The organism is Clostridium uliginosum (assembly GCF_900112485.1).
Lineage (GTDB): Bacteria > Bacillota > Clostridia > Clostridiales > Clostridiaceae > Clostridium > Clostridium uliginosum.
Window position 1 is genome coordinate 1 of record NZ_FOMG01000030.1, and the last position, 49723, is coordinate 49723.

At 27.9% G+C, this 49723-nt stretch carries 35 protein-coding genes, 1 pseudogene and 2 riboswitches; of the genes and pseudogenes, 10 read left to right on the plus strand and 26 right to left on the minus strand.

Annotation, left to right across the window (positions count from 1 at the left end; genetic code table 11):
* Window positions 1-482: 482 nt before the first annotated feature.
* From BM027_RS15200 to BM027_RS15230, 7 genes are all read right to left on the minus strand, one after another.
* Entirely contained in the window at window positions 483-905 is a 423-nt protein-coding gene (locus BM027_RS15200) for a YjdF family protein (RefSeq protein ID WP_090093693.1), read from the minus strand.
* Window positions 906-1133: 228 nt separating this feature from the next.
* On the minus strand, window positions 1134-1622 hold the full coding sequence (locus BM027_RS15205) for a GNAT family N-acetyltransferase (protein ID WP_090093695.1): 489 nt from the start codon (window positions 1620-1622) through the stop codon (window positions 1134-1136).
* A 358-nt stretch (window positions 1623-1980) separates the two neighbouring features.
* Entirely contained in the window at window positions 1981-2850 is an 870-nt protein-coding gene (locus BM027_RS15210; protein WP_242943349.1) for an Rpn family recombination-promoting nuclease/putative transposase, read from the minus strand.
* Between the two features lie 308 nt (window positions 2851-3158).
* Window positions 3159-4961: a MutS family DNA mismatch repair protein gene (locus BM027_RS15215; RefSeq protein ID WP_090093698.1), complete on the minus strand. Its 1803-nt coding sequence runs from the start codon at window positions 4959-4961 to the stop codon at window positions 3159-3161.
* 440 nt (window positions 4962-5401) lie between these two features.
* Window positions 5402-6025: a precorrin-8X methylmutase gene (locus tag BM027_RS15220; RefSeq protein WP_090093700.1), complete on the minus strand. Its 624-nt coding sequence runs from the start codon at window positions 6023-6025 to the stop codon at window positions 5402-5404.
* Between the two features lie 262 nt (window positions 6026-6287).
* Complete coding sequence (locus BM027_RS15225; protein WP_341465534.1) at window positions 6288-7928, minus strand: cobyrinic acid a,c-diamide synthase CobB; 1641 nt, start codon at window positions 7926-7928, stop codon at window positions 6288-6290.
* A 642-nt stretch (window positions 7929-8570) separates the two neighbouring features.
* Window positions 8571-9392 (minus strand): sirohydrochlorin cobaltochelatase, encoded by an 822-nt coding sequence (locus tag BM027_RS15230; RefSeq protein ID WP_090093704.1) that lies wholly within the window; start codon window positions 9390-9392, stop codon window positions 8571-8573.
* Between the two features lie 224 nt (window positions 9393-9616).
* Window positions 9617-9856, minus strand: a riboswitch (cobalamin riboswitch).
* Between the two features lie 276 nt (window positions 9857-10132).
* On the opposite strand from BM027_RS15230, the gene BM027_RS15235 reads away from it, so the two are divergent.
* Window positions 10133-10663, plus strand: coding sequence for a hypothetical protein (locus BM027_RS15235; protein WP_090093706.1), 531 nt, complete (start codon window positions 10133-10135; stop codon window positions 10661-10663).
* Window positions 10664-10727: 64 nt separating this feature from the next.
* On the opposite strand, the gene BM027_RS15240 is transcribed toward BM027_RS15235, so the two are convergent.
* On the minus strand, window positions 10728-12041 hold the full coding sequence (locus BM027_RS15240; protein ID WP_090093708.1) for a sodium-dependent transporter: 1314 nt from the start codon (window positions 12039-12041) through the stop codon (window positions 10728-10730).
* 354 nt (window positions 12042-12395) lie between these two features.
* On the opposite strand from BM027_RS15240, the gene BM027_RS15245 reads away from it, so the two are divergent.
* Together BM027_RS15245 and BM027_RS15250 are read left to right on the plus strand one after the other, a co-directional pair.
* Entirely contained in the window at window positions 12396-14111 is a 1716-nt protein-coding gene (locus BM027_RS15245; protein WP_090093710.1) for a methyl-accepting chemotaxis protein, read from the plus strand.
* A gap of 951 nt (window positions 14112-15062) precedes the next feature.
* The gene (locus tag BM027_RS15250; RefSeq protein WP_090093712.1) at window positions 15063-16775 is read left to right on the plus strand and encodes a methyl-accepting chemotaxis protein; all 1713 of its coding nucleotides are present in this window, start codon (window positions 15063-15065) and stop codon (window positions 16773-16775) included.
* Between the two features lie 358 nt (window positions 16776-17133).
* Here BM027_RS15250 and gshAB read toward each other — a convergent pair whose 3' ends face one another.
* The 7 genes from gshAB to BM027_RS15285 all read right to left on the minus strand — a co-directional run bounded on the left by gshAB (window position 17134) and on the right by BM027_RS15285 (window position 26458).
* A complete protein-coding gene (gene gshAB, locus BM027_RS15255) occupies window positions 17134-19437 on the minus strand; it encodes a bifunctional glutamate--cysteine ligase GshA/glutathione synthetase GshB (protein ID WP_090093714.1) in 2304 nt (767 codons plus the stop codon).
* Window positions 19427-20749 (minus strand): MATE family efflux transporter, encoded by a 1323-nt coding sequence (locus BM027_RS15260; protein ID WP_090093717.1) that lies wholly within the window; start codon window positions 20747-20749, stop codon window positions 19427-19429. The genes gshAB and BM027_RS15260 overlap by 11 nt, the downstream gene beginning before the upstream one ends.
* A gap of 218 nt (window positions 20750-20967) precedes the next feature.
* A complete protein-coding gene (gene arsB, locus BM027_RS15265) occupies window positions 20968-22029 on the minus strand; it encodes an ACR3 family arsenite efflux transporter (RefSeq protein WP_090093719.1) in 1062 nt (353 codons plus the stop codon).
* Between the two features lie 22 nt (window positions 22030-22051).
* Window positions 22052-23686 (minus strand): FAD-dependent oxidoreductase, encoded by a 1635-nt coding sequence (locus BM027_RS15270; protein ID WP_090093721.1) that lies wholly within the window; start codon window positions 23684-23686, stop codon window positions 22052-22054.
* A gap of 112 nt (window positions 23687-23798) precedes the next feature.
* Window positions 23799-25547 (minus strand): arsenical pump-driving ATPase, encoded by a 1749-nt coding sequence (gene arsA / locus BM027_RS15275; RefSeq protein WP_090093723.1) that lies wholly within the window; start codon window positions 25545-25547, stop codon window positions 23799-23801.
* Between the two features lie 166 nt (window positions 25548-25713).
* On the minus strand, window positions 25714-26082 hold the full coding sequence (arsD, locus tag BM027_RS15280; protein ID WP_090093724.1) for an arsenite efflux transporter metallochaperone ArsD: 369 nt from the start codon (window positions 26080-26082) through the stop codon (window positions 25714-25716).
* A gap of 37 nt (window positions 26083-26119) precedes the next feature.
* A complete protein-coding gene (locus tag BM027_RS15285) occupies window positions 26120-26458 on the minus strand; it encodes an ArsR/SmtB family transcription factor (protein WP_090093726.1) in 339 nt (112 codons plus the stop codon).
* Between the two features lie 620 nt (window positions 26459-27078).
* Between BM027_RS15285 and BM027_RS15290 the strand changes: the two genes are divergently transcribed.
* Window positions 27079-28257 (plus strand): SAM-dependent methyltransferase, encoded by a 1179-nt coding sequence (locus tag BM027_RS15290; RefSeq protein ID WP_090093738.1) that lies wholly within the window; start codon window positions 27079-27081, stop codon window positions 28255-28257.
* Between the two features lie 378 nt (window positions 28258-28635).
* Here the strand turns inward: BM027_RS15290 and BM027_RS15295 are convergent, their stop codons facing one another.
* From BM027_RS15295 to BM027_RS15320, 7 genes are all read right to left on the minus strand, one after another.
* Window positions 28636-29028, minus strand: coding sequence for a metal-dependent transcriptional regulator (locus tag BM027_RS15295; protein ID WP_090093740.1), 393 nt, complete (start codon window positions 29026-29028; stop codon window positions 28636-28638).
* 167 nt (window positions 29029-29195) lie between these two features.
* Window positions 29196-29951 carry a MurR/RpiR family transcriptional regulator gene (locus tag BM027_RS15300; protein WP_090093742.1) on the minus strand — a complete coding sequence of 252 codons (756 nt, stop codon included), beginning with the start codon at window positions 29949-29951 and terminating at the stop codon, window positions 29196-29198.
* A gap of 301 nt (window positions 29952-30252) precedes the next feature.
* Complete coding sequence (locus BM027_RS18755) at window positions 30253-30387, minus strand: hypothetical protein (protein ID WP_278320254.1); 135 nt, start codon at window positions 30385-30387, stop codon at window positions 30253-30255.
* Between the two features lie 110 nt (window positions 30388-30497).
* Window positions 30498-31829: a 6-phospho-alpha-glucosidase gene (locus tag BM027_RS15305; protein WP_090093744.1), complete on the minus strand. Its 1332-nt coding sequence runs from the start codon at window positions 31827-31829 to the stop codon at window positions 30498-30500.
* Window positions 31830-31862: 33 nt separating this feature from the next.
* The gene (locus BM027_RS15310) at window positions 31863-33440 is read right to left on the minus strand and encodes a PTS transporter subunit EIIC (protein WP_341465533.1); all 1578 of its coding nucleotides are present in this window, start codon (window positions 33438-33440) and stop codon (window positions 31863-31865) included.
* Between the two features lie 281 nt (window positions 33441-33721).
* Entirely contained in the window at window positions 33722-34183 is a 462-nt protein-coding gene (locus BM027_RS15315; RefSeq protein WP_090093748.1) for a spore coat protein, read from the minus strand.
* 551 nt (window positions 34184-34734) lie between these two features.
* On the minus strand, window positions 34735-36423 hold the full coding sequence (locus BM027_RS15320; RefSeq protein ID WP_090093750.1) for a ribonuclease J: 1689 nt from the start codon (window positions 36421-36423) through the stop codon (window positions 34735-34737).
* Between the two features lie 700 nt (window positions 36424-37123).
* Here BM027_RS15320 and BM027_RS15325 point away from each other — a divergent pair.
* Both BM027_RS15325 and rd read left to right on the plus strand, forming a co-directional pair.
* On the plus strand, window positions 37124-38311 hold the full coding sequence (locus BM027_RS15325; RefSeq protein ID WP_090093752.1) for an anaerobic nitric oxide reductase flavorubredoxin: 1188 nt from the start codon (window positions 37124-37126) through the stop codon (window positions 38309-38311).
* Between the two features lie 262 nt (window positions 38312-38573).
* Window positions 38574-38735 carry a rubredoxin gene (gene rd / locus BM027_RS15330; protein ID WP_090093754.1) on the plus strand — a complete coding sequence of 54 codons (162 nt, stop codon included), beginning with the start codon at window positions 38574-38576 and terminating at the stop codon, window positions 38733-38735.
* Window positions 38736-39087: 352 nt separating this feature from the next.
* On the opposite strand, the gene BM027_RS18300 is transcribed toward rd, so the two are convergent.
* The gene (locus BM027_RS18300) at window positions 39088-39249 is read right to left on the minus strand and encodes a hypothetical protein (protein WP_175560009.1); all 162 of its coding nucleotides are present in this window, start codon (window positions 39247-39249) and stop codon (window positions 39088-39090) included.
* Between the two features lie 136 nt (window positions 39250-39385).
* Window positions 39386-39503: riboswitch (Fluoride riboswitch) on the plus strand.
* 289 nt (window positions 39504-39792) lie between these two features.
* Between BM027_RS18300 and BM027_RS15335 the strand changes: the two genes are divergently transcribed.
* On the plus strand, window positions 39793-41115 hold the full coding sequence (locus BM027_RS15335) for a voltage-gated chloride channel family protein (RefSeq protein ID WP_090093755.1): 1323 nt from the start codon (window positions 39793-39795) through the stop codon (window positions 41113-41115).
* 352 nt (window positions 41116-41467) lie between these two features.
* Here the strand turns inward: BM027_RS15335 and BM027_RS18305 are convergent, their stop codons facing one another.
* Complete coding sequence (locus BM027_RS18305; RefSeq protein ID WP_175560010.1) at window positions 41468-41632, minus strand: hypothetical protein; 165 nt, start codon at window positions 41630-41632, stop codon at window positions 41468-41470.
* A 436-nt stretch (window positions 41633-42068) separates the two neighbouring features.
* Here BM027_RS18305 and BM027_RS15340 point away from each other — a divergent pair, with 436 nt between their 5' ends.
* Window positions 42069-43142 (plus strand): sugar ABC transporter substrate-binding protein, encoded by a 1074-nt coding sequence (locus BM027_RS15340; RefSeq protein WP_090093757.1) that lies wholly within the window; start codon window positions 42069-42071, stop codon window positions 43140-43142.
* 144 nt (window positions 43143-43286) lie between these two features.
* On the opposite strand, the gene BM027_RS15345 is transcribed toward BM027_RS15340, so the two are convergent.
* Entirely contained in the window at window positions 43287-46727 is a 3441-nt protein-coding gene (locus BM027_RS15345) for a pyruvate carboxylase (RefSeq protein WP_090093760.1), read from the minus strand.
* 915 nt (window positions 46728-47642) lie between these two features.
* On the opposite strand from BM027_RS15345, the gene BM027_RS15350 reads away from it, so the two are divergent.
* Both BM027_RS15350 and BM027_RS15355 read left to right on the plus strand, forming a co-directional pair.
* A complete protein-coding gene (locus tag BM027_RS15350; RefSeq protein ID WP_090093762.1) occupies window positions 47643-47909 on the plus strand; it encodes a hypothetical protein in 267 nt (88 codons plus the stop codon).
* Window positions 47910-48497: 588 nt separating this feature from the next.
* On the plus strand, window positions 48498-49061 hold the full coding sequence (locus tag BM027_RS15355) for a sigma-70 family RNA polymerase sigma factor (protein ID WP_090093763.1): 564 nt from the start codon (window positions 48498-48500) through the stop codon (window positions 49059-49061).
* Window positions 49062-49327: 266 nt separating this feature from the next.
* Here BM027_RS15355 and BM027_RS15360 read toward each other — a convergent pair.
* Window positions 49328-49723 (minus strand): annotated as a pseudogene (locus BM027_RS15360) (methyl-accepting chemotaxis protein); the annotation flags it as partial.

A 49723-nucleotide genomic window follows, 5' to 3' on the forward strand; every position in this document is an offset into this window, starting at 1 on the left:
AAGGAATCAAAACGAGAAAATATCCTTGGAATTTATGATTCCTAAGAATATTTTTTAAATAAATATTTGTAAAAATTAGTTATTCAACAACCTAATAAAGAGTTAAATTGTTTTTACAAAAAACAATTCCCCTTAATTTTATGCCATAATTAAGTTTTTCAACAACAAAACAACATTAAGTAAAATATCATTTGTTATGGATTCAATTATAACTTATTTACTTTTATATAATCAATATCCTTAGTAATTAATATTGTCATATTTACAGTTTTTCAAAAGCTAAAAGCTTATATTTTCTAAATGTGGTAGGTTTAAACTAACCGAATAGACGGTTAACATATTTGGATTCTATTTAATCATCATCTATCTAAAGTTTAGGCATATTTAAAGAATTAAGAAACAAAAAATGCCGTATATTCTCTACTGAATAATACGGCATTATAGAAATTATACTCATAATATGAAGAAAAATAATAGCAGAATTATTTGCCTCTATGCTTTGCTTTCTTCTTTTGTTGTCGCAATTCAAATTGTTTTTCTCTTTCTTCTTCCTTTTTTTGTCGATTAAAAGATTTTCTTTCCAACTTGTTTTGCTCATGTTGCAGTTTCAATGCCTGTTGTGCTTTTGTTCCTACCCCTGTGTTTTGCAACTGCTTGTTAATTGCTCTTTGCATACGTTTAGGATTTAGTTTTCGTTCAACATAATTTTCTCCTGCAATAATAGGTGCACTACAACACAACCTATTCCAATTTTTAAGGATAAAATCATAAACCTCATAATCTTTTGGTTCTGCTCCAAAAGTTATTTTGCAAACTTTCAATTCACCATTTGAAATATGTTCATAAATTCCAATCCAAAATGGCTCCTCAAAAAATACGGTTAGTTTTGAACTTACTTTGTTCATGTTAAATTCCTCCTTGAATAATCATAAACAAAGAACGGACAACCAAGGAGGCAGGTTACTGATAGCCAAAAGCTATGCCCGGACTACCAACCGGACTGTGTTTTTATCTTTGTATATTTAATTTTACCTCCAATAGAAGTGAAATTTCAATCTTCTAAAGGTATATAATAATCTATATATTATAACATATTCTATCAATATTTTGCATTCATACTATTCTTGCAATCTCTAAAACTCTAAAATCATATCATACCATTCAGCACCACCGTGTACTGATTTAGATATACCTTTATTTTTGTATCCGAACTTTGTATAATAATGAATGAGTTTTTCTTTGCAAGTTAAAATAACACCTTTACGACCTGCTGCTCTTGATACTTCTATCATATAATTCATTAACTGCGCTGCAATTCCTTGATTACGATACTCCGGTATAACATCAAGTCCAAAAATAGTCTGATAATCTCCATTTGGAATATGTAGTTTAGAATCTATATAAAGTTCATCATAGATAACAGTTTCATTTATAACGCAACCATTAATAAATCCAATTATTTTTCCATCTGCTTCTGCTACAAAAAAGCTTTCTTGAAATGTCTTAATGCGTTCCTCTAAGGATGTTTTCGTAGCTGCTTCTGCCTCGGGAAAACAGTTTGCTTCCACTTTTGTTACTTCATCTAAATCTTCTATAAACGCTTGTCTAATTTTAATATCCATTATAATCTTCCTTTCATAGTTATCTTTAGTGAGAGTATGTAGTGTATACTACACTATATTTTCACGATAAATATTCTCCTCAATTTTTTACCACTTTAAAATTATCACCAAACCGAGAAAGAAAGGGAACGTTGTAATGAATTGTTACATTAGAGAATTTTATTTAACTGTTTCTTCATTAGAAGTTAGTCTGAAAATTGTTTGCCCATAGTTTATCTATAAAGCAAACTGTTTTGAGTGCAACTTCTAATATTAGAAACATCTAATAAAATTCTCAGTAACATAAACAACAACTTTACCTTTCTTTGCGGTTTTATGCACTACGATTAAATTAATACATCTTATATAACCTCGTGACCTAATTTCTTAATTCTTGTATTTTATCTATTGTTAATCCAGTTTTAAGAGCTATTGTTTCATTATCTAAAACATCCAATAAATTTTTAGCTATATTTATTTTTTCCTGATACTGTCCTTCTTTTATCCCTTCTTTTATTCCTTGTTTAAGTCCTTTTTCTACTCCATCTCTTTTTGCTTTATTTATTGCACTTATTTTATCTTTTAATATCTTAGCTCTCATATCATAAATCTGTCTTTGCTCATCATCATTACTTAATTTTATTAATTCGTCCTTAGCTTCACGTATTTCCACTATACTCATTTCTAGACTTCTTACCTTTTCACTTTCAGGATTTTTAAGAAATTCTGTCCAAGCTATTAATAGATCCTTTTCATCACTGTTTTCCTTAAGTTTAGGTATCTCTATAAAGTGAATTTCACAAACATCACTTAATTCTTCATTTGTTTCAGTTTCCTTTAATCTATATCCATTATGAAATCTTTCATTTTTAAGATATTTAAAATTAAGAATATTTATGCAAACAGTTCTCTTTAATTCAGAATAATCTTCACCTTCATTAAGTTGCTCTTCATACATCTTACTCCAATAGTATAAACTTCTTTTTATCATGTTATATTCATTTTTAAGTTGAATTTCTATATTAATAATTTCATTATTACTTGTTTCTGCTTTAACATCTAATCTTGAAAATTTATCATCTAAGAAATGTTTTTCTATATCTGTATTGTGTATTTTTACTTTAATTATTAAATATTTAGGTTTCAAAACTGCATTTAAAAATGATATTAATATTTTCGGATGCTTAGAAGAACCAAAAATATTTTTAAATACAAAATCAATTTTGGGATCTAACAAACTTTTCATCATAAACTTTCACCTCTTTAAACTATTAGCTCTAATATATATTGCGCTTCCTTGATATCAGTTAATTTAAGTATATCCTATTTCTTATTTTTCTTACAATAATATTTATGCATCTTTGTAAAAAGCAAATATAAACTATCACATTTCCAAGATGTTCTCCTTATATAATTCTCTTCCAATTCTACTACTTGCACCAATAATAATTACCTTATTCATAAAACACTCCCCTCAAAACTAATTTTCCTCATAAATTAAATTTATTTACTAATTTTATTAAGTTTTAATTAATGAATATATAAATATTTAAACAGTTATTTTAGCCTTATACCTGCTAACTTAATTAAATGTATAGCATTTCTAGTAGTTGATACTCCTTCTCGAATTTTGTAGTCAAATTTTAATTCATTATTTAAATAATACTCTTTAAAATGATAATTTTTAATCTTAGAATATTTGTACTGTAAATCACATAATTCTAAGTCATGAGTAGAAATAAGTCCGCATGCTCCTTCGTCTCCTAATTGTTTTATTAATGCTATAGCTCCATCATGTCTATCAATAGAATTAGTTCCCTTAAATAATTCATCTAAGAGAAAAAATATTTTTTTATTCTCCTGTACCTCTTCAACTATCATCTTTATTCTTAATATTTCAGCGTAAAAAGAAGATATATTATTTTCTAAATTATCACTTGTTCGCATACAAGTAAAAATCTGCATTAATGAACATTCAAACTTTTTGGCGCATACTGGAGCTCCAATATAACTTAATATTAAGTTTATACCTATAGTTCTTAAAAATGTACTTTTACCAGACATATTTGAACCTGTTATTAGTAAAATGTTTTTTTTGTTATCAATTGTAATATTGTTACACACCATTTTTTCACCTAAAAGTGGATGACCTAAAGCTTCAGCTTTTATTATATAATCCTTATCTGAAATCGAGGGCATAACCCACTCTGGATTATCATAAATAATATTTGAAATGCTATTTAGTGCTTCAAATTCTCCTATAACATCAAACCACTTTTTCAAGTCTTTACCTGATTTAATTCTCCATTTTTCAAATTGTATCATGCACTGATAATCCCATAACAGCAATATATTAAATATTATAAAGAATGCATTATTTCTGTCGGATATTTTATCATATATATTAGATAATTTTTTTATTGCGGCTGCTGCATATTCATCTTTAGAAATCACTAAATTATTTTTTAGCTGTTTTAAATAATCACTTTTAAAATCCTTTTCTATAATTAAACTTAACAATCTAAAATATATATTTATACTATTTTTATATTTGTAAATGCTATTAAATATTGCACTTCTTTTTTTTGCACCGATGAATAAAATTACTAATTGAACAAATAACATAAAACATGGTAATTTAAAGTTTACTAAAGAAGTAAAATAGGCCAAAGTAATTAATATCAATGTTATACATGGCAATAATCTAACTAATAAAATAAGCCAAGTCTTAGTATATAATTCATTTCTATCTTTTGACCATTCATATAACTCTTCTGGATTAATACCTTCATTAGAAATGATCATGCCTTCTGCCTCAAATAGTTGTCTCCATTCTAAATCCATTGCGAGCTCCTGCAAAGCTTGCTGTGCTTTCTCTATATCCAAAGGAGTTTTTAATGGATTGGTAAGTCTATCTTTTAAATTTTGCCTTCCCATAAATGTTTTACTACTATTAATCCACTGAAATAATGAGTTTTTCCCAAATATATCTAAATCATTAGAATAACTATGCTCTTCATTTTTAAATTCGCTACCATCATCCTGAAAGCTGTTCCATTGTTCATTTTGTTTCTTTATGGCTTTTTCATTTATATCTTTTAAAGCTATTGAATATTTTCTTTTATTAATTGCCTTATCATGCTCAATAACTAAATAAATAAAAATAAGCAATTGGAAAATGAAAACTCCTATACTTATGTAATAACTCTTAATACTAAAAGTATAAAATGTAACACTTAAACCAATAATTAAGGTAAAAAATCTTAAATATGCTATAACTGTTATTGATTTGTTTTGTTCTTTAAGTAAATCTTTATAAGTTTTCAATTTATTAACATAATCATTATATTCACTACTCAATTTTTTTCTCCAATCGCATTTTGAATATTTCGTTTTAAGGCATATTAAAGTATGCAATAGTTCTTATATAAACAACCTAATCATAATTTAACTATTACAAATAAATTATAGCATATTTTGTAAATACCACATTATTCAGTTTTCAAAGAACATAATTAATCTACTACGTCAAATACATAAACTATGAAATTAATGTTAATTTTCAATAACTTTAAAATCACCACCAAACAGAGAAAAAAAGGGCAAGTTGTAGTGAACTGTTACATTAGAGAATTTTATTTGACTGTTTCTTCATTAGAAGTTGTTTCAAAATTGTTTGTCCATAGTTTATCTATGGAGCAAACTGTTTTGAGTGCAACTTCTAATGTTAGAAACATCTAATAAAATTCTAAGTAACATGAACAACAACTTGACCTTTCTTTCGGTTTTTATGAACAACTTTATCTTTCAACTACCATATACATAAGAGCATTAACTATTGATGCTGCAACAGTACTCCCACCTTTTCTTCCTTTAACTCTTATATACGGAATGTTAAGTTCATCCATGTTTTCTTTACTTTCAGCTGCGCCAACAAATCCTACTGGTACTGCTATTATAAGTTTTGGATTTGCCTTACCTTCTTTTATTAATTCCTTAAGTCTAAAAAGTGCAGTTGGTGCATTACCAAAAACAAATATATCAACGTCATCATTACAAGCCTTTTCAACTGCTGCCATACTTCTAGTTATGTTCTTTTCTTTAGCTTCTTTATGTACAGCTTCTTCATTCACATAACAAATAACACTACTATTTGTCTTGGCTAAAGCTCTTTTATTAATTCCATTTAGAGCCATATTAGTATCTGTATAAATTTTAGCACCATGTTTGAAAATGTTCTTAGCAGTTTCAATTGCATCTTTACTTATCTCAACTAACTCTTTGTATTCAAAATCAGCAGTAGTATGAATAGTTCTCTTAACTATCATTAATTCTTCTTTGCTAAATGAATGAGGTCCCATTTCCTCTCCAATAATTTCAAAACTTCTTTCTTCAATTCCCATAGGATTCTTTAAATAGTCCATATTTTCACCATCTTTTCTTTATTATATTTCAGTAAGTTAAAAGCAGAATCTAAGCAAATTTCTTACTTACAAAGCATATTGAAAAATAACAAGTAAATATGTTAATCTACTTTGTTTAATGTCTAACCGTCAATATACATTACATCTTTAACTAATTATTTTCTTGGCTACATTTTAAGTGGATATTGATATTGTAATATCAACACTATTTTAAAACATAGCCATTTTCTTTCACATACTTAAAGCATCCCCAAATAAATGATTAATCAACTAAAAGTTTTAAAAGCTCTATATTTCCGAGGAAATTAATATGTGCATATCCTGCTAATGTGTTCTTTTTTAAATATCCACATTTCCATTTAATTTTTTCTCCATCATATTGAGTTTTTTCTACTTCATACACTAATTCTTCTTTTAAGCTCACTTCTGATTTATGGAATTCATGAGCATTTATATTAATTTCTTCCCCAAAATATTTTTTATCTATTCTTAAACTACAATAACCAAATCTTTTTAATGACTTTGTCATTTCACTTTTTCCATCAAAAAAGCCAACCATTTCATATCCATCTATCTCCTGTGTTAAATACATAAGTCCACCACACTCAGCATAACACTTTAATCCATCATTCAAAGCTTTTTTAATACTTTCTCTCATAGAAGAATTTTCTTTAAGCTTTTCTTTAAATACTTCTGGATATCCTCCACCTATATATAAAAAATCTAAATCACTTGGCAAAACCTTATCTCTGATTGGACTAAAATAAATTATTTCTCCAATCTCCTCTAAAAGTTCTAAATTATCTTTATAATAGAAGCTAAATGCTTCATCCAGTGCAACTCCTATTTTAAAACCTTTATCTTTTAAACTTAAAATACCTCTATTATTTTTAATTTGCTGTTCATCCATATCGATTAGCTTGCTATCTTTATTGTTTTCCACTTGCCTATCATGTATATTGGTCAACTTGCTATCTTTACCATTATTAATTAGTGTGTTGTCTTTAACATTACTTACCTGTTTATCATCTTTAATATTATAATTACACTTATCATGTAGTGCTTGATTAGAGTTTAATCCTACATATTTTAATTCTTCATTATTATGCAATTCGTTCTCCTCATGTGATTCTTGCATCTCATTTAATTCTACATATTTAAATTCTTTCATTTCATGTAAAATCCCATCTAAATCAACATGATTTGATACTAATTCACTACATATTTCTAGTCTTTCTTTAAGATTATCAACCTCTACACTTTGTATTAATCCTAAATGTCTGCTAGAAAGTTTTATTTTTTCATCCTTAGGTATATATCCAAATACTTTAACACTACAGTTTTTTTCTATTGCATATTTTAAAAGCTTATAATATTTTTCACTTATTGCATTTAAAACAACACCAACAACATTTGCTTTCCTGTAATTTATAATACCACTTATTTCAGCACACAAAGTGGAACTTTGACCTTTAGGTGAAAGCACTAATACTATTGGCATATTATCTAAAGTTCTTGATACATCAAAAGTTGATGCTTTTGTACTTACTCCAACACCATCATATAATCCCATAACCCCTTCAATTATACCAATATCTCCATTCCCTTTAAGATAACTCTCTTTAACACCTTCTTCACCCATTAAAAATGTATCAAGATTTCTTGATGGAATTTTTGTTGCTTCCTTATGAAACGCAGTATCTATGTAATCTGGTCCTACTTTATATCCTTGAACCTTTAGCCCTCTTTCCTTCAATGCCTTCATAAGTCCTAAAGTAAAAGTAGTCTTCCCACCACCACTGCAATTTGAAGAAATAATTATAGATTTCATACTATTCTCCTTGTTATATCTTAACTCATTGTGCCTAAATTTATATATCTCATTATACGCTATATAAGGCATCTCCAAATAGATAGTTCTTCAGTCTTCTTGTCTAGTTCAAAAAATCCTAAGAATCTTTGACTAGTTATTTATTTTACAATGCCTAAAGTGAGAAAATATCATATATAATTGCGAAGTAGGCATTGAAAAATCTGTGCTTACTGTTTCATTGTTTTAAGTTGTTCCATTTTTGATTGTCCAAAGCCTGTCTTTGGAGCAATCGATAATGGGTGCAACTTAAAACAATAGAAACTGTTAGTGCAATTTTTCTAGTCCTTTTGAATAATTATATATGATATTTTCAGACTTATTTTAACTATCACAATGCATTATCTTATTATTTTTTTAATCGCTATGTTTTAGAAGAGTGTTGATATTGTTATATAATAGCGAACTGGCATTGAAATTCGCTTTGTAGAACTCTTAAGTGAGAGTCCAAATTTTATATTTGGTATCTCAAACTTACTCAGCGAACGAATGTGAGTCGAGTTTCCTTGAAAATTTGTACTATTAATTGCTTGTCACAATCTTTGATTGGGAACATGCATTAATAGGACTAATATTCATTTTAGAGTTTTTAAAGTAAATTTCACAGTCCATGAGCTTTATATAACAATATCAACACGGTTTTAAAACAAAGACTTTTTAAATATGCATTATATCTTATAGCTTCTTTGTATCTCCAAATTCTGAATATCTATCTTCTATAACATCATAAATTCTGCGAATATAAAGATTACTGAATTCATCTAATTCTCCAAGTCCATGTAGATATGCTTCTGCTTCAATACCTTCTTTTTGTAACATGTTCTTCCAAGAATCTTCTTCATCAGATCCCATATCATTCTTTACATGATCTCCTGCAACCACCATTAATGGAACTAGCTTAACCTTATTTATTCCCTTATTTTTTAATATATTTAATACGCTTTTAAAAGTTGGATATCCTTCTACAGTTCCAACAAAAACATTATCATATCCTTCATTTATTAATATAGTTTGAAGTGCTCCATATACTGCATTAGAATAATGGGCAGTTCCATGTCCAAATAAAACTATATTCTCATCCTTATTTAAAAGCTTTTCTATGCTCTTTATAAATAATGTATAATCTTGAGGTAATTCTTCAATTCCTTGATAATAAAAGATTGGCCTTCCAAGTTTAATTGATGCAAAATTTTGAGTATATTTATTAACTACTCCTCTTATATATTGAAATTCTTCACCAGGAATCATATGTAATGGTTGCACTATAACTTCATCAAATTCTCTAGTCTTTAAATTTTCTAAAGCTTCTTCAGGTGTTAAAATATCTAAATTATGTTCTCTTTTTAACTTTTTTATAATCTTATGTGAAGTAAATGCTCTAAATACCTCATAATCTCTAAACTCATCTTGAATTTTATTTTCTATTCTTTCAATAGAACTTTTTAATGCATCTAAATAACTCGTTCCAAAACTTATAACTAAAATTGCTTTTCTCATTAATTATTTCTCCTATCATCTGTTTTAGGCACATGAAAGAAAATAGCAAGTTAGTATGCTGCTCTATTTCATATACCTACTTAACTTTTATGTATAAATTCAATAAAAAATATCCTTACCATTCATTTTATCTTAGTAAGGACATCTTTAAACATAACAAATCAAGAAAACAATATATTTTAATTTTTGATTTCTTAAGATTTGCTATTACCGTCCCTCCGAAAGATAGCACATCATTTTAGGCAGGTCTCCTGACTTAGGTGTCATCCTGATTTTTCTTCCTTCCCAACAAAAACGTCAGTGGACATTTTAGGCATTTTTTTTAAAACACCTTAGAAAAATAGTCTTCCTTTACAGTAGCGGGGGCTGTAGTGGACTTTCACCACTTTCCCTTTTAATCCCAAAATATAAAGTCATAAAAAAAATTTCTAAATACTTATAGAACCTAAAACTAATATTCTATTATGGATAAATTATAAAGTACTGCTTAACTTTATTCAACTAAAAATTATAGTCTATATGTTGCAAATTTAAATGTACAACAAAACTGTAAATAGCTACTTGATTTATTGAAGACTTCTTATTACAACATATATAAAAGGTTTTTCTGAATTTACTCTTCTTTAGTAACAGTGAGAATGCTACCCTATACTACTAGCATAATAAATATCTTTACTTTGGACACTAAACGCATAAGTTGAATAGTATAATATTAAAATTAATTAAATTAGGGGTTTGAAATGGAATTTGATGGATTTAATTTTGAAGAATTTATGAAAGCCGCTCAATCTAACCAAAATACTCAAAATACTAAATCTAACCAAAATACTAATAGCGATGGAAATACCTCAAATAATACTAATCAAAATTGCAATGATATTCCTGGGGGATTTCAAGATTTAAGTCCGCAACTTTTCGCGCTTATGTCACAAATATTAGGTTTAGTTATGGCTGAAAATTTACCCTTTAACTTACAGAATGCAATTGGTAATTGGCTTGAATTGCTCGGACAAGTTATACTAACATTTAATTCTCAACAACAATATTTTGAAAATGGCCCCGGAAGATATTATAATTTGAAATGCAAAAATGTTTCTAACTCTTTTTGTCCCACACCTAATAACCAGACCGCTAATGAACAAACTTCTAATTCAGATGAAACTAAGACTTCTTCAAAAAGGAATTGTGAAGAAGAAATAATTAAACTTAAGGAAAGTATAAATGATTTAAAAATGGAAATTGAGTATCTTAAAAATAATATAAAAAATTAAAAGAGCTTATCTTAAAATAGAAATATATTTCTAAATACAAGATAAGCCCTATTTTCTTTAAATTTTAGCCAATACCACCATATATTATTCCAAGAATAATAATTATTATAGTTGCTGGTACAAATACATATTTACCAAAGTTAATAAACCAATGTCCGAGCTTATACCTTGCCCCTTCATTTATTCCTTCTAAAGCTTTTTTACTATCAACTATGTAATAAAATATGAAAGCTGTTATAACAGCACCTATTGGGGATAATATTATAGTTATAAAATTTGTAAACTTATTAAACAAATCACCACTTAATGTTAATGGAATACCTAAAATAAAACCTGCAACAGCTATTATTATTGTAGCTTTTTTTCTACTCCATTTAGTTATACTCATAGCTGCTTCTACTGGCCCTTCTAGCATCGCTATTGAAGATGAAACAGACGCAAAAATTATACTTAAAAAGAATAAAGAACTTAACAAATTACCAAATGGCATTGTTTGAAATATGCTTGGTACAGTAACAAACATTAATGCAGGACCTGCTGTAGGATTTAATCCTAATGCAAATACTGCTGGCATAATCATAAATCCAGCTAATAAAGCTGCTAATGTATCAAAAAAGGCAGTATTTACAGCACAATTCAATATATCGAATTTCTTATCTGCATAACTTCCACATACAACCATACAACACCCTGTTATAGATACTGTAAAGAAAGCTTGTCCCATAGCCATTACCCATGTTTTAGGCATTAAAAGATATGACCACTGTGGTTTTAATAAATATTGTATTCCAGCATCTGATCCTGGCAAACTAAACGATTTTACTATTAAAAGTATAAATATAACAAATAGTAATGGAATTACTATCTTATTAATTCTTTCTATACCATTTGCAACTCCAAAGCTTACAATTATTAATGTGATTAACACAGCTAATGCATGCCATACTATCGTGCTTGGACTATTAGCAAAATTAGCAAAATAAGCTTCAGTATTTATTGAAGCTATTTTTCCTGTTAAGCTTATGTAAAAATATTTTAATACCCATCCAATAACTACTACATAAAACATGAATATACCTGTTAATCCTACTGTTGGAATCACAGATATTATAGAACCACCTTTTATGTTTTTTTCTTTAAATACTTGCCTTATAGCACCTAAAGAACCTTGTTTATATTGTCTTCCAAAAGAAAATTCAGTAATTAATCCTATAATTCCAAGAATAATAACAAAAAAGAAATATGGAATTAAAAATGCAGCTCCTCCATTTTCTCCTAATTTATAAGGAAACATCCATACATTACCTAATCCTATAGCTGCCCCTATGCAGGATAATACAAAACCAATTCTACTAGAAAACCCCTCTCTTTTATCCATTCTATTTCCTCCTAAAAATACTAATCATTAGTGTTTATTATTTACACTACCTGAATATTATAGTTAAAATTCAACATTATGTAAATAAACTTAATATTAAAAAGATAATTTTAGACTAAATTAAATGCAATATTAATAAAATTTATCAATAATAAATGAACATAATTCTGCTGATTATTAAATATATCTCTATCACATAATATATACTAAATTGTCAATTTGTAATTTTTCCCTATTATTGACTATTGTTTAATTGTATTATAAAGTTTATGTAAAATATGACGATATAGTATATAGTATCTAAAAAATCGCATTAGTATTTGTCTAAAATTGAAAATTCAAAGGGGGATTAAAATGAATAATTTAAAAGTGAAATCAAAACTTATATTTTTTTCAATCACAATGTTATTACTTATTAGCATGATGAGTGGAGTGGGCTATTATTATCTTGCAAAAGCAAACAAGGACATGACAACAATGTATGAGCAAAAACTATTGAGCATCCAATACTTAAATGACAACAGAAACCAAGCTAGAGCCATAGAGGGAGATATGTATTACATATTATTAAGTACAGAAAATAAGGATAAGCAAAATATAAAATTAAAAGACATAGAAGATAGAAAAAAATTATTTGACACAAACTGGGAAATTTATAAACAAACCAATCCTGATCAGTATGAAAAAGATAGAATTACTGTTGTTGAAAGCAATCTAGCAAATTATAGAAAAGGAAGAGATGTGGCTCTTCAACTAGCCATGGAGGGAAAATCGGCAGAAGCCATGGATCAATTAAAGCATTTTGAAACTTATGCAGAAGACTTTCAAAAAGGTTTAAAAGAAATCGCAGAATATAACGTAAAATTAGCTCACGATTTAAATGAACAAAACCATAAAGATTTTAATACTTCAAGAAATGTAACTATTGCAATATTTTTAGTTGCATTAGGTATTGGTATAGGTTTAACCTTTATCATTGCAAAAGCTATTGCAAATCCATTAATTTCAGCTGTAAATCATTTAAAACTCATAGCTACTGGTGATTTTACAATGGATGTTCCCGAAGAGTTTAAAGAAAGAAAAGATGAAATGGGCGATATATCAATGGCAATTGACAGTATGCAAAGTTCATTAAAACTTTTAATTGGAAATGTAAGTCAGGAATCTAATGCTATTAAAGATGTAGTAGATAGTGTTTCTGAAAATGTGAAGATTTTAAACATCAACATAGAGGAAGTATCCGCAACTACAGAGGAATTATCCGCAGGAATGGAAGAAACAGCAGCTTCTACTCAAGAGATAAATGCAACAGCGGATGAAATAGGAAAATCAGTTCAATCTATAGCAAACAAAGCACAAGAAGGGGCTATGCAAGCTCAAGAGATAAACCAAAGGGCAATTGATACTAAAAATAATGTTACACAAGCAAAAGACAAAACATTACAAATGTTTTCAAAAACGAAAGACAAATTAGAAATAGCAATGGAAAATTCCAAAGTCGTGTCACAAATTAATGTATTGTCTGAGTCCATAATGCAAATATCATCTCAAACCAATCTTTTGGCATTAAATGCAGCCATTGAAGCAGCAAGAGCCGGAGAGGCTGGAAAAGGATTTGCAGTAGTTGCAGATGAAATAAGAAAACTTGCAGAAGAGTCAAAAAATACAGTAATTGAAATACAAAGTATAACTGAAAAAGTAACTGGTTCAGTTAATGAGTTATCCTCTAGCTCTAATGAATTATTAAATTTTGTGTCAGAGGATGTACAAAACGATTATGATACATTGTTAAATGTAGCAAATGAATATAGCGATGATGCAGAGTTTGTAAACAATCTTGTATTAGAATTTAGTGCAACTTCAGAGGAACTTTTAGCTTCACTTCAAGATGTGATAAGGACCATAGAACAAGTAGCACAGGCTTCAAATGAAGGTGCAGATGGAACTACAAATATCGCTCAAAAGGTATCAGATATAACTGAAAAATCTAATGCAATTATTGAAGAAGTAAAAAAATCCTCAAACAGTGTAGAGCAATTAAATAACGGAATATCTGAATTTAAAATCTAACATCAAAATTATAATTATTATTTAAATTTACCATTAATTTTATTATATTAGGCCTATGAACAAAATAACAAGTCAGAGATACTACCTATATCTTGTCTCAAAATATGTTCAACTAAAAGTCTTCTATAAATACTCATCTAAATATTGTGGCTATGTTTTAAAACCATGTTGATATTGTTACATATTGTTCAGTATGCTAAAGAATTTATATAGGAAACTCTACTCATATTCATTCGCTGAATAAATTCGAGCATCAAAATATAACAATATCAACACTCTTCTAAAACATAGTCTTATTTAAATACAGTAGTTATCAAAATTTTAGTCAATATCACCATATATTATTCCTACTAAAACTTTTTTTTACCATCAACAATATAATAAAATATAAAATTTGTGAACTTATTAAACAAATCCCCCATTTAAGATTAATTCTTTCTATACCATTTGTACTCCATTTTCTTCTAATTTATAAGGAAACATCCATATATTATCTGATTATATAGCTGTCCAATGTAGTATAATATAAAAACATTTCTACTTGAAACCCCCTATCTTTTATCTATTCTATTTTCTCCCAAAAATACTAATCATTAGTTTTTATTATTTACATTATCCGGATATTATAGTTAAAATTCAACACTATGTAAATATGCTTAATATTAGGCTACTTTTTTAAACCGTGTTGATATGACTCAATATAGACTATCATTTTTTTAATATATATGTTCTAAAAAAAATTATTCCTTTAAATTCAGTCTTTATTTTTAGGATTACTAACTAACTAACTTTGTACATAATGATTTTTTTTAATTAGAACTTACATATGCCTAATATCTATGAAAACTTTAATTAAGTTATAAAGTTAGAGCAAAATTTGACGATATAGTATATTGTATCCAAAAAACGTATTAATATTTATATAAAATTGTAAATTCAGGGAGGATTAAAATGAATAATTTAAAAGTAAAATCGAAATTGATACTTTTTTCAATCACAGCATTATTACTTATTAGTATCATGAGTGGGTTGGGATATTATTATCTCGCAAAGGCAAATAAAAACACGACAATAATGTATGACCAAAAACTACTGAGCATACAATGCTTAAATGATAACAGAAACCAATCTAGGTCCATAGAGGGAGATACTTATTACATACTATTAATAGAAAATAATGATAAACGAAATGAAAAGTTAAAAGACATAGACGACAGAATGAAAATATTTGATACAAATTGGGAGAATTATAAACAAACCAATCTTGATCAATATGAAAGAGATAGAATTCCTGGTATTGAAAGCAATCTGGATAAATATGCAAAAGGAAGAGATGTAGCTATTAAACTAGAAATGGATGGGAAATGTGAGGAATCTCTAGATACATTAAACTCTGTTGAAAATTATAGAGAAGAATTTCAAACGGGTTTAAACGAACTAGCAGAATATAATGTAAAATCAGCTCATGATTTAAATGAACAAAATCACAAAGATTTTAATACTTCAAGAAATGTAAGTCTAGCAATATTTTTACTTGCATTAGGTATTGGTATAGGTTTAACCTCTATCACTTCAAGAGCTATTGCAAATCCATTAAATTTAGCTGTAAAACACTTAAAGCTCATAGCTACTGGTAATTTTACAATGGATATTCCCGAAAAGTTTAAAGACAGAAAGGATGAAATGGGAGATATAGCAAATACAATTGACAGTATGCAAAGTTCATTAAAACTTTTAATTGGTAATGTAAGTCAGGAATCTAATACTATTAAAGATGTAATAGCTAGTGTTTCTGAAAATGTAGAAGTTTTAAATATTAATATAGAGGAAGTATCTGCAACTACGGAGGAATTATCCGCAGGAATGGAAGAAACAGCAGCTTCCACACAAGAGATAAATGCAACAGCAGATGAAATAGAAAAATCAGTTCAATCTATAGCCAAAAAAGCACAAGAAGGGGCTGTACAAGCTCAAGAGATAAATAAAAGAGCAATGGATACTAAAAATAATGTTGCACAAGCAAAAGATAAAACATTACAAATGTTTTCAAAAACCAAAGATAAATTAGAAATAGCAATGGAAAATTCCAAAGTCGTGTCACAAATTAATGTACTGTCTGAATCCATAATGCAAATATCGTCTCAAACCAATCTCTTGGCATTAAATGCAGCCATTGAAGCCGCAAGAGCTGGAGAAGCAGGAAAAGGATTTGCAGTAGTTGCAGATGAAATAAGAACACTTGCAGAAGAATCAAAGAATACAGTGATTAAAATACAAAGTATAACTAAAAAAGTAACTGGTTCAGTTAATGAGTTATCCTCTAGTTCTAATGAATTATTAAATTTTGTCTCAGAGGATGTACAAAATGATTATGATACATTGTTAAATGTGGCAAATGAGTATAGCGATGATGCAGAGTTTGTAAGCAATCTTGTATTGGAATTCAGCTCAACTTCAGAGGAACTTTTAGCTTCACTTCAAGATGTGATAAATAACATAGAACAAGTATCACATTCTTCAAATGAAGGTGCAGAAGGAACCACAAATATTGCTCAAAAGGTATCAGATATAACTGAAAGATCTAATGCAATCATTGAGGAAGTAAAAAAATCCGCAAAAAGTGTAGATCAATTAAATAACGGAATATCTGAGTTTAAAATTTAACACCAAAATTGTAATTTATATATATGTTCTAATTAATATAATTATTATTTATATGGTTAACCTCTAAGCAAACGATAGCGATACTGAATAAATTTAAATGAACAATGATTTTTAGAATATATAATTAAATTTTTACTAATTTCATTACACTGTACAACCTTAAAAGGTGAGTAATTAATTTTACTCACCCTTTTTAAAACAATCAATTATTATATATATGTTATATAATGATTTCTTCATAAAATTTACTACTAGGGCACTTAAAATTGTGTGGATTTCCAATTACAACATATATATCGAATCATATAATTTTATTAGATTATTTTTACTTTATGCACATTAAATTAAATATTTCTTACTAAACAAATCCCAATAATTTTAATACTTCTACAGCTATATTTCTTTCTTTTCCTTTATATGGATAGGAATGAATATGAATAGCAGGATTAAAGTTTAGTTCAATTATTGCATATTTAGAGTTTTCATCAGCATAATCTTCTATCATCATATCAACTCCACATATTTTAGCATTAATAGCTTTTGCTGAATCAACGGCTATTTGTTTAAATTTATTTATAATATCATCTGTGTAATCTATGCTATCTCCTCCTGTGCTTATATTAGAATTTTCTCTTAAATAAACTATTTCACCTTTCTTTGGTATATAGTTAAAATCTTTATTTTGTTGTTTTAAAAATAGTTCTGCATTCTCATCTAATATTATTTTTTCAAGAGGTGTTCTATAATGATATCCTCTTAAAGGATCTTGATTTTTAATTTCTACTAACTGTGTTATATTATTTATTCCATTTCCACTAATATTAGCTGGTACTCTATGAAGTATTCCACATACATTATCATCTATCACCAAGAAACGATATTCTTTTCCACTTATAAATTCCTCTATAAGTACTGTATTATCATATTTAAAGGCAATTTTAAGAGCCTTTATAATATTTTCTTCATTTGTTCCATCTTTAAATATGCTTATACCTGTACCAAAGTTAGTTGATTTAGGTTTAATTACTATAGATTTATTTATAAAGTTTTTTGTTGAATTTAATGCTTCATCCATAGAATTAAATTCTAATCCTTCTGGCACTTTAATCTTGTTATCATAAAGTAATTTCTTTGTAACACTCTTGTTTTCCATGATTAAAACAGTTACATAGTTATCCTTTGAAGTTTTAGTTGCTTGTTTTATATACTCTACTTTACCATTTTTCTCAAGTGAAATAAAATTCTCCCCTCTATCTATAATTTTAACATTTATCCCTCTTTTGATAGCTTCCTTCATTAAAATTTGAGTTGATAATTCTAAATCTTCATATCCTTCTAACTTAAATCTATTCTTATAGGCCTCACTTTTATATTGCTTTGCTAAATTTAAATGAGCATTAACATATCCCTCATCCTCAACCTTTTTAGAAATCTTATAAGCATACGTTAATTTATGATCTCTAACTTTATTTATCATTATATTTATAATATGTTCTTTTCCAAGTTTAAGCTCTTTGTTAATATTACTAATAATCTCTAATATTTCTAATGCCCACTTTTCTTTTGATATAAGTTCTCCATCTTTTTTTAACATAATTTCATTCTGTCCAAATCTAGCAATTGCATTTTGATTTTCTAATCCATCTTTTTGCCATTTATCATACTTACTTTCCTCATTTAATAATAAAAATAAGTTGAATATCTGAAGAAAATATAAATCATCTAAACTGATTCCACCTTTTTCAAAAGGATTAATATCAATACTTCTATACTCTAAATATTTAATTCCATCCCTAAGTAGTGAGTTTAAAAAATCATTATTATCAGTAGCCTTCAATCTTATTGAACTATAAAGCTCTTTATGGCTTTCAATAAGTTTATCATCTACAAATACTTTCAAACTCACTACATAATCTTTAACAGAATTATAGTTTGGAAATAAGTCTATTTTATTTTTATAACCGCACTCACCATTTCTATAAGACAAAGCTCCCTCATTAGAAAAACTATTAGTTGCAATTTCTTCAAGGCTATTTTTACACTCATCTATATAACTCTCATGAACAATTGCAGTTCCGCCTAAAAGATATATAATAAGCCATCTATATCTAAGATAGTTTCTTGTAACTTTCAAATAAATATTATCCTTAAAATCTTTATACTCTAATTCCTTGTCACTATTATTGTACAATTTATTAATAACTTCCTCGTCAAATGAAAAATTATAGTGTATACCTGATATAAGCTGTTTCGTACCTCCATACTTTATAAGTAGCTTTTCTCTATACTCTCTTGCTTTATTTCCCTCTTCATATTCACCATACTGTGCAACCGGAATCTCTTTATCCTTAGAAACTATACATGGCATAGATTGAGGCCACAAATATTCATCTCCTATTTCCATTGCTACAATATCATAAAGTATATTTGTAAATTTATAAGCTCCTTCTATATTAGAAAATGGTGGTATTATAAGTTCTATCTGACTTTCTGAAAAATCTGTAGTTATATAAGGATTATATACCTTATCACCAAATAACTTTGGATGTATAGTTAAAGATAACTTGCCATCATTATCAACTCTTAATCCTTCTCTTTCTATTCCATAATTTCCTTTTAATAATTCTGATTTTGTAAATAAGTTTTTAATGCTATTTAACATTTTTATATTCCTTTCTTACTTTAGTCATGTATAGCAAATATAATATAATTCCTTTTAGAACACTTGATATTGAAATACTTATCCAAATACCATTTAAGCCAAAAGGTTTTATTAATACTAATGCCATTGGAATTCTTAAAATCGTAAATACCACACTTATAATCGATGGTATTTGAGGCTTACCAATGCCTGTAAGCAATCCATTTGAGACAGTTTCTATTGTGCTAAATATCTGTGAGAATGCTATAATTTGCAGATATGATGCTGCAATTGTAATAGTATTATTTTCTCTAATAAATAATTTAATTAATGGGTTATTTAAAAATATAAAAATTATAGCCATAAATAAGGAATATATTATTCCTATTTTTAAAGCTGTTTTATATCCATCTATGATTCTTTCATACTTCTTAGCTCCAAAATTTTGACCAGTAAAACTTGATATAGCTCCATGAAGACCAGATATAACCATATATGTGATTGATTCAATTTGAAGCCCTATTTTCTGAGCTGCTATAGCATCTGAGCCAAATGCAGCTATAATTCTTGCTAGTATAATATTTGTAATAGTGAATAAAATTCTTTGAAAAGACATTGGAAATCCTAACTTTATTATTTCTTTTACCTTCTTATAATCAATTCCAACTTTAAAATTAAATTTGAATATTCCTGCAGAATTTATTTTGAATAATAAAAACATTATAATGTTAGCAATTAATGTGGCAATTGCAGCTCCTAAAACTCCCAATTTAAATGTGTAAATAAATATTGGATCTAATATTATATTTATAACTATGCCTATAGCACTAATACTAAATGCTAATTTGTTATTACCAAAACTGCCCAGTATCCTTGTATACAATAGATTAAAAAATGTAAAGAACATTGTTGGTGCACTAAAAGCTAAATATAAATATGAATTCCTTTCAACAACTGCATTTTGAAGCTTTAAGAAAGCTATAAAATTTTTTCCAAAGCATATAAGTACAGTTGCAAAAATCAATCCTACTATTATGTTAATCAAAAGTCCTGCATTAATATATTCCTTAACATCATTATCATTTTTTTCACCCAATGCGTGAGAAACTTTTATTCCAGTTCCAATAACAACTAATGCATTTATAGAATAGCCAAGTCCTATATAAAAACTTGATGAGCCAATACTTGCAACGGCATTACTACCTAGTCCTCCTGCCCATATCATATCAATCAAATTATATGTAAACTGTAGAAATGAACTACCCATTATAGGCAAAGCTAATGCTGTTATAACTGATATAACCTTCCCTTGAGTTAAATCTATTTTCTTCATCAATTTCTCCATTCATATATAGATTCATATTATATTTTCTATTTCTCATATTTAAGTATTATTAAAAAAGATAACTAGTCACTATGCTAGTTATCTTTCTGATTTTATTTTTTTATAATATTATCATCTAAATATATTACTTAATATATAGTATTTACTATCTTATTTAGATTATTCATTTGCGATGATAAGACATTAACTATAAGGCCATTTAGTTTTTAACTGTTATTATCTTTAGAATATGAAAAATATTTTTTTCCCCAATACAATGCTACATTTACTAATCCTATCATTACAGGTACCTCAATTAGTGGTCCTATTACTGCTGCAAAAGCTACCTTTGACTCAATTCCAAATACTGCTACTGCAACAGCTATTGCTAGTTCAAAGTTATTGCTTGCAGCTGTAAATGATAATGTGGTAGTTTTATGGTAGTCTATGCCTGCTTTGTAACTTATATAGAATGATACAGAAAACATTGCTATAAAATAAATTATAAGAGGTATTCCTACTTTAATTACATCTAAAGGTAGTTCTACAATATATTTGCCCTTGAACATAAACATTACTATGATTGTAAATAATAGAGCTATTAAAGCTAATGGACTTATTTTAGGAATAAACTTTTTTGTATACCACTCTGTTCCCATTTTAGGTTCTAATATAAGTCTAGTGAGCATTCCTAATAAGAAAGGTATTCCAAGATAAATTGCAACAGATATGGCCACTTCGCCCATTGAAACATGAATTTCAAATCCTGTAAGTCCAAAAATAGGTGGTAACACTGTAATAAAGAAATAAGTAAATATAGAATAAAATACTACCTGAAATATAGAATTAAAAGCAACTAGCGCTGCTGCATATTCGTTATCTCCGTCTGCTAAGCTATTCCAAAGAATTACCATCGCTATGCATCTAGCAAGTCCTATAAGAATAAGTCCTGTCATTAGTTCTGAGTCAGATTTTAAGAATACAAATGCTAGTATAAACATTAAAACTGGTCCTATAACCCAATTTTGTACAAGTGATAGCCCTAATACTTTAGGATTTTTAAATACCTTACCAAGTTCCTTATAATTTACTTTTGCAAGTGGTGGATACATCATAACTATAAGTCCTATAGCTATTGGTATAGATGTTGTTCCAACTGATAATTTTGCTAATCCTGATGAGAGTGATGGTACTCCCCATCCTAATAATATTCCCAGCGCCATGGCTGCAAATATCCAAAGAGTTAAATATCTATCTAAAAATGATAATCTTGAAGATTTATTACTCAATATAACCGCCTCTTTTCATTATTTATTTACTTCCCTTATAAAACTTGTATCCTCCTGAAAGGTTATATACCTTTTTATATCCATGATTTATAAATATATTTTGTGTAGCATTACCTGTAACACCTTTGTTACAATAAGTTACTACTACTGAATCCTTATCTACATTTTCCATAGATTCTCTTAAATTACTATGAGGTATATTTACTGCATCTTCTACATGAGCTTGATCATATTGTTTACTTACTCTTGCATCTACTATTTGAACTTTTTCATTTTCTGTTACAAGTTTTCTTAATTGTTTTGGTGTTATAATTTTCCTATTATTGTTTAGTGCATTATCTAATATCATTCCGGTATAATGAACTGGATCTTTTGTAGTTGAAAATGGTGGTGCATATGCAAGGTCTAAATGAAATAACTCATCTACCTTAGCTCCATAAGTTATTAAAGTAGCAAATACATCTATTCTTTTATCAACTCCTTCATATCCAACAATTTGAACTCCTAATATTTTTTCTGTATTTTTATCTGCAATAGCTTTTATAACCATTTCTTTTCCATTAAAATAAGCTGGTTTATCTGGCTTTATGTTGTGGCATATCTGAATTTCATAACCTTCTTGTATTGCTTCTTTTTCAGATAATCCAGTATTTGCAATAGTCAAATCAAATAATTTAAATATTCCTGTACCTAAATTTCCTTTATACTCTAAATTTCCATTTGTAGCATTATCACCAGCAATTCTACCTGTTTTATTAGCAGTAGAACCAAGTGGTTTATATACTGGTTTTCCTGTTATGCTAGAAAAAGTTTCAATGCAATCACCACAAGCATAAATATCAGTTATATTAGTTTCCATTTTATTATTAACTTTAATGGCTTTAGTTACACCAACTTCTATTCCTGCTTCTCTTGCTAGCTCTGTATTTGGTCTAACACCTGTTGCCATAATCACCATATCACTTTTAAGTACAGTATTATCATTTAAAGTAACACTTTCATCATCAATCTTTACAATGGTTGAATTTTTAATAATATTTATGTTTTTCTTTAATAATGTATTTTCTAAAAATAATGCCATATCTTCATCAAGATTAGGTGTTATTTTATTTTGCATTTCAACTATAGTTACATTAATTCCATCACAAATTAAATTTTCTAACATTTCAAAACCAATAAACCCAGTTCCTACAATTACTGCATTTTTAGGTTTTTTATTATCTATATAATCTCTTATATTTCTGGCACTTTGGACATTTCTTAAGAAAAATACATTATTTTTATCTATACCTTCTATTGGTGGAACAAATGGTGAGGCTCCTGTTGCGATTATTAATTTATCATAATTGTCTTTAAAAACCTCATTAGTGCTAAGATTTAGAACACTCACTTCTTTTAAATCTGAATTTATATTTAATACTTCATGTCCTGTAAAAACGTCAATGTTATATTTCTTCTTGAAAAATGAAGAATCTCTAGGAGTTAATTCACCGATATCTTCTATTTCTTTACCTATATAATAAGGTAATCCACAGCCAGAATAAGATATATCTCTATCTTTTTCGTAAATTACAATCTCTGCATCATCATCATTTCTTCTTGCCTTTGCAGCTGCCGATGTTCCTGCTGCAACTGCCCCTATAACTAATAATCTCAAATTTCCACCTCCAAATATTACTTTATACTTCTAAGGCATCTTCAAAAAATAATAGACCAACATGACGCAAAATATACTAAGCATCTTTGGTCTATTATTTTCTTTCATGTGCCTAATTAATTAATTCCATAAGTTTTTCACCTTTTACTTCATCACATTTCCATTCTATAACTCCAAAATTACCATTAGATATTTCATCAACTTTATTTATCCATTTAACTTCATTACTAGCTTTTGCTTTTAAAATATTATTAGTTGTATTAGTAGCATAAAGACTTGAATTTATAACCCACCATTTACTATAAATTTCTGCTCTATTTAAATCTTGTTGTAGTCTCATAGCTTCATAAACTGGTGTTGTTTCAGCTAGTGTTACAATGATAACTTCAGTTTCTTTTTCATTCTTTAATTTTGGAAGGAGCTTTATAACTGAATCAGGTATATCCCCTTCTGATCTTGCAATTTCTTTATTATAACTTTCAGTTGAATCTAAAAGTAGTAGTGTATGACCTGTTGGTGCTGTATCAATAACAACAACTTCATTTTCTGATCTTTCAACTATTTCAGCAAATGCTCTAAATACTGCAATTTCTTGAGTACAAGGTGATCTTAAATCCTCTTCAATATAAGCAATATCTTCATCACTCATATTGTTTTCCCTTGCTTTACCTAACACTTCTTCTCTGTATTTTTCAAGTTCTTCTTTTTCATCAATATTACTTAATGAAATTCCATAGCTTTCATCTAATACAAAGTTTAAATGTCCTGCTGGATCAGTTGTTGTTAAATGTACTTTCTTACCTTTTTTTGATAATCCAAGTGCAATTGCAGCAGCTATAGTAGTCTTACCTACTCCACCTTTTCCCATTGTAAATATTACTTTCTTATTATTTTTATATAAATCTTCAATAATACTATTTAATTTTGGTATTTCAGTTACATTTAAATGTTCATTATCTACTATAGTATAACTACTTTTCAATAATGATCTTACATTTTCAAGTCCTGTTACATTATAAGGTCTTAGAGGAATTTCAAAAGGTTCAATATTCTTTAATCCTTCTGGCATATCTTTTAATGCTTTTTGTTGCTTATCATAAATAGATTTAGATAAATAATCATCACACTCTTGAAGCACACCATTTACAATTAAAACTTGATTTGTAACTCCTATATCTTGAAGTTCTTTAGATGCTCTTTCTGCCTCTTTTAAAGGAGTTACTTCTGGTCTTGAAACAAGTATAAGTGTAGTTTTTTCTTTATCAGCTAAAGTATCAACTGCTTTTTTATACATTTCTTTTTTATCCTCTAATCCAGCAAGTTGACCAAGACATGAGGCTCCATGAGTACTTTCACTAATAAAGTTACTCCATGCTGAAGGTAATTGAAGCATTCTTAACGTATGCCCTGTTGGTGCTGTATCAAAAATGATGTGATCATATTCATGTGATACACTTTTATCCGTTATCATTGATGAAAATTCATTAAAAGCTGCTATCTCAACTGTGCATGAACCAGAAAGTTGCTCTTCCATATTATTTAATACAGCTTCAGGTAACTTACCTCTATAAGGAGCTATAACACTTTCCTTATATTCAGCTGCTGCATCTTCTGGACTGAAATTTGCTACCACTAAATTAGGAACATCCTTTATTGCAACCCCCTTATTATTTAATTCAGTATTAAATACATCTTGAAGATTTGAAGCTGGATCTGTGCTAACAAGCATTATTTTCTTTCCTGCATCTGCTAAAGTAACTGCCACTGCACAAGCAGTTGAAGTCTTCCCTACTCCACCCTTGCCTGTAAAAAATAAATATTTTGTTAAATTTAACTTTTCTAAATCAAATAACTTAAACATCTTTATCATTCCTTCCTATATTTCTTTCTATATTTCTTTCTATAAAGCATATTAAAAAAACGCTTTGTTTTAAAATAGTGTTGATATTATTATATAATAGCAAACTGGCATTGAAATTTGCTTTGTAGAACAATATCAACACTCTGCTAAAACATAGAGCAAGAAATTAACAGCATCCACCTTTGCAGTTGCATTTATTAGGTCTTTTTATATTTACCTTTAAATATTCTTCTGGTATATTTAATAAATTACAAAATTCTCTATTAGTTGGATAACCTCCTAATTTAACTACCTTTCCATCTACCATAATAACTGGAAGAGCATTAACACCCTTTGTCATTAATATTTCATTTATAGTTTTATTATCTACAAATATTTGAGGATTACTTGTAAGATTATATCTTTCAACTAATATTCCTTTACTTTTTAAAGTATTTAGTACTGTTGCAACTCTTAATAACTCAGGATTTACACCTGGTCCACAAACACCAGTTGAACAACACATAGCTGGATCAAATATTATCATTTTTTTCATTTACATTCACTCCTTATTATATCTCGCATAACATACGCTAAACGGATTGTTTTGATTTACAGGTACAATTGGATTTATCCTTACAAATACATTCTTCTGTTTCTGTTACAAGATTCATTAAAAATAAAGTTAACTTGTTGCAATTATTAACATTTAACTGATAATAATTCCAAAGTCCTTCCTTTCTGACTTGTATAATTCCAGACTCAATTAATACTTTCATATGATGCGAAAGTGTTGGTTGAGTAAAGTCAAAATATTGTAGAATATCACATGCACACTTTTCACCACAAGATAATATATCAATTATTTTTAGTCTACTAGAATCAGATAATGATTTAATAATTCTTGCATTTTCTTCATAATTCATCTTCATTCAAAGCCTCTCTATATAGATATGTGTCTATATATAATATAGAACACTATCTATGTATTGTCAACTTAAAACTATTAAACAGGTGCATTGTTTTTATAATATCGACTAATATCTATATAATTAATTTATGATTAGAATTAATTTGTGTTACTAAATAGTATTATGAAAATTTATAATAACTATACATCATTTTTAAATTTGGCTCTGTTTTAAAATAAAAACAAACTATCAAATAACTAAGTAGTTTGCTTTTTCATTTATCTATATAAAACATCTCCAAATAAATAATTCATTTACCTTTTCCTTAAAAATTATTACAAAATAAAAATCATATTAAATTATTTTTAATTATTTAATTCCATATTAGCAGTACTAATATTTCATCTCAAGTTTGCTTTATATTCTTTATATTGTGAATATTTTTGCATTTTAATTATGCTCTATTTTTATTCTTAAATTGGTCAGACCAGTGTGTTTTTTATTATTATATTTTATTTACTTTAAATTACTCACTCATCATACCAAAAATGTTAATTGACCATTTAAGTCCAAGTATTTACTATGTGTATATAATAAATGTTTTGGCTAGCCTATACAAAATTGCTTATAGGAGATGTAATATGGAAAAATTATTTTTAAAGAAATTTTTAAAAAGTATATTCTCAGATACATTTGAAATACAGTTCTGGGATAGAACCACCGAAAAAATTGGTGAAGGAGATATAAAGTTCAAAATAATAATAAATGAACATCTAACCAAAAGTGATATTTTAAAAGATCCATTCCTGACTTTTGGTGAAGCATATATGAATAACGTTATAGACTTTCAAGGTAATATTGAAGAAATTATAGAATCCGTTTATAAAAATAAAGATAGTTTTCTAAATAATGCTTCACTATTTGAAAAACTGTATAAAATCACAAAAAACTCCATAAAAAATAGTAAAGAAAATATACACCACCACTATGACTTAGGTAATGATTTCTACAAATTATGGTTAGATAAAACCATGAGCTATTCTTGTGCCTACTTTAAATCATCTAAAGATTCCTTATATGAAGCTCAACTAAATAAAGTTGATCACATCTTAAAAAAATTAAATTTACATTCAGAACAAAAACTATTAGATATAGGCTGTGGCTGGGGAGAACTTATAATAACTGCTGCCCAAAAGTATGGTGTTAAAACACTTGGAATAACTTTAAGTGAGGAACAATTTAATAGAGTAAATGAGAGAATAAAAGAAAATAGTCTTGAAAATCAAGTAGAAGTTAGATTGATGGATTACAGAGAATTATTAAAAACAGGTGAAAAATTTCATAGAATTGTCAGCGTAGGAATGCTAGAACATGTTGGTCGAAAAAATATTCCTATTTATATGAATACTGTACATAATTTATTAGAAGAAAATGGAGTATCTCTACTTCATTGTATAACTGCTCAAACTGAAAGTGAAGCAAATCAATGGATTAAAAAATATATATTTCCTGGCGGATATATACCATCCATTAGAGAACTAGTTTATGATATGCCAGAAAATGATTTGCATTTAATAGACTTGGAAAGTTTAAGACTACATTATGGTAAAACATTAGAATGTTGGGCTAAAAACTTTGAAAATCATTTAGATCAAATTAGAAAAATAGGTTTTGATGATAAATTTATTAGAATGTGGAGATTGTACCTAAATTCTTGTGCTGCTTCATTTAATTATGGAGTAGTAGATTTGCATCAATTTTTATTCACAAAAGGATTAAATAATGAATTACCTATGACAAGAGAGAATTTATATGCATAAACATATTTTTTTATTTCAGGTGTAGGTTTTGACACCTTCTGAACTTAGAAATTATTATTCATAAGCGTGTAATAGCCGTTATCTCCGCCTTGCAGACGTAGGAGTATTATGAGTAATAGTTATTAAATAAGGTGATTTGTATATGAAAAAGGAGCTATTTCAATAAACTGATACCTATAGACTAGACAATTTTAAAAATGCGTTTAGTACCCTTTTTAAAATTGTCCTTTTCATAGATACAAGATTATAGTACTCTCTTTTTTTAATTGTCCTTGACAAAGGTATCAGATTAAACTGGCATGTTCGCTAGTTTTAATTTATATAATATCCTTATTCATAATTTCTAGCAAACAACTTATAGTTGTAGTAACTTAATTACTACAACTTTTTTTGGGTACCATATAAATATTTTTTTAGTCCATTATAGGTTTCATTACTAATTATATGTTCAATTTTGCAAGCATCTTCTTCTGCAATTTCTGGTTCTACTCCAGCAATTTGCTCAAAGAATTCTGTAAGTATCTTATGTTTTTCATATATAGTTTCTGCTTTTTTTCTTCCGTTTTCTGTTAATCTAATAAGTGCCTCGTTGTTCATTTCAATATACCCAAGCTCCTTCAAAAGTTTTACAGCACGGCTCACACTTGGTTTACTATAATTTAATTTCCTTGCTATATCAATGGAACGCACTACTCCTTTTTCATTCTCAAGTATCAAAATGGTCTCCAAATAATTCTCTTTTGACTCATGTGATGTAAGTTTCTCAACCATATATATTTCACCTTCCATTCATATAATATACTATATACCGATATACTAAAATAATACTAATGCATTATCCCAGTTAAATTATTTTATCTTCATAAATTTATTTTTTAGAAACCATCTCATTTTTAAAAGGATTATTTTCTTCCATATTCTCATTAACCATCTCCAGCCTAATCTTTATTTAACCTTTTATGATAATTGTAAATTAAAAATTCAACTAACATTATAAGATTTGGGAAAAAAGTATTGGGCATTATATTTCTATCATCTAACTTATTAATATCTTCTATTTTAAAGCTTATATCTGCAAGTTTGCTTACACTATTATCATCTTCATTAGTAAATGAAACTACTTTTATACTATTTTCTTTTGCTGTTTTAACTTTATCTAAAACTAACTTTGTTTCTCCTGATTTCGAAATTATAATCATACACATTATATCATCTAAATTATTTTCAAATACTCCAACAGAATCTGTTCCGCTTGAAATAATACATTTTTTACCAAGAACTAATAATTTCTTATATACATATTCTGCTATTATTCCAGAAAATCCAGTTGCATATATAAACAAAAATTTATGACTATGTTCCATCAAAATATCAACAAACTCTTCGATTTGTTTTTTAGAATTATACTGCATAAATATCCCATTAGCAGATTTTTTAATAAATTCATTATCTTCATCATATTTTAAGCTAGTCCTTTTAGCTAATGACATTAAATTATATTGCATATCTATAAATCCAGTGTATCCCATTTTTTTTGATAATCTCATAATCGTTGAAGTAGATGTAAAATTATTTTTAGCTATTCCTCTAACCCCTAATTCAATTACATTATCTATATTATCCAATATATATTTGAGTACCTTTTCTTCTATTTCTGTTAACTTTTTATCATTAATTATTTTTGAAATATCCATAAAAAATCTCCTTTTGTCTTGTTTTTATTCTTTGTTTATAAAAATTTTAATAGTTAACTACTATTTTTCTCATATTGATTTACTACTTAAATAATTTGTTCTGTTTCAATATGATATTGATATTGTTTACATTAACTAACTCAACAATATTAACACAATTTCAATAAAGAGCCAAATAATTTAATACTTTTAGTATCTTAATATTTAAATAGCAACATATAATTAAATTTTATATAAATCAAATAAAAACTTCAATCATCTTTTAAAAGATATTCACTCAAAAATATTTATGTATATATTGCTAATAAAGTATTATTTCATCTTTTCCTGCTTCAACTACCTTGTTTATCATGGTAGTTATATTTTTAATTTTTTCTGGATTAGTTACTAAAATTCTATTCTGTTTTTTTGACTTACATTTTAAAAATTCAAACATAATTTCTCCTAAATAATAATTAGGAACCTCCTATTCTTTATTCTATTTAACAAAACACATATTGATTAAAATAATAAAGCGATTATAATAATCGCTTTATTATCTTACTATTACTTTAATTCTGGCCAATATCCTTTGTTAGCCTCAATTAAATCATCCAATATTTTTTTAGCTTGTAATGCAGATTTTACTGTTTTACTCATTGTCAATGCCATAACAGCTTTCTCATATGATCCTTCGAGTGCTGCATCAACTATTAATTTTTCTGTTGCAAATTGTTGTTCAATTAATCCCTTATAAAAAGTTGGAATTTGTCCCATTCTAACAACTTCTGGACCTTCATTTGTAATATAAGCTGGAACTTCAACCATTGCATCATTCGATAAATTTTCAACAGCACCATTGTTTTCAACAATTACTAAAAATCTCTTTCTTAAGTTGAAAGCTAATGACATTGCAACTTCAACAATAAATTGTCCATGAACTCCAACATAAAATGATGATAAATCAACTTTTCCTGTATTCTTATATTCTTCAACAGCATCAAATAATTTTTTTTCTCTACCCTCAATAACTTCATTTGCACGAGTGTGATTTTTATCCATATGTTCAACTACATGATCACCTAAAAGATAATATTGCATATATGGATTTGGAATATACTCTGGAAATAATTCCATCATGTATTGAATATTTTTAAAATTCTTAATCCATGATTTATCTGAATGTTGAACATCAACTTTACTCATATTTTCAACTAACAAGCCATGTTTAATAGCATGTTTTCTTACTTCATCAGTTCTGTCAACTCCTTCAACCATAACCTTAGTAAACCAACCAAAATGATTTAGTCCAAAATAATCTACAACAAGTTTACTTCTATCAACATCTAATATAGCAGCCATATTTCTTATAGTTCCAACTGGCATATCACATATATTCATAATTCTTGCATTAGGTCTTAATCTTTTCATAGCTTCTGCCACAACTGCAGCAGGATTAGAATAATTAACTATCCAATAAGTCTTTTTTGCATATTTTTCAACTAAATCTATTAATTCAGCCATTGGGAAAATTGTTCTTAAGCCATAAGCTAATCCTCCTGGACCACATGTTTCTTGTCCTACTACACCATATTTCAGAGGAATTTTTTCATCCAATTCTCTCATTTTATATTTTCCAACTCTCATTTGTGCAAATATAAAATCGGAATCCTCAAAAGCTTCTTTTGGATCTGTAGTTACTACTAATTTTAATCCTGGTTGAAATTCTTTAATAACTTCTTTAGCAATAATAGCAACTTTATCTTGTCTTTCTCCATCAATATCATACATTCTTAATTCTTGAAGTGGAAACTGTTCCTTATTTATTAATAAACTTTTTACTATTCCTGGTGTATAAGTACTTCCGCCGCCTGCTATTGTTAATATAAATTTTTTCATAATAATTCACCAATCCTTTATTTTTTATTTTTATTATTCTGATATTAATCCTAATTCATCATCAACTTCTTTTCTAATCCCTGTTACTTTCAAACCATAAACAACTTGTACATTTTGACCTTTTATAATAACTCCATTTGCAGCTGTTTCACTTTTTAATATTACTTGATCAACAAGCGAAGAGTCTTTAACTATTAATCTCAATCTTGTATAACAATTATCAACCTTTTCAATATTTTCTTTACCACCAAGAGCTTTAACTATAATTGAGGCTAAATTATTATTTGCTTTTTCCCCATTCTTCTTTTCTTTATAATCACTCTTTGTATAAAGTTTAGTTTCTTCTCCTTCATCTTCTCTACCCGGAGTCTTAAGTTTAAATTTCTTTATTAAGAATTTAAATAATAAGTAGTAAATTATAAAATCACCTACTCCTATAAGTAGATACATTGGCCATCCTGTTTTCTCTATTCCTAATGGTAAGTTATATAATAGAAAATCTATTATTCCATTTGGTCCTATAGCTCTAACTCCAAATACATTAAGAACAACCATACTTAGTCCACTTAGTATACTGTGTATTACGAACAATATTGGTGCAACAAACATAAATGAAAATTCTATAGGTTCTGTAACTCCAGCCAAAATTGATGTAACCGCTGCTGGAATTAATAAAGCTTTTATCTTTGCTTTATTCTTAGGTAATGTAGTTTGATACATAGCTAAACATGCTCCAACTAATCCAAACATTTTTGCTAATCCTCTAGCATCCCAAATAACACTAGCAGACAATTGAGTAACACTTGGATCTGCCATTTCTGCAAAATAAATATTCCTAGCTCCTTCAAAAACTTGTCCTCCAATTTCAGCAACACCACCTAATGAAGTGTATAAAAACGGAGTATAAATTAAATGATGTAATCCAGTTGGTATTAACAATCTCTCTAAAGCACCATAAATAAATATTCCAAAATTACCAGACGCATTTATAAAATTACCCAAACTCGAAATACCATTTTGAACTACTGGCCATATATAGCTAAGAATAACTGCTAAAATAACCGTTACTGGTATTAATATAATGAAAACCAATCTAGATCCGCCATAAATCTGAAAAGCCCCATTAAATTCTTTTTCACAATATTTATTATGTATTAGAGCAACAACAACTCCTAAAATAATTCCTAAGAATACCCCCATATCAAGAACCTGTATTCCTAATACCATCGCTTGACCAGAACCTCTTAACTGATCTTGTGGAACTAACCTCTTAGTTATATCTAAAAATATCTTCATAGCATTTATAAATACTAAGAAAACAAGCAATGATGTAAATCCCGCTTCCGCTTTTTTCTTTCTTGCTAATCCAATAGATAAACCTACACAAAAAATTATTCCTAAATTTATTAATATTGATACTAAAGATCCTGATAACATCTTTCCAAACCCATTCACTATATCATTTTTTAAAAATGGTATATATTCTGCTAATCTTGCATTAGTTAATATATTTCCGAAGGCAATAATTATACCTGCTATTGGTAGAATTAAAACTGGAACAAACATTCCTTTTGAAAATTTTTGAAGAGAATCCATTATTTTCTGTTTCATTATTTTACCTCCTTATAATAAGATAATTTCTCGAGAAACCCTTTACAATAATGATTATACTTTCTCATTATTTGTTTGTATATGTTTTAGGACAGTAAAGAAACCTGTTACTTAAATTAATAACAGGTTTTGAAAAAAGACTAGATGATTATTTATTTAATATACTTTTTTCTAAACAATTTCTATTACATTACATTTATTGTTACAAAAGTAAAAGCACAAAAAGAGATCTTGCTTTTTAAACTAAACCTCTTTTTGTACTTTTATTAAGATTTTAAATATTATTGAACAGTATACATTCCTTTACTCTCCATATACTTAAAGATAGATTCTCCATGTTTTTGTTCTTCTTTTTGTATATGATTTAATACGTCACGAACCCCAGTATCTCTAAATTCAAAAATTGTAGTATCGTAAGTCCCAGAAACATATTTTTCTGTCATTAATAAATCCGAACATATGTCCTTATCAGATATATTACCTCCTGCTGTTTGATTATTATTCATATTTTGCATAGGGTTTTGATTTTGCTGCTGATTCATTTGAGGAATATTCCCGCTTAGCAATTGATTAATAGTGTCAAGGTGAGTTCTTTCCACCTGCTCATTAACTTTACATATTTGTTTTAATTGATTGTCTTGAGCTTGATTTGCATAATTAGAATACTTTTCTATACAAATTTGTTCATGACTTTTTTGATCCTCGAGTAACATTCTTTCTTTTTGTGTTAAAGTTATATTCATAATAGAACACCTCCTATTATATTTTGTATAACTTTTATCTTTTTATACATTGAAATACTACATTAGTATTTTTATTTATATTCTAAATAATCCTTGTAAAAATAATTTATTGAACTTAAACCTTCAAGGGGTACCTCTTATTAAAATAAAATATACGTATCATCTTTGACTTGTTATTTTCTTTCATGTGCCCTATTCCAAATCACTAATAATCTTTTTTACTATAGGATCAAATATTAACTCTAAACTTTCATTAATATTTTCATATCCACATTGTGATAAAGTACTTATGCTATTCAACATAGGAAGTTCTCCTAAAAGCTTCAAATCCATTTCTTTTAAAAATTTATCAGTACTTTCCCAAAAGAATTACAATCTGACATAAAACCATCTCCCAATTTTATTAGCATTTGCCAATATTATATTATTCATAATTTTTGTTATTGTCAAATGCTAATAATTAAATGATCAAATGAAAAAATCATCCAAAATCTTAAGTTTCTTGGATGATTTTCTTATTAACTAAGAACTCTGTTTATTTAAAATACGTATTATATTTCAGTAATTATTGGTAAAACCATAGGTCTTCTCTTCATTTTTGTATATACAAAATTATCTACTTCTCTTCTTATACTATTTTTTATTTCTGACCATTCAGTTACATTATTATCAAGACATCGCTCCACACTTTTAACAACTATTCTCCTAATATCTCTAATTAATTCTTCAGAATCTCTAACGTATACAAAACCTCTTGTAACAATATTTGGTCCAGATATTATAGTTTTATTTTCTCTATCTATAACTATAACCACTGTTATAATACCGTCTTCTGCTAATTTCTTTCTATCGCTAAGTACAATATTACCTACATCTCCTACTCCCATTCCATCTATAAGAACTCTTCCTGATTGTACCTTACCAGCTACTTGTGCTTTTTTTCTAGCTAATTCAAATACATCTCCTGTTTCTAGTATAAATATATTTGATTTATCCATGCCCATATCTTCTGCAATTTTAGCATGGTTTATTAAGTGCTTATACTCACCATGTACAGGTATAAAGAACTTAGGTTTTAATAATGCATGAATCAATCTAAGCTCTTGCTGACAAGCATGACCTGAAACATGTATATCTTCTATTGCTCCATAGATTACATTCGCACCCTTTTGGGTTAAATCATTTATAACACTAGACACGGCCTTTTGATTTCCCGGTATTGGACTTGCTGAAATAATAACCATATCTCCATTTTCTATTTGAATACTTCTATGAGTTCCGGATGCTATTCTTGTAAGTGCTGCCATTGGTTCGCCTTGGCTTCCAGTAGTAATTATTGTAACTCTCTCATTTGAATAATCTTTAATTTTATTTAAATCTATTATCATTTCTTTTGGTATAAATAAATATCCTAGTGATATAGCAACTTCACTTATTTTTTCCATACTTCTTCCACTAAAAGCAATCTTTCTACCATTTTTTATAGAAGCATTCGCAATCTGCTGAACTCTATGAATATTTGATGCAAATGTAGCTACTATTACTCTTCCATCTGCCTTAGTGAAAAGATTTTCTAAAGCTTCACCTACAGTCTTTTCTGACATTGTGTAACCTTCATGAAGAGCATTAGTACTATCAGCCATTAAAAGTAATACACCTCTCTTACCTAGCTGTGCATATCTTTGCATATCCATGGTTTCTCCGCCAATTGGAGTAAAATCAATTTTAAAATCACCAGTATGAACAATTACTCCTACAGGTGTATGTAAAGCAATAGAGCAACTATCTGCTATACTATGATTTGTTCTAATAAATTCAACTTTTAAATTACCTAGTTCTATAATATCACCTGCATTAACCATATTTAATGTGCAATCATTAAGTATATTATGCTCTTGTAATTTACTTTCAATTAAACCTAAAGTTAACTTTGTTCCATATATAGGCGCATTAATTTGTTTTAACACATATGGCAATCCCCCTATATGGTCTTCATGTCCATGAGTTATAAAAAACCCCTTTACCTTATCCTTATTTCTTACTAAATATGTTACATCAGGGATTATAAGATCAATTCCATAAAGATCTTCATCTGGAAATGCTAATCCACAATCTATAATTACTATCTCATCTTCATATTCAAAGGCAGTTATATTCTTACCTATTTCCCCCAAACCTCCAAGAGGTATAACTTTTACTTTACTTTTACTTTTACTTTTATTGTTATTTATAATTTTCACTCCTAATTTGTAACTAAGTGTATAAAGGATAGAACTTAGCTACTACTAAATTTTTTATTATGCATATAAAAGAAAATAACAAGTTAAAGATGCTATCGATATCTTGTACAACTGCAATCTCACCGCTTATCTATTAGCTAATTTTAATAACACAGTATGATAAAAAGTAGATTAACATACTGATTTTTTATTTTTTTGAATATGCCTTATATAATTATAACCTTTTTTTCATAAATTTATTAGTAAAAAACTTATTATTATATATATATTCTAAAAATAATTGTTAATTTAAATTTATGGCGCTGTTTTAAAACTTTGTTTATATTGTTATATGTTGTAAAGTGGACTAAAAAATTTATTAAGTATATTTAGCATTTATCTGAAAATTAATAGTAAAATAATAAATTATATATTTATTATTTTACTATTAACTATACATATATAATAATTATTTAATTATAAGTTAATAATAAATATTAAATTACAAGTTAATATTTATCGTCAACAGTAATAACTAATTAATAATAATTATTTGATAATTATTATATTTGTGGTAATATATATTAAAGGACATAAATTAAGTAAGGCATTGTAAAATAAATAACTAGTCAAAGATTCTTAGGATTTTTTGAACTAGACAAGAATACTGACTAGTTATTTATTGGGAGATGCCTAAGGCATATGAAAGAAGGTTTCTTATATGAGTTTTAAAATTAATAATAACGTAACTTGGGTTGGAAAAATTGATTGGGAATTAAGAAATTTCCATGGTGAGGAATATACTACACATAAAGGTTCTTCATATAATTCATATTTAATTAAGGATGAAAAGACAGTATTAATTGATACTGTTTGGCAACCATTCTCTAAAGAGTTTGTTACTAATCTAAAGAAGGAAGTAGATTTAAATAAAATTGATTATATAATAATGAACCATTCAGAAATTGATCATAGTGGTGCATTATTAGACCTTATGAATGAAATACCTAATACTCCAATTTATTGTACTAAAAGTGGAGAAAAAATAATAAAGGGACATTATCATAAGGATTGGAATTTTGTAACTGTAAAAACTGGAGATACTTTAGACATTGGTAAGCATAAACTTACATTTATAGAAGCTGCAATGCTTCATTGGCCAGATACTATGTTTACTTACATGTCAGGTGAGAACATTTTATTTAGTAATGATGCATTTGGAGAACATTATGCTTCAGAGCTTATGTATAATGATAAGGTTGACCAAGGGGAATTATTCCAAGAAGCAATAAAGTATTATGCAAATATTTTAACTCCATTTAGCAAACAAGTTTATAGAAAAATAGAAGAATTATTAAGCCTTGATATACCTATTAATATGATATGTCCAAGTCACGGAATTATATGGAAAGATAATCCGATGCAAATAGTAAATAAATATAAAGAATGGTCAAGTGATTATCAAGAAAATCAAATCACAATAATTTATGACACAATGTGGAATGGAACAAAATTCATGGCAGAGGCTATATCAGATGGAATAACTCATGCAAACAAAGATGTTACAGTGAAAATTATGAGCTCATCTAGAGGTGATAAGAATGATATTATTACTGAAGTACTTAAGTCAAAAATAGTACTTGTTGGATCATCAACAATAAATAATGGAATTCTATCTTCAACAGCTGCAATACTAGAAATGATTAAAGGTCTTAAATTTAAAAATAAAAAAGGTGTAGCTTTTGGTAGTTATGGATGGAGCGGTGAAAGTGTAAAAATAATCTCAGAGGAATTAAAAAAGTCTGGGTTTAATCTAATTAATGATGGAATAAAAGAATTGTGGAATCCAGATGAAGAAGCATTAGATAGATGCAGAGAATTAGGAAAAAGTGTTGTCAAAGAACTATAAAGCACATTCAAAAAGGCTCTGTTTTAAAACCGTGTTGATATTGTTGCATATTGTTCAGTGTGTAACAATATCAACGCTATATTAAAACAGAGCGTTAAAAAATAATAAGAAGTGTAATGTTTGTTAGAAAGATAAATAGTTTTTTATCAAATGTTAGGCATATGAGAGTCGAGCTTCCTATAATAAAAAATAAGCTTGACAGATGGACTTATTATTTAATTGATTATGCCTTATAACTAAATTATACAAGGAGGAGTTTATTATGGAAAAGTATATTTGTACAGTTTGTGGTTATATTTATGACCCAGAAATAGGTGATCCAGATAATGGAGTTGCACCTGGAACAAAATTTAAAGATATTTCTGAAGATTGGGTATGTCCATTATGTGGAGTTGGAAAATCTGATTTTGAAAAAGAAGAATAGAGAATATTAAAAAAAATAACAAGTCAATATGTTGCATATTTGACTTGTTATTTTCTTTCACATTACTAAATATATTCTCTTGTTGTTATTTTTTAGATTTCTTTGTTGAAGCTACTTCACTTCCAATTATTGCTTGTGCAGTAACATTCTCAACTATTTTCTTCTTTTTTTTCATTTTTTTCGGGTTTTTATCTCCCATTTAATATCATCTCCTGTAAATTTTATTATTTTTTGGATAAATTTGTATAATTAAATTTATAAAAAAGTCACTTCAATAAAAAAGTGACTTTAATACTTTTATGCATTTGTATCTTTTTATCACTCTTCACTGATGAGTGATAATCTGCTTAGTTTAGCACTGAGTTAAAATAATGTCAAATATTTCATCATAAAACATTTGACACATTTTTCTTTCCTTAAATCTTTCAACATTTTTTAGTCTTTCCAAATTATCTTTTATTATTTCATATTCATTAGAATTATCAATTATACTTTTTAAAATATCTCTTGGCATCTCATTACCACTAGATAATAAACATATAAAGGTATTGTTTAATGATATCGTTTAATATTAAACTTAATATTATATATTAATACTTTTGCCAAAAAACAAATATTGATACTTATAAACAAGCATGTTAAAATAACAAATATATTTAGGTGATGGAGTTCGCCTTTAACCGCATAAAACATATTCAAAAATATGACAAGGCAATATGCTAGTTTATTTTTTTGAATGCGCCTAATGCTAATGACTCCTACAAAAGAGCGAGAAATCGTTATTTTGTAGGAGTCTTTTTATTAATTAGGCACATGAAAATAAATAACAAGTCCAAAGTTGCCATGGATATTTTTCATCAGACAAGGAAATGAAATTAACGCATAGCAAGCTCTGGGTTGACTTTATTGACGCAGTATGACACAAAATAGACTAACATACTGACTCGTTATTTATTTTAATATGCCTTATATTAAAATATCAACACTATTTTAAAGCATGACTATTAATTTAAGTTTGAAACATAATATATATATTCAATAGAATAGGAGAAAATTTATGAACGAAAAAAAAACCAAAGAACAAAAGAAAATTATATTTCTTAAAAACGCTAATAACAGCACAATTCTTGGAATGTCATTTTTAAAGTGGATTTTTTTAGGAACGATTGTTGGGATTTTAACTGGATGTGCTGCTGCTTTATTTTTAAAAAGTCTTGATATTGCAACAACTTTAAGAATTAACAATCCATGGTTATTATTTCTTCTTCCAATCGGAGGTGCTTTTGTCAGTTTTTTATATTCCAAATATGGCAAGAATTCTTTAAAAGGTAATAATTTAATTATAGATAAACTTAATGAAAATGCTGATAATATACCTTTGCGTATGGCACCTTTAGTTTTTTTAGGTACTTTTATAACACATTTATTTGGAGGATCTGCTGGAAGAGAAGGTACTGGTGTTCAAATAGGGTCAAGTATATCAGAAGCTATTGGGAATTTATTTAAATTAGATAAAAGAGATGCCAAGATTATTCTAATGTGTGGGATTAGTAGTGGTTTTGGTTCAGTATTTGGTACTCCGCTTGCTGGTACTATTTTCGGATTAGAAATAGCAGCACTTGGAACTATGAGGTATGGTGGTCTAATTCCATGTTTTACTGCATCCTTTGTTGGATGTTTAGTAACAGAATCTTTAGGTATTCATCATGCACACTATGCTATAACAGACGTTCCAGATATTACATATATAATAGTTTTTAAGGTTATTATTGCAGCAATTTTATTTGGATTAATAAGCAAATTATTTAGTGAATTAACTCATAAATTAAAAGATATATTTTCTTCTCGCTTTAAAAATGCAGTAATAAAAAGCATGGTTGGTGGATTTATAATAATTGCTCTTACATACATTATAGGTACAAGAGATTATCTAGGACTTAGTCTTCCATTAATTACAGACTCATTTACTAAACAGATTACGCCTTTTACATCTTTAATAAAACTTATATTTACATCACTTACTTTGGGTACTGGTTTTCAAGGAGGTGAAGTTACTCCTTTATTTGTAATAGGTTCAACATTTGGAAATGCTTTATCAAGTATACTTAATGTTTCACCATCATTTTTAGCTTCACTAGGTCTTATTGGAGTATTTGCTGGTGCAACAAACGCACCTATTACATCGTTTATTTTAGGTATAGAAATGTTTGGTTCTCAAAATGCTGAGTATATGTTTATGGCTTGTGCAGTAAGTTATTTGTTTTCCGGGCATTCAGGAATTTATATTTCTCAAAGAATTAGCACAAGTAAAAGTAAATCAATTCCAGTTCCTAAAAGAGCTACACTTTCTTATTATAAAAAAAAGAAGACTGCACGTTAGAAAATATAAGAAAACAGAAATAGGAGAAATAATTATTACATAAAACTAGGAAAATTGTACTAAGTATTTCTAAATATTTGAAATTGTACCCAAAACTGTTTGTTCCAAAGACAAGCTTTAGACAAATCATTTTGGAACAACTTCAAATAAAGAAATACTAAGCACAATTTTCCAATGTTTATTCACAATTATTTATCCTATTTTTTTAGTTTCTTTTATTTAACTCTAAACTAAAACTGCCTAAATAAATATAGCCCCAAAACAGTTTGTTCTAAATGGTAAGTTCTGAACAAACAATTTGGGGACAACTTTAGGCACATTCAAAGAAATACTAAATACAATTTTCCAATGCCTAATTACCAAACCTGTTGAATTTTTGGCTTGAGAATCCTTCTTTTTTTATAGATTTATGTTTTGCATTTGGATTATGATTATGTCCCTCTTCAGTTATAGGTGTTTGATAATTACATTTTTCCATTCTTGCTATTTTATTATCAGGTTGACTATCTTTTGTCATTTAAACTCCTCCTATGAGGCATATCTAAATAAATAACTAGTCAGTCCTCTTGTCTTTTTTGTACTATACTAATGCACATGAAAGAAACAACAGACAAGAATACTGTTCTATTATTTTTTTGAATGCGCTTAAGTCAGTAAAGGTAGCTAATAACATCAGCATTAACTTCCTTATTTAGCTGTCAAAAAATTATAAGAATCTTTGACTAGTTATCTATTTTACAATGCCTAATGCAGTATTTTTTACAAAATTAGTATGTCCATTATTAATGGTATTATACTCTACTGATTAAAAAATTTAGCTATATTTTAAAAGAGTATTGATATTATTATCACAACACTACTTGTTCAAATACTATAATATAAAGTAATTTGAAATAAATGCGTATAACATGCATATGTTAATTATTATATTAATAATTAAGAAGGTGTTAAATATGTACCTATCAATGCCAGATATTTTTTTTGTACCAATTTGTTATGTTGAAAAAGATATCTTGAACATAAAAAAACTAGTAATATTACAAAAATATAATTCTAATAGTTATTTTATAGATGAAACTCTAAAAAGAAAGGAGATAGTAATAGGTATATCTTTACCTTCCCAAAGAGAAGATAGATGGATTAGAGATAAGGAACTTATGGAAAAATTAGCTAAAGAAAAAGGTGTTACTGTAAAGATTGAAAATGCTGATACTGATGTAGCTAAACAGGCTTTGCAAGTAGATAATCTAATATCACAGGGGATAGATATATTAATTTTAGCTCCTACAGATTCAGTAGCATCAGCAGCTATGGTTGAAAAAGCTAAAAAAGCAGGAATAAAGGTAATAGCTTATGATAGATTTATAAAAAATAGTGATGTAGATCTATATATTGCTTTTAATGGTATAAGAATTGGAGAACTCCAAGGAAGGTTTCTTACTCTGAAAGTTCCAAAGGGGAATTATATTATTATGTCAGGAGATCCAAATGATGATAATTCCGCGTTAATAAAGGAAGGTGCAATGAAATATATAAAACCATTAGCGGATATAAATGCTATAAAGATAGTTACAGATAAAGCAGTGGATAACTGGGATCCAAAGAATGCTCTTAAAATAGTAGAAGAGTCTTTAGCTGCTAATAAGAATAAAATTGATGCTATATTAGCACCAAATGATGTTACCGCAGGTGTTGCAATTCAAGCATTAGAATCGCAGGGTTTAGCAGGGAAGGTTCAAGTAACAGGAATGGATGGAGATTTAAGTGCAGCTCAAAGAATAGTTCAAGGAACTCAATTAATGACCGTATTAAAAGATTCTAGAGAATTAGCTAGGACTGCTATAGACGCTGCAATAAAATTAGCTAAGGGCGAACCTATAGATATAACTACTACTATAAGAAATGTACCCACGCTTCTTCTTACACCAATAGCTGTAGATAAGACTAATATAGATGCAATTTTTATAGATAGTGGATCTTACAATACTGGATATTACAAAAAGGAAGATGTTTACAAGATGAAATAGCATCTAAAACAACTACTTTAAAATCTTTTCAACATAAAAAAAGGGTCAGTCTCTATTTTGAGACTGACCCTTAATGAGTGCATATTTATCACATATGGTGAAAATTTCACCTTAAATCAATAACTATGCTTATTCTACAATTACTTATTTGATTTTTACTAATAATTCTCCTGTTTTAACTTGTTGTTCTTCTTTTACAAATACAGATTCAATAACACCTGAAATACTAGCAACAATATTTGTTTCCATTTTCATTGCTTCTATTACGATTAAGCTCTCGCCTTCCTTAACCTCTTGACCTTCTTTTACAAGTACCTTAATTATATTTCCTGGAATACTTGCTCCAATTTCTAATTTATTTGAAGGATCAGCCATTTTAGAAGCTATACTTTCGCTTAAATCATTTCTAATTCTCTCAGTTTTATCTTGTATTTTTATTTTTCTTCTATTTCCATTAACTTCATATTCTAAAGTTCTGTTTCCTTCATTATCCAACTTACCTATTTCAATTAATTGGACAATCATTGTCTTACCTTCTGCAATCTCAATTTCGCTAGTTTCTCCCTCAGCTAATCCATGGAAGAATACATCACTACCCATACGGCTTACATCACCATATTCTGAAACAAATTTTAGGAACTCTTCAAATACATCTGGATATAATGCATAACTTATTAAGTCTTTCTTTGATGGCTCATAGTTATACTTTTCTTTTAGATATTCCTCAATCTTATTAAAGTCTTCTGGTGGTAATAATTCACCTGGTCTAGTAGTTATAGGTTTTACACCTTTTAGAACAAGCTTTTGAAGGTCCTTAGGGAATCCACCTTCTGGTTGACCCATCATTCCTTTAAAATATGAAACTACAGAATCTGGGAAAGCCATATTCCCTGCTTTTTCATATATATTTTCAGGTGTTAGGTCATTTTGAACCATAAATATAGCCATATCTCCAACCATTTTTGATGAAGGAGTAACCTTTATTATATCTCCAACCATATCATTTACTTTTTTATACATCTTCTTTATATCGTTGAATCTATGTCCTATTCCAAAACTTTCAACCTGTGGTTTTAAGTTTGAATATTGTCCACCTGGTATCTCATATTTATAAATTTCAGCACTTCCTGATTTTAAATCTGATTCAAATTCACTATAAACTGGTCTTACAGCACCCCAATAATCAGATAGCTTTTGAATTCCATTTAAATTAATACCTGTATCTCTATTTGTATTTTCAAGAGCTGCAACTATTGAATTTAATGCTGGTTGACTTGTAAGTCCTGACATACTATTAAAAGTTGTATCAATAATATCAACACCTGCGTCTGCTGCCATTAATGCAGTAGCAACACCATTACCTGTAGTATCATGAGTATGTAAATGTATTGGTATTGAAATTTCTTCTTTCAATGCTTTAATAAGCTTTTTAGCTGCATAAGGTTTAAGAAGAGCTGACATATCTTTTATAGCAAGTATATGTGCACCCATATGTTCAATTTCTTTAGCTTTGTCTACATAATATTTAAGACTATATTTATCTCTACTAGTATCTAAAATATCGCCAGTATAACATAAGCAAACTTCTGCTACTTTTCCACACTTTAATACTTCATCTAATGATGTTTCTATACCTTTTAACCAGTTAAGTGAATCAAAAATTCTAAATACATCTATTCCACTATTTGAAGATTGTTTTATGAATTCCCTTATAACATTATCAGGATAATTTCTATATCCTACACCATTTGCTCCTCTAATAAGCATTTGGAATAAAACATTAGGTATTCTTCTTCTTAACTCTTCAAGTCTTTCCCATGGAGACTCTTTTAAGAATCTATATGCAGTATCAAAAGTAGCTCCACCCCACATTTCAAGAGAGAATAAATCATTTCCATAAGTAGCTGTTGCCTTTGCAATGTTTATCATATCTCTACTTCTAACACGAGTTGCCATTAAAGATTGTTGTGCATCTCTCATTGTTGTATCTGTAAGAAGCAGTTTTTTCTGATCCTTTATCCATTTAACTACGCCTTCTGGACCTTGTGCATCTAATATTTGTTTAGTACCACTTAAACCCTCTAAAGTTTCTATTTTAGGAATAACAGGTACATCATATTCTTTTTTATTTCCTTTAGTTTCATTTACTATTTTTTGTCCAGTGAATTTTAAAATTCTAAGCTCTTCATCAGTTCTTGGTGTTATATCAAATAACTGTGGATTGTCTGATATAAAGTTAGTATCACATTCACCTTTTTGGAACTGTTCATTATTTAATACATTAATTAAGAAATCTACATTAGTTTTAACACCTGTTATAGTTAATTCTTTAATTGCACGTATAGATTTTCTAACAGTATCTTCAAAAGTTCTTGAATATGCAGTATTTTTTACAAGCAAACTGTCATAATAAGGACTTATTACTGCACCAGCAAATCCATTTCCTCCATCAAGTCTTATACCAAATCCTGAACCACTTCTATAAATATCTATTTTCCCAGTATCTGGTGAGAAATTGTTTGCAGGATCTTCCGTAGTTACCCTACATTGAATTGCAAATCCTCTTGGTATTATATCTTCTTGAGAATATATTCCTACTTCTTTAGAATCTAACTTATACCCTTGTGCTATTAAAATTTGACTTTGAACTATATCTATCCCAGTAGTCATCTCAGTAATAGTATGTTCTACTTGCACTCTTGGATTCATTTCAATAAAGTAATGATCACCATGCATATCAACTAAAAATTCTAAAGTTCCTGCACTTTGATAATTAACAGATCTCGCTATTTTAAGTGCATCAGCACATATAGCTTCTCTTTTTTCCTCTGTTAAAGATAATGCTGGACTAATTTCAATAACCTTTTGATGTCTTCTTTGAATAGAGCAATCTCTTTCATAAAGATGCACTACATTACCAAATTTATCTCCTAAAATCTGAATCTCGATATGTTTTGGTCCTTCTAAATATTTCTCAATAAACATATCATCTATACCAAAAGCTTTTTTAGCTTCATTTTTAGCACTTCTAAAAGAATCAAGAATTTCATTTTCACTTCTTACTATTCTCATTCCTCTACCGCCACCACCAGCAGCAGCCTTTAACATAACAGGATAGCCACACTTTGCAGCAAACTCAATAGCTTCTTCTTCTGAACCTATTGGTTTTTCTACTCCTGGTATTACAGGAACTCCAACTTCTTTAGCTACTATCTTTGATTTAATCTTGTCACCTAATTTTTCCATCATTTCTGATTTTGGACCTATAAATTCTATCCCAGACTCTTCACATTTTCTAGCAAACTCCGGATTTTCAGATAAGAAACCATATCCTGGATGTATTGCATCAACATGCTTTTTAAGAGCTAGACTAATAATTTCATCGATATTTAAATAAGCTTCAACTGGCCCTTTATTTTTCCCAATCAAATATGCTTCATGGGCCTTAGTTCTGAAAAGAGAACGTTTATCTTCTTCTGAATATATAGCCACTGTTCTTATACCTAGTTCATGACAAGCTCTGAAAATTCTTATTGCAATTTCACCCCTGTTTGCAACTAATACTCTTTTAAATTTTTTCCCCAATAGAATGCAACTCCTTTAGTATCTCTTTATTTTGTTATTTGTCATATATTAATTATTTTTGGCGCTGTTTTAAAACCGTGTTTATATTGTTATATATTGTAAAATGGGCTAAGAAATTGAACTTAAGAACATCTAAATGAGTATAGTCCCCTTTTAGCTTGCTCCAAAGGCAAGCTTCGGACAAGCAGAAAAGGTGACAATAATCATTAAGAGTTCTAAAAGTCAAATTTCAATGCCCACTTTACAAAAATATAACAATATCAACACTCCTCTAAAACATAGCCTTGTTTTTTAAAAGTAAATAAATTACATATATCTAAAATAATGCAATTTATTTTATAAGGCACATAAAACAATAGACAAGCGTACTGCTCTATTATTTTTTGAATATGCCTAATAATATATAAATTATAGCATATTTAATACTATTTAATAAATAACATTTATGGTTTATGTTTATTTTAGGATTATTTTTATTATAATTGTAATTTCATTTGTTTTTTTGTAATTTTAATAAATCATATTCACAAAAACAATAACTCAATACGCTAGTCTATTTTCTTTTATATGCCTAACATATTTGTTGTATTTAATAGATAGGTTTATCTTCCCCAGAGATAATAAAGCATATTCAAAAAAATAACAATTTAAGGCACATTTAAAAAGTCTATTCTTTTTTTGAATATCCCTTAGGGATGTGAAATAAAATAACAAGTCAAAGATACGATGTATATTTTGCGTCAGACAAGGAGGTGTGTTTGCCTAATAGCGGGCTATTAGGTGAATATACCGACGAAGTATGACACAAAATAGACTAGTATGTTAACTTGTTATTTTTTTGAATATCCATTATTAGTGCAACAACTAATTATAAAATCATATAATATATTTAGAATACTCTTTTGGGAGGCATATATGTTAATAAAAGATTTGTCACCTGAGGAATCTTTGATTGCTGCTAATGCCATAGCGCTTGCAATTTATAAATGTTATCCATCAGCCGATGCATCCTTTATAGCTAATTTTTTAATTAATATTAGCAGTAATGTAGCTTTATTAGTAGCTTCAAAATCTCTTTCAGATGTTGATGATGTCTCTTTAAAACGAGGAACTATTGATGATAGCGATATAGCTTCTAGGTTAGAGATTTTAGAAGGTTTGCTACTTAATTTACCGAAATAAATTTTCAATCACTGATCCTCTGAGATTTTTTTGAGGTCTTTATTATATTTTAGTGTATTAATTTTATGTATCTTATTTTACATTTTTAATATTTTATACTTAACTTTTTAATATTTTATCAGAGTGTTGATATTAAAAGAAAGCAATTTTTTATATTTTGTCTTTTTAAATATAAAATATATCGTCTTAAATCATATATACTTATTATGGAAAGAATTTTTTTCTTAAGGCACATGGAAATATATAACAAGTCCAAAGTTGCCATGAATATTTTTAATCAGGCAAGGAGACGAATTGCCCTCATAGCGGGCCTATTAGGTAAATTTGCCGATGAGCAGAGAACCAAAATCTATGATTTTGTGTGAATAGCTTACTCAGTGAGCGTATGCGAGTCGAGCTTCCTATGATGAAAATAGGCTGGCAAATGGACTTGTTATTTTTTGATTGTGCCTAATGCTAAAATATATGTTGTAACTAGAAATCTAAATGGTTTTAAGTGCCCCAGTGGTAAATTTCATAAAAAAATCATTCTACACCATATAGATTAAGAAATAGACACCTTTCCAAATAAATATTAAGGTGATTTTTATGAATTATAAATATATTGAGGATTTAGTATTAAAATCTAAGAATAATGATATGTTATCTAAAGAAAATTTAGCTAATGAATTTAAACCTTTGATACTTAACATTTCTAAAAAAACCTTCATTGATGGATATGATAATTATGACATTCAAAATGAATGTTACAAGACTTTATTTAAATGTGTTTCTCTATATAATTTAGATAATCATAGATTTGTTGCTTATGCTACAAATGGAATTAAAAATGGTATTAACGATTTAATTAAAAGAGCTAAAACTAGAAGTTCTGCTGAAGGTTATGAAGCTCTTATTTTATCAGATAATTTAGAACATACACTACCTTCTGAAATGGCTGCTTTAGATGATATTTTATGTGATAAATGTGATCATGAATCAATTAGCAATGCTATTAATGAATTAAGTGAAAATGAAAAAGAACTCGTTGAATTTATCTTTTTTAAAAATAATTCAGTTAGAACTTATGCTTATTGGAAAAACATATGTTACTCTACTGCAAACCAAAGAAAAAGTAGTGTTTTAAAGAAAATCAGTAAATACCTTAATTGAGGCATATGAAAGCAAATGAATGAATATATGTGGGTAAGTATTACAGTTTATATTAGGCATCTTATTGGTTAACTTGTACCTTGAAAATTTATAATTATATTAGTAAACATCAAATAATTGAATATTCATAGAAAAAAATCAAGGTATTGCACACCTTGATTTGTTCTTTTTGTATCTATTTAATGTAATATATCAGCCTTAACTAAATTTATCTAGAGTATAAAGCTCCACCCGAAAAATTTTTATGTAAGGGCAAAAAAGTAAATTTATTCTATAAGTTTATTCATATCTGTGGCAACATTTCTAAGCTCATTTATATTAGCCTCGATTTCTTCACTAGCAGCAGCACTTTGTGCTATTTCCTCTGTTACCATTTTATATTTTGATATTGTATCTTTTGTTACATTAGATACTTCTTCATTAAATTGAACTATATTTTTAGTCTCTACAAATAATGTAGAAGATGCTTTGCTTATATCCATAATATTATTGCTAAATAACTTTAAATTTGAACTCATAGTATTTAATCCTTTAACTGTTTCATTAACAATATTATTTCCCTCTTGGGATTTTTGGTTATTATAAGTCATTTGTTCTTGAACTACATTAATTTTATCTTTTAATTCACCTACTATTGCACCCACTTGATTAAGTGATTGCTT

Coding starts and splice junctions, on each gene's coding strand:
- BM027_RS15200 (WP_090093693.1), bottom strand. CDS start 905: ATGAACAAAGTAAGTTCAAAACTAACCGTATTTTTTGAGGAGCCATTT.
- BM027_RS15205 (WP_090093695.1), bottom strand. CDS start 1,622: ATGGATATTAAAATTAGACAAGCGTTTATAGAAGATTTAGATGAAGTA.
- BM027_RS15210 (WP_242943349.1), bottom strand. CDS start 2,850: ATGATGAAAAGTTTGTTAGATCCCAAAATTGATTTTGTATTTAAAAAT.
- BM027_RS15220 (WP_090093700.1), bottom strand. CDS start 6,025: ATGGACTATTTAAAGAATCCTATGGGAATTGAAGAAAGAAGTTTTGAA.
- BM027_RS15225 (WP_341465534.1), bottom strand. CDS start 7,928: ATGCCTTATATAGCGTATAATGAGATATATAAATTTAGGCACAATGAG.
- BM027_RS15230 (WP_090093704.1), bottom strand. CDS start 9,392: ATGAGAAAAGCAATTTTAGTTATAAGTTTTGGAACGAGTTATTTAGAT.
- BM027_RS15235 (WP_090093706.1), top strand. CDS start 10,133: ATGGAATTTGATGGATTTAATTTTGAAGAATTTATGAAAGCCGCTCAA.
- BM027_RS15240 (WP_090093708.1), bottom strand. CDS start 12,041: ATGGATAAAAGAGAGGGGTTTTCTAGTAGAATTGGTTTTGTATTATCC.
- BM027_RS15245 (WP_090093710.1), top strand. CDS start 12,396: ATGAATAATTTAAAAGTGAAATCAAAACTTATATTTTTTTCAATCACA.
- BM027_RS15250 (WP_090093712.1), top strand. CDS start 15,063: ATGAATAATTTAAAAGTAAAATCGAAATTGATACTTTTTTCAATCACA.
- gshAB (WP_090093714.1), bottom strand. CDS start 19,437: ATGTTAAATAGCATTAAAAACTTATTTACAAAATCAGAATTATTAAAA.
- BM027_RS15260 (WP_090093717.1), bottom strand. CDS start 20,749: ATGAAGAAAATAGATTTAACTCAAGGGAAGGTTATATCAGTTATAACA.
- arsA (WP_090093723.1), bottom strand. CDS start 25,547: ATGTTTAAGTTATTTGATTTAGAAAAGTTAAATTTAACAAAATATTTA.
- arsD (WP_090093724.1), bottom strand. CDS start 26,082: ATGAAAAAAATGATAATATTTGATCCAGCTATGTGTTGTTCAACTGGT.
- BM027_RS15285 (WP_090093726.1), bottom strand. CDS start 26,458: ATGAAGATGAATTATGAAGAAAATGCAAGAATTATTAAATCATTATCT.
- BM027_RS15290 (WP_090093738.1), top strand. CDS start 27,079: ATGGAAAAATTATTTTTAAAGAAATTTTTAAAAAGTATATTCTCAGAT.
- BM027_RS15295 (WP_090093740.1), bottom strand. CDS start 29,028: ATGGTTGAGAAACTTACATCACATGAGTCAAAAGAGAATTATTTGGAG.
- BM027_RS15300 (WP_090093742.1), bottom strand. CDS start 29,951: ATGGATATTTCAAAAATAATTAATGATAAAAAGTTAACAGAAATAGAA.
- BM027_RS18755 (WP_278320254.1), bottom strand. CDS start 30,387: ATGTTTGAATTTTTAAAATGTAAGTCAAAAAAACAGAATAGAATTTTA.
- BM027_RS15305 (WP_090093744.1), bottom strand. CDS start 31,829: ATGAAAAAATTTATATTAACAATAGCAGGCGGCGGAAGTACTTATACA.
- BM027_RS15310 (WP_341465533.1), bottom strand. CDS start 33,440: ATGAAACAGAAAATAATGGATTCTCTTCAAAAATTTTCAAAAGGAATG.
- BM027_RS15315 (WP_090093748.1), bottom strand. CDS start 34,183: ATGAATATAACTTTAACACAAAAAGAAAGAATGTTACTCGAGGATCAA.
- BM027_RS15325 (WP_090093752.1), top strand. CDS start 37,124: ATGAGTTTTAAAATTAATAATAACGTAACTTGGGTTGGAAAAATTGAT.
- rd (WP_090093754.1), top strand. CDS start 38,574: ATGGAAAAGTATATTTGTACAGTTTGTGGTTATATTTATGACCCAGAA.
- BM027_RS18300 (WP_175560009.1), bottom strand. CDS start 39,249: ATGCCAAGAGATATTTTAAAAAGTATAATTGATAATTCTAATGAATAT.
- BM027_RS15335 (WP_090093755.1), top strand. CDS start 39,793: ATGAACGAAAAAAAAACCAAAGAACAAAAGAAAATTATATTTCTTAAA.
- BM027_RS18305 (WP_175560010.1), bottom strand. CDS start 41,632: ATGACAAAAGATAGTCAACCTGATAATAAAATAGCAAGAATGGAAAAA.
- BM027_RS15340 (WP_090093757.1), top strand. CDS start 42,069: ATGTACCTATCAATGCCAGATATTTTTTTTGTACCAATTTGTTATGTT.
- BM027_RS15350 (WP_090093762.1), top strand. CDS start 47,643: ATGTTAATAAAAGATTTGTCACCTGAGGAATCTTTGATTGCTGCTAAT.
- BM027_RS15355 (WP_090093763.1), top strand. CDS start 48,498: ATGAATTATAAATATATTGAGGATTTAGTATTAAAATCTAAGAATAAT.